We start from the raw sequence: 56,842 nt of genomic DNA, 5'->3' as shown, positions 1-56,842 counted from the left end.
GGTAGGCCCACTTGGCAAGTTTCTGCACTCCAAGCTCAACCTCACCACTGACCAACTAGTGCACGAGCTGTTCGGGCAGGAGAGTAAAATGCCAGAAAAGCTGAAGGACCAATACACTCACGCACTAGGCGATCCTGATGAAACTGTCAGTTCGCTGGCCTGCGCCCGGGAATTGGTAGGCGTTAGCAAATGGTATGATGAGCTTTGGAAGGAGCGCAAAAAAATACAGAATATCCCCACCCTCATACTTTGGGGAGAGCGCGACAAACTGGTCAAGATTGAGGCATTGCAGCGCTGGAAAAAGTTTTTCCATGAGTGCTACGTGCTGCACTTTGAGGACAGCGGGCATTTTCTGATGGAAGAGCACGCCGACGAAGTAGCCCAATACGTGAGCAACTTTATAAAAGAGGAAGACAAAAAGAAGGAGAAGACTTTACATAACACTTAAATTCAAAACTAGCGATTATGACGGAACCCGATAAAACCTTGAACGAAGCCTTGTTTCGCAGTCACCAAGCGACAGATAAGGATAACCAAGCCCAGAGCAAGCTATATAACATGAGCACAGGTCAGCAAAATGAAGAACAACACGACAATGCTAGACCTAAACTGCACGAAACACCGCGCAACCTGTTACAGTCCTGGGACACTTTGCGACAAATGGATATGGACCTAGCAGAGAAAAAGCCGGACCATGACCGTAAACCCTGATGAATACCGACATCCAGGTTATCCCCTGGTGCTATACCTATAAAAGCGGCAGCCATTGTATGACTGCCGCTTTCTTTTCTAGAATATCTTTCCGGGATTTAATATACCTTTCGGGTCGAAGAGTTGCTTTATACCTTGCATCAGTCTGAGTTGCACCTCGCTTAGCGCTATACCTATGTAAGGCCGCTGCACCAGACCTATGCCGTGCTCCCCGGAAATGGTACCTCCCAGCGAAACACACAACCGGAAGATTTCCTTTATACCTTCGGGCAGCTTGTTCTGCCAGTCATCGTCTGACATGTCGCCCTTTACGATGTTGATGTGCAGGTTCCCATCCCCGGCGTGCCCGTAGCAAACCGACTTGAACTTATACCTCTCCCCTATTTCCTTCACACCCCGAAGCAGTACCGGCAGCTCAGCGCGTGGCACTACTGTGTCTTCTTCTTTGTAAACAGAGTTGCTTTTTACGGCATGGCCCACGCTGCGGCGCAGGCGCCAGAGGTCTTCTTTCTGTTTTTCGGTATCGGCTACCAAGATGTCCCCTACATCAAATGTTTCCAGCACTTCGTATACCCGCTCCGCATCCTTGTACAGCAGGTCCATATCGTTGCCGTCGAGCTCTATGAGTAGGTGGGCGCGTTCATCAGCTGCCATGGGCACCTCTAAACTCAGGTAACGGCAGGCCCACTCAATGGCTTCCCGTTCCATAAACTCCAGCGCAGAAGGCACTATACCTGCGGTGAATATTTTGGACACGGCAGCGGCTGCCTCATCTTCTTTCCGGAAAGGCACCAGAAGTACCAGGTTCTGCGTCGGGTAAGGTATGAGGCGGAACACGATTTTGGTGATGATGCCCAAAGTGCCTTCACTCCCGACCATCAGCTGGGTCAGATTATACCCTGTGGCATTTTTGAGGACGTTGGCACCGGTCCAGGTAATTTCGCCTGTCGGCAACACGACTTCCAGGTTCAGGACATAGTCTTTGGTGACGCCATACTTCACCGCCCTTGGCCCTCCGGAAGATTCGCTCAGATTTCCACCCAACTGGCAGCTGCCACGGCTGGAGGGGTCGGGTGGGTAAAAGAGTCCGCGGGAAATCACGGCTTCCTGAAATACCTGCGTAATAACGCCCGGCTCCACAATCGCCTGCAAATTGCGTTCATCAATCGATATAATGGCATTGAGCCGCTCCATAGACAGCACCACACCTCCATGTACGGCCAGCGCTCCGCCACTCAGCCCTGTACCAGCACCACGAGGAGTTACAGGTATAGCATTTTCGTGGCACAGCTGCATAATACGGCTTATTTCTTCAGCGTTCTTAGGTTTGAGCACTACTTCAGGCAGGTAGCGCAGGTCCTCGGTTTCGTCGTGGGTATAGCGCACTATACCTTCCTGGTCGGCAGGCAGTACCAGGTGCTCCTGCCCAACGATGTTGGCGAAGGCTTCTACCAGATTCTGGGTTATCTTATTAAAATTCATTTTATATTAAATAGCTTATGCTTAATTTAGCAAGCCCGACAAAATTTTAGCCATCAATTACCAAGTTACGCTTTGAGAACATCATTTACCAGTTACCTCATATTTATCTTTTTCATCGGATTGATGGCGTCCTGCCAGTCAGCAAAGCCTACTTTCAGCAAGCGTGGCGAGACGTATAAGTCGGCCAGGGAGATAGCCGAGGAGAAGCGGCAGGCCCGCAAAAAAGCCCGGATAGCCGCCCGAAGCGGTGGAAAAGGCAGCGTTGCATCTAAAGACCGTACCAGCCGAACCAACGTACCCAACCCACGTCGCCTCGACGAGCATGTGGCTACTGTGATACAGACGGCCCGCTCCTATACCGGTACTCCTTACAAATGGGGCGGCACAACGCGTGTAGGTATGGACTGCTCCGGCCTGCTCTGCACTTCCTTCCAGAGCATAAATGTAGACCTGCCCCGCACATCGGAGGAGCAAAGCCGTTTTGGTAAAACCGTGAAGGTAAGAGAGCTCAAGGAAGGGGACCTCGTGTTTTTTGGGGCTAACAAGTATAGCCGGGAAATTACGCACGTAGGTATGGTTACGGAAGTGGTCAACGACGAGGAAGTCAGGTTTATACATGCCTCTACCAGCCTGGGCGTCATCGAGAACAACCTCAACTCGGACTACTGGCAAAAGATCTTTATCAAGGCGGTGCGGCCTTTCGATGAGTAAGCCTCTCCGGATACTCTTTAATTTTTCATGCAAATCTTGTTTGTGAACTGACCGGTTCTAGGTATAATTTTATGGCTTGCAGGTATGGGCTATACCTGAGCATAGGTATGTGGTTGCTATACCTATGCAAGTGCAGCTGAGGCTATACCTGCGCTATAGGTAGCCACGCACACTTTACGCTACTTATTCACTGACCGATTACCAGAGCAAAATTTCAACTTAAAAAAGAGATAAAATACTCATACATACGTACTTATAAGGAGTTATATTTTTTCAATTTAACTTATAAGTATTATGAGGACTATTTACACAAAGTTGTTTGTGACCTTACTGCTGCTTTTAAGTAGCCATTTGGTATGGGCACAGGGTACGACTACTGCCGCTATGAACGGTGTGGTGCAGGACCAGAGCGGTTCTCCCCTTCCAGGCGCAACAGTTATTGCGGTCCACACGCCTACCAACACGCAATATGTAGCCGCCACCAACGCAGAAGGTCGTTACAATATCCAGAACATGCGTGTAGGTGGCCCCTACACCGTCAGAACCTCGTATGTAGGTTACCAGGAGCAACGATTCGACAATATTAACCTGGCACTTGGCCAAAACTTCAGACTAGACCTCACCATTTCAGAAAGCACAACCACCCTCGGCGAAGTGCAGATCACCGCGACACAGGACAAAGTCATCAACTCCGACAGAACAGGCGCTGCTACCAACGTATCCACAGAGCAACTGGAATCGCTGCCCACCATCTCCCGAAGTCTGAATGACTTTACACGCATCACCCCACAGGCCACTACATCCGGATCAGGTATATCATTTGCCGGCCAGAACAACCGTTTCAACAACTTTTCGATAGACGGAACAGTGAACAACGACGTATTTGGTCTTTCGGCCAGCGGCACCAACGGCGGACAAACTGGTGTGCAGCCCATCTCACTGGATGCCATTGAGGCGATACAGGTGGTGATTGCTCCCTTCGACGTAAGGCAGAGCGGCTTTACAGGAGGCGGCATCAACGCCATCACACGAAGCGGATCGAACCGATTTACAGGGTCTGCCTACTATTTCGGTAACAATGAGGGCCTGGTAGGCAAAAGTCCGGATGATGCCCGCACCAGGCTGCCGGATTTCACAGATTATCAGATGGGCTTGCGCATTGGGGGCCCGATTATCCGGGACAAGCTATTTTTCTTTGTGAACGGAGAGAAAACCAAACGAGTAGCCCCGCTCCTATTCGAACCTGGTAGTTCGGGCTCCAACATTACAGTAGAAGAAGCCAATCGCGTGCTCAGCGTCGCGAATCGGCTGGGCTACGACCCGGGCAGCTTCACAGGTATAGACGATGAAACACTGAGCGACAAAATCTTTGCCCGACTCGACTGGAACATTACCGACAACCACCAATTAACGATCCGACACAGTTATGTATATGGTGAGAACATCGACAACTCCCGCACCCCAAATGCTCTCCGTTTTGCCAACAACGCCGAATATTTCCCGAGTACGACCAACTCCAGTGTGCTGCAGTTGCGCAGTCAGTTTGGAGGCCAGTACGCTAACGAAGCTTTGATCGGCTTTACAGCTGTGCGTGACGACCGCGACATTATCGGCGATCCGTTCCCGAACGTGCTGGTCCGTTTGTCAGGTGGCCGCACCATTTCCTTGGGAAGCGAACCCTTCTCTGCACAAAACCAACTCGACCAGGATGTGCTCACTATCACCAACAACTTTAATGCATTTTTGGGTAAGCATACGATCACGCTGGGCACGCACAACGAGTTTTACAAAACTTATAACCTGTTCATCAGGCAGGAGTTCGGGGCCTATGAATACAACTCACTGGAGGCCTTTGAAGCAATTGGTACTCCAGCTGAAGCAGCGCCCGGCGCATACTTCCGAAACTACTCCCGTACCGACAACCGCCAGCAGGGGGCCGAGTTCTCCGCTTTCCAGCTTGGTTTCTACGCGCAGGACGAGTACGCCATCCGCAACAATTTAAAAGTAACGGCAGGTATACGTCTCGACATTCCGACCTTTAACGATGAACCTGCTGTCAACACAGAGTTCAATGAAGCGTTTAGAGACAGAGGCCTGGCAACGGACAAAACACCAGGCGCTCAGTTCATGCTATCGCCTAGGGTGGGCGTAAACTGGGATGTAATGGATGATGGCAATACACAGGTGCGGGGTGGAGCCGGTATATTTACAGGCAGAGCGCCATTTGTGTGGATAGCCAACCAGTATACCAATACGGGCCAAATGCTCGGAAGCCTGTCGCTTACCTCAGGTCCGCTGCTGGAGCAGATCCGCTTCAACCCAGACCCCACCACCCAGCCGACGGCTACTTCAGTGGGTTTATCAGACAGAACGGCTGAGATCAACATCACAGATCCGGACTTTAAGTTTCCGCAGCTTTTCCGGGTAAATGCCGCCGTTGACCAACGCCTCCCTTTTGACATGGTGGCGACGCTTGAAGGTATATACTCCAAGAACCTGAACAACATCTACTACCAGAACCTGAACCTGGAGCAGACCGGCACTTTGGCAGGGGCAGATAACCGCCCTGTGTTTGGCCGCATACAGGGCAATAATTTTCAGGACATCATCTACCTAACGAACACCAGCCGCGGCTTCGGCTACAGCCTGACAGGTCAGTTACAAAAGACTTTTGTAGAGAATGGCATTTCGGGTTCGGTGGCCTATACCTATTCCAGAGCCAAGGATGTGAACCCCGGCAACTCCAGCCAGGCAAGATCAAACTGGATAAACGTAAACCAGGTCGAGGGCCTCAATAACGCAAAAGAAGCATTTGCCGATAATGATGTGCGCTCCAGAGTAGTTGCAGGCCTCACGTATAACTTAAATTACCTGGGCTTTGCCGGCACGACTATCTCCGCCTTTTATAACGGACAGTCAGGCGTGCCGCTTTCTTACATCTACAACGGTGACGTGAACAACGATGCAGGCAGAACCAATGACCTGATCTACATCCCGGCTAATGCGTCAGAGATAAACCTGGTACCTTTTACAGAGCGGGATGGCACCATTGTTTCAGCTGAGCAGCAATGGCAGGCGTTGGACGCCTTTATTAGCGGCAATGATTATTTGAGCGACAGACGGGGCCAGTATGCCGAGCGGAACGGAGACAGACTGCCCTGGACGAACCAGATTGACTTGCGTCTAATGCAGGATTTCAGGTTAGGACAGGATGACAACGCTCACAGACTGCAGCTCACATTCGACATTTTCAATTTCACAAATCTGATCAACAAGGACTGGGGCCGTCAGTACACGGCTACTTTCAACGCGTTTCAGGCCGTTGACTTTGTAGGTTACGAGCCCGGCACCACGACACCCCGTTTCAACTATACCGGCCGCGGCCTGACAGATGGTGATCCGTTTTTTGTGAACGATTTTTCGTCGCGCTGGAGAGCCCAGTTTGGTATTCGATATATTTTCAATTAAAAGTAACCGGCGTACCATTTTAACTGAGTGCCAAAAAGAAAGGCGGAACTGTACAGTTCCGCCTTTCTTTTTGGCACTCAGTATTTAAACTTACTGGTGGGTTCGCAATTTACAATAATTTTTTGATGCTAAAAAGCAAATAACAAGAGACAAATTATTAATAATAATTTAATCTCTAAGTAGTTGCATTTCGAATTATACCCTCTAATTTTGCGGGCAAAAATCAATCAATCTTTTATGAAAAAGTTATTACTATCAACACTGCTTATGTTGCTGTGCGTGGTTACTATGCACGCACAGGTGACAACAAGTAGCGTAAGTGGATCCGTAAAGGATTCGAAGGGTGAAGCTTTGATCGGGGCAACCGTAAGAGCAACACACCAGCCCTCGGGCACCACGTATGGCGCTGTGACCAATACAGATGGTCGCTTTAACATCGCCAACACCCGTATTGGTGGTCCTTACACCATCGAGGTAAGCTACATAGGATACCAGCCTATGTCTTTCACAAACATCACTTTGCAGCTTGGCCGCCCTTACGTGCTGGATGCTGTCCTGTCTGATGGTGGCACTCAGTTATCAGAAGTAATGGTAACAGCTGACCAGTCTTCCGTATTCAACGCCCAGAGAACTGGCGCTGCAACTAACGTGAGCACTGAGCAGATTGCTACATTGCCTACTGTAACACGAAGCCTTACGGACTTCACCCGTCTTACGCCACAGGCAAACGGTAATGGCTTTGCAGGCCGTGATGGTCGTTTTAACAACGTTCAGATTGACGGTGCAAACTTTAACAACGGCTTTGGCTTGAACTCCAACCCACTTCCTGGTGGCAGATCACAGCCTATCTCTATTGACGCGATCGAGCAGGTACAAGTAAACATCGCTCCTTTCGACGTTCGTCAGTCAGGTTTTACCGGTGCTGGCATCAACGCCGTTACCCGTAGCGGTAACAACGAATTCTCTGGTTCAGTATATGGTTTCTACCGTAACCAGGACATGAATGGCAGAAGAGTAAATGGCGAAAAACTTGATCAGGGCAATGAAACATCAAGCCGTACTTTAGGTTTCCGTTTAGGTGGTCCGATTATCAAGAATAAACTATTTTTCTTCGTAAATGCTGAGAACATCGATGAAAAAGGAACAAACCCATTTGCTGTAAACCTTTGGAAAGCTTCTGATGATGGTATAGCTAACCCTGACCAGAACATTGCCAGAACTAAAAGATCTGACCTTGAAGCTGTGCGTAACCACCTGATCAACACATGGGGTTATGACCCAGGCGCTTACGAAGGCTACGCTAACGATAACGGCACTAAGAGCACCAACTTACTGGCTCGTATTGACTGGAACATCAACGACAATCACAAACTGGCTGTTCGTTACAACCAGGTGAAAGGCGAGGCTGGTTCTTTAGTGAACGGCAGTTCAGGCCCAAGCCCACGTTCTACTGTAAACCGTGTGAGCGATCAGTCTATGGCTTTTGCTAAAACCATGTACGACACAGAGAACATCGTACGTTCGGCTTCTGCTGAACTGAACAGCACATTCTCTTCCCGTCTTTCTAACCAGTTACTGGCGACGTATAGCCGTATTCAGGATACGCGTACATCTCCTAGTGAGATCTTCCCAATGGTTGATATCTGGAATGGTGGTACCAACTATATGACATTTGGCTACGAGTTGTTTACGTTTGGAAACGACGTATTGAATAACAACTACAGCATCACAAACAACCTGACCTACCTAGCAGGTAAGCACACTATAACTGGTGGTGCTACATTTGAATCACAGAAGTTTGGTAACCAGTACATCCGTCTGGGTACTTCCTACTACCGCTACAACTCTGTTGAAGACTTCCTGACAACCGGTACTCCAAATGAAGTGGCACCAATTATGTTCGGTCTGACTTACCCTTACGAGGGCCAGGACCCATATGCTCCAATTGTACTGGGTACAGCAGGTGCTTACATCCAGGACAAGTTTGCTGCAACTGACAGACTGGACCTGACATTAGGTTTGCGTGCAGACATGCCTGTTTACATGAACGACCTGACTGCCAACCAATCCATTGATGAACTCACCCTGAGATCTCCGGAAGGCAACGACAAAAAGTACACGACCAGCGAATGGCCAAAATCCAGAATTATGCTGGCTCCACGTGTTGGCTTCAACTTTGACGCCTTCGGTGATGGTTCTTTACAGCTGCGTGGTGGTACTGGTCTGTTCAACGGCCGTGTTCCTTTCGTATGGTTGACAAATATGCCTTCGAACTCTGGTGTAATCCAGAACAACGTAGAGCCTAACAGCTATGCATCAGTTGCAGGTTGGATTGGTGATATCCGTTTCCAACCGGAACAATACTACTGGTTGAACAACACGCCGGCAAGCGCTCAGGACGTGTTCATCAAAAACCCAAGAGCTGGTGTCCCTACAAGCTTCGCCTTAGTTGACAACAAGTTCAGAATGCCTAAGGTATGGAGAACAAGCCTTGGTGCTGACTACACGATCCCTGGCACGCCGTTGGTAGCTACTGCTGACGTTATCTACACAAAAGACGTGAATGCAGCTTACCAGTTTGGTGCTAACAGAGCAGATGCTCCTATAACACTGAACTACGGTGGTGAAGGCGAAAACGACAACAGAGCATACTATCCAGAAGGTGCTAACAGCACGAAATACAATGCCGCTGTTAATGCTAACACTGCTGTAGTGCTGACTAATACTTCTGAGAAAGGTGAATCTTTCAGCAGCACGTTTGGTGTTTCTCTTCCGTCGCGTAATGGTTTGTTTGGTTCACTTTACTATACCTATACCTACGCTACTGAAGTATCTAGTAACCCAGGATCAAACGCCTCTTCTGCATGGTTAGGTAGCCCGTCAGTAAACGGTCCAAACGAGCAGATCCTTTACAACTCGCAGTATGCAGTGCCTCATAACGTGGTAGGAAGCTTATCTTATAAAGTAAACTACTTCAATAGCCTGGCTACTACTGTATCATTGTTCTACAACGGTTCACATCAGGGACGTTTCTCTTATACCTACAATGGTGACATCAACAAAGATGGTATCAACGCCGATCTGTTGTATGTACCAAATGACGTGAACAACCTGAACTTCGCTGACATTAAAGACGCTAGTGGTGCAGTTGTATTTACTGCAGATCAGCAACGTGCTGCCTTTGATAACTTCATCAGCAATGATGACTACCTGAGCAAAAGACGCGGCCAGTATGCTGAGCGTAATGGTGCCCTGATGCCTTGGTTGAACCGTTTCGACTTCAGATTGCTACAGGATATCTACACCAATATTGGTGGCAAGCGTAACACGCTTCAGATAAGCGCTGACGTGATGAACATAGGTAACCTGATCAACTCTAACTGGGGTATCAGCACAGCATTCAACAATGCGCAGAGCATCCTGACAACCAATACCAAAGACGCACCTATCAGTGCTGATGGTGTACCTACTTTCCAGATGAGAACTATTACAGAGAACGGAAAAACTGTACTTCCTACAGAACCTTTCAGAGACGTAACAACGCTTTCAACTACCTGGTACGCTCAGATCGGTCTGCGTTACATCTTCAACTAAGAAGTAATCAACCAATACAACAAAAAGGCGGGACAAATGTCCCGCCTTTTTTATTTTCAAAATCTAGCGATTCAGTTTTTGGATATTCGAAATTTGTTCTAATTTTGTGACACTCAAATGGGGGATTAGCTCAGCTGGCTAGAGCGCTTGCATGGCATGCAAGAGGTCATCGGTTCGACTCCGATATTCTCCACAAAGGCAACCCATTTGGGTTGCCTTTTCCTTTTATAGCCTGCTATACCTGCTATTATCCTCCTCTGCCAAGCTATACCTGGAAATCAGATACTGTAACAGAGTTATACAAAGGGATAGTATTCGCCCATAACTTTAGTGGTCTGGATTGTTAAAAATAGTATCCCGATAGCTTATCAAAATATTCTTTGAATTTCTTTTCGGTGTGTTTGAGGTCAGTTAGGTCGACAAACAAAGCGGGAGAAAACAAGCTACTGCCTTCTGTATGGTTTCCTAGTTCGGAAGCAATCTGTTCGAAGGGGTGCCTGATGCCATTCTGTTTTACTCTATACCCGAACCTGCCAACAGGCACCCTGCCTTTACCCAGGATCTTGGTGTGGGACAATGCTAACAGGTATTCAAACACATCGAACAGGTTTTCATAATCTTTGCTGTGCGGCAGAAAAGAACTAAAAAGCGGCTTCAACTCTGAGAACAGCAATTCAGACATAGGTACGAGTTGCCTGTTTCCCAATGCTTCCCGCAGCGTATCATAATCCAGTACTTTCGCAACATGGACATGATCCAGAATCGGTGCTTCTCCATACCTTACGTGGGATGTCATGGAAAACATTTTGGACAACAACCTGTAATCTTTCTTCAGGACACTGGCAAGCCCTATGCTGTAAAGGAAGATGAGCCCAGGCAGCGTTTCCAGATCATGCCATATGCCTCCCTCTCCTTCTCGCTCTTTTTCGGATGTGAAACAGGCCAGGCTGTTTAGCCAGATGGAATGGTGCTGCTCTTTACCCCAGTAAACGCCATTTACAAATAGTCCGCAAAGGGTGTTGCACTGCTGGAAGTAGTAATTTACCCGCTCCTTTATTTCTTCCTTGGCAGGTATACCGTTGACCGGCAGGGCATTGAAGTTCTTATTTACCTGATCAATCTCGCCTCTAACCAGATCGTGGAGCGAAATGATTTGATCTTCCTGTATAATATTCTTCTTCAGTTTGGCTACAGCGACCTGCGATGTGGAAAGATGTATAGGTTTTGCCTTTTCGAGCACCTCTATCTTTTCGTACAACTCTTTAAAGAACGAGTCTGTATCGGTAATGCTGATAGGTTTGCCTCTTCTAATGTAGGTCAGCTCCTCCAGTTCGATTCCGGGCTTGCCTGAATGGGTGAAGTAATTAGAAAACCTGAATTTGTTTGAGGTTTCCAGCGCCTCCTTTAGCACATTGTCGCGCTCCGCTGACCACCCGCAGCTGATCAACCCAAAATTATCAGATACATAGCGCAGCAGTTCCGATAGTCTCTCTTCATACTTCTCTGCTTCATTCTTTATATTCAGGAAGCTGGAGTCAATATAGTCCCCGTTGATTTTGATGACTGTAACCCTGGCATGAACAATTGGCAGCGAGTTTACTATATGATTGGGGCAACTGATCACGACAGGCTCTATGCCGATGCATCTTAGAGCATTTTCCATCAACCTGTCGAGGGTGGTTGTCAGGATGACCCGGATATAGCCTTTGCTCACCAGGCGGGCAATTATTTGATGGGCTAATGTGGGTTTTTTCAGTCCTTCCTCAAGTTCTGCTTCACCAGGCTCGAAATATCTCCGCAAGAGGTTGTGTCGCTCAGTCTCTGTGTTGGCGAGCGGCTCAAGCAGACTGGCGTAGCCCGGCTTTTCTCCAAACCGTTCAAAAAACCACTTCTCTGGGTTCGTCTCACACCTTGCATCTTCCAGAACAGCGATCTGCCTGATCAGGTCTGCGGCTATTTCTTTATCAGTAGGTATACCGGCGCTTTTGGCAACTCCGGAACCGAGCAATAACGCAAATGCGCTTTTGTTGTTAAAAATCGAATGTGCTACCGAGGAAACCTGCGTGTTCATACTTCATGATGCATCTATGCCGGTACAATATATAGATTATTTTATACTTAATCCACTGAAAATTTACTCATTTTAATTGTATCTTAGGGAAGTACAAATACCATATCCACTATCTGTAGCTGTATCGTTAGACAGTTGATCATAGCGCTGCAACGCCGCATTTTTTATACTAACTTATCGGTGTTCCTTATACCTGAGGGGCCAAGTGTAAGAGAACATGCCCCCCTCTTGCCCGTACCATATAGGACGTAACGCTTAAAGAAGGGAGGATCTATGCCATTTATTTTTGAAAACAGCACCAAGGACGCAGCATTGCTGCTGCAGGATGTAGCAACAGAGCTACAAACGAAGGATCTCAATAAAGCTGGTCGTATATTCAGGGCTGTGCTGCAATCCATACGGGATCGGTTGTCTGTACACGATGCTATTCAATTTGCTGCCCAACTTCCCGTTTTTTGGAAAGGTGTCTACATTGATCAGTACGACCTGGATAAGGTGCCTGTGAAAATTCAGGATGCCAACGACTGGATCAACTACATCCGCAACAAAAACGCATTTGCCGCTAACAACGATTTTCAGCAGGACGAGGAAATCACGGCAGCTTTCCGGGCTGTGTTTCAGGTCCTGCAACGCACCATGCCCGACGGCCATCTACAAAAAATAAAACAATCCCTTAACGAGGACATCCAGCAACTGCTGGCTGCCTGAAAAAAAATGCGCCGCCTGTTACAAGCAACAGGCGGCGCATTTTCAGAAACATCCTCTCCGTTCTACATAAATAAGCCCTCTACCGACAAATAACGTTCGCCTGTATCGTAGCAGAAAGTCAATACCCTGGCACCATCCGGAATCTCTTCATCCAGCTTTTGCTGTACAGCGGCCAGGGAGGCACCCGAGGACACCCCCACAAAAATCCCCTCTTCCATTGCGGCTCGTCTTGCAAAGTCGTAAGCATCGTCAGCTGCAACCGGTATGACACCATCCAGCAGACTGGTATCCATTATAACGGGCACAAAACCAGCGCCTATACCTTGTATCGGGTGCGGACCCGGCTGTCCGCCACTCAGTACCGCCGAAGCGGCAGGCTCAACAGCGTATACCTTCAAATTAGGAAAATGCCGCTTCAGCACCTTGGCCACACCGGTTATATGGCCACCGGTACCCACTCCTGTAATCAGGTAGTCAAGGCCTTCCGGGAAGTCAGCCAGAATCTCCTGTGCTGTGGTTTCGCCGTGGACCTGCGTGTTGGCCTCGTTGTCAAACTGCATGGGCATCCATGATGAGTCGTGTTCCTCAAGCATTTCGCGGGCACGCTCTATGGCTCCTTTCATACCTTTTTCACGTGGTGTCAACTCCAGTTTGGCCCCATAAGCTGTCATGAGCCTGCGCCGCTCTATGGACATGGATTCTGGCATCACCAGTATGAGATGGTAGCCTTTCACAGCAGCCACCATGGCCAATCCTACGCCTGTGTTACCAGAGGTTGGTTCAATGATCACACTACCCTTTTTAAGGATTCCCTTTGTTTCAGCGTCTTCGACCATTGCCAGGGCAATGCGGTCTTTGATGCTGCCGCCCGGGTTTGCGCGCTCCAGTTTCATCCACACTTCTGCTTTGCCTTTAAACATGCGGTTGATCTTTACATGGGGCGTTTTGCCAATGGTTTCCAGTATGCTATGCGCTTTCATATAGGTTTCTTTTTAAATTGAAAAATTCAGAACATTCGCTCTATCTTCATAATAACTCACTTTGATCTGCGGATGATGGTATACCCTGGCGAAAGGAGGTACGCTTTCGGTCAGCCACACATTCCCTCCGATGATACTGTCATGCCCCACCACCGTTTTGCCGCCCAGTATAGTAGCTCCGGCATAAATAATCACATTGTCCTCTATAGTTGGGTGGCGCTTCAGGTTTGCCATCGACTTCTCGACACTGAGCGCTCCCAGCGTTACGCCCTGGTATACCTTCACATTATCGCCGATATCAGCTGTCTCCCCTATCACGACGCCGGTGCCATGGTCAATGCAAAATCGAGCTCCAATATTGGCGCCTGGGTGGATGTCTATACCTGTTTTGGTATGGGCGTAGGTAGCGAGCACACGTGGCAGCAGGGGCACGTTCATGCGGCAAAACTTATGAGCCAGCCTGTATACCGCCACAGCAAAAAAACCGGGATAAGTCCGGATCACCTCGTCTATGTTTACAGCAGCCGGGTCGCCTTCCTCAATGGCAGCGGCATCGTCGGTGAGCTGTTGCTGCAAGTCGGGCAGGCTTTCAAAGTAGGCATCTGCTATTTCATAGGGTTTAGCGGGCAGGCGTTCTTCTATCCTGAACAGGATTTTCTCCAGATCAGAGCGCAGCAGCATCGCATAGGCCTCTACTTCGGTACGGGAACTGAAAGAGCGCTCGGAGAGGGACGGGAAAAGCAGTTGCAGCAAGCCATCCAGAAAAGCGCAGCTCATAGAGTGCGGCACTACATGGCGGGACTGCTGGTGTACAGTTGTGAGGTGATCAATAAAAGATTGGTTGATTGCTGTCATGATGATGGAGAAACAACTAGTCCTGTCGAAAGTTTTGCAGCAGTATCTACATTAGATTTCTATACGTCCAAGCAACGCCCTCTGTCTACTTCCGACAAGAAATATTGTCTGAATTGGCAACCCGGCGTTAAAACGGGCCGCCCTTTACAAGTTAATTAAGCTACCGTTTACGGTCTTTCACTACAAAATTCAGGTATAGGAATCCGAGTAAAGCAAAAGCCCCGCCTGTCCAGAATACCAGGCTGAACCGGGAAGGGTTGTTGGCATAAATCCAGCCGGAAGATAGGGCGCCAAAACCTATACCTGCCTCCAGGGCAATGTACATGGTTGCCATGGCCCGGCCCCGGTGCTCCGGGTGACTTAGGTCGATGGTCCAGGCGAATACTGTGGGAGAGTTCATGCCCACCGCCACGCCAAAAACTGCCGCTGCCAACAATAGTTCTGTCGCCGTATCAGCCAAGCCGATCAATCCCATCGCCACTACCAGCAGCCCCGAACTAATTTTTAGAATCCGGATGCGGCCATACTTATCGGATGCCCGGCCAGCCAGGAAACGGATGGCCAACGAGGAAAGTGTGAAACTGGTAAAGAAAAGGCCTTTGTTTTGGATACCCAGGTGTTCGCTGAAATCTGGCACGATCGTTAGAATGATTCCGAAGGAAACCACCGTGAGCATCATCACAATAGAAGGGTTGAGCACACGTGGTTCAAAAATCTCTTTGCGGGAAATTTTGAGCAGTCCCATCCGGAAGCGGTTTGGGTTATCTAAAGTTTCGTGCATGCGGGCCACCACGGCCACCGACAAAAAAGCAGCTGCAGAAGAAGAGTAGAACATGGTATCAAGCGAGAAGCTGTTGGCAATGGAGGCGCCCATGGCAGGACCAGCCGCCATTCCCAAACTGCCGGCTAAACCCAACAGGCCCGTTGCCTCTCCCCTGCGCTCCGTCGGGATAATATCGGCTACGTAAGCGGCCGTACCGGTAGGCGTAAATCCAGTCGAGAAGCCATGCACCAGGCGCAGCAGCAGAAATGCCGCCACAGTTCCGGTTATAGGGTATAGAAAGCCACACAAAATGCAGACTGTCCCTCCGATCAGCATGACAGGTATACGGCCCATCTTGTCGGCCAATTGTCCGCTAAAGGGGCGCGACAGGCCAGCCGTAAGTGTGAAGAGCGAAATGATCAGTCCTTTATACTCCGCACCGCCCAGTTGCGTGATGTAGTTAGGCAGCTCCGGAATGATCATGTTGAAGCTCGCAAAGAAAAGAAAAGAGCTCAGGCACAGCAATCCAAATTGAAGTCCATATACTCGTGTTTTCAGCTCGGCCATAGTCAGGTTAAAGCTGCAAGTTCCGAAAACAATCGCTCCAAAACTATAACCTCGGACCCAACGCGTCCCCTGATTTGCCTGCCGAAGTGCTTATACCTTGGATTTGAGACACGTGAAGATGTAAAAAAATAAGCAGCTCCGGGGCTGCTTAAGTAATACTATAAAATTGACTTAAAAATCAGTCAAAGCCAGGGCAGCTACCCTTTTTGAAGCGTTTCTTTTTCACCAGGCCATCCTTTTTGTACGCAGAAGACTTAAATGAAAAATACCCTGCTGTTTTATTACCGGATACGGCCTGCTTCTTGGTCTTAGTGGATTTATCAAAAGTAGCAGACTTTACATCAGCAGCGTTGCTCGCAAATGAAAAAAGCATCATAGCACTGATTAAAGCCGCATAAAATTTAAGTTTCATTAATAGTTTGTTTAGGGTGAGACGAAGTTACTTATTGCAATATTAAGACAATAATATATATTTAAAAACTATTTAACCACATTTTTTAAATATAAAGTAACATATTTTGAAAGGCCACAGCATTCATAACCAGATTAAAACTTTTAGGCAAAGGACAAATTAATGTCAGACCTATTGATGGCTAATAGAAGCAAGAAAGTTAACCCTGTTAGGTACAGTTGATTATGAGGAGGAAAGGAAACATGGGGTACTTACATACCAGGGAAGGAATTTGGCACATTAAACCGCACACCATTAACGGTAACATTGCGCTCAAGTGCGGCTAACTGTAAGCTAAGGGCCACCTGACTGGCTGTATTCTGACTCTCGATACGGGATAAAAGCAATACCTGTTGCTGCCCGCCATTCAAATCAAAAAGCACGCAGTGGTCACTGAGTTGCACAGCTGCAATGCCACTCCAGGCCAGGCTGTATTCTTTGCTGTAAAAATTGAGTCGGTAAGAGATTTTATCTGCTGATATGGCTACGAAGGCATTTTTGAGTAATATTTTGCCTGTTCCGAGTGCCAGCAGGTATAACCCTGCCAACATAATTATTGCGGCTGCCATCCCCCATACCCAGCGTACTTCCTCTCCTAGTATGAGATTGTAAAGCAGCGCCGACCCACCTCCACTTGCCATAAACAAGCCTAACCAAAGCAGCCGGTCCTTGATTCTACGCAGTTGTCGGGCTGTATAAAGGCTGATGTGCATGAAAATTTTATTGGAACGAGGACTTATAAAAAGACAGCCCCGGCTAGCAATAACCGACAGGACTGTAAAAGATGCGCACTAATGGATTTAGAATGAATTACGGCTGACTTAAAGATTAGTTTTATTTTATTACAAATAAAATAAATGCAATATATTAAACTGGTTTGATCGATTTTCTGAGGTGATTATTTTGGCTTGGAGACCTACAGGAGGTATAAGATAAGGAATTGGGTATAGCTAAGGTATACGCACGGCGTCTTTCAGGACGCTTTTAGCACGGAGGGATGCTCGCTTTGGTGTGCAGTCGGTTTAACTGAGGAAAATCAAAAGCTACAGACTGACCTGTTGTGCGCTTACCGGTACCTGGTTCACTTCAACGTGTTGCTGTATAGCAGCCAGTTGTATACTGACACTCACATGGTTTGCTATTTCGGGACTCTGAATGTGCCCTAGTCGCATGATCATTTGCCTACTATCTTTCAGTTCAAAAACCAGCGCATGCTCAGATGCGTGAATACTGTCAATGGTATCCCAGTAGATCGTTTGTTCAGTTCCGTACAAAGTGAGCCGGTACGAGATGCGCTCAGGCGTCATGGAGAAAAAAGCATCTTTCAATTGCAGATAGCCGGCCCCCACGGCAAAACCCAGCATACCAACCGCACTCACTATCAGCGCGCCTCCTGCCCAGCCCCACCGGATCTCATCACGGGCAACAAACTCACCGAACAGGGCAGACAGTCCGCCACATAGCAGCAGTATACCTGACCAGAGCAGGATTCTCCTTGTTCTTTTAAGCGCCTTGTTAGGGTAGAGGTTTACATACATAGGGTCAGTTTTGCGTCATTTCAATACCTATCCCCTTTGCCACTGCAATTTGCGCCAGTTCGTCACGTATGCGCTGCACCGTTTGGGCATGATTCAGTGTGTCCAGGGCAACTGCATGCTGTTCACCGTTCTTCAACTCAAACTCCAGAGCCTGGCTGTTGATGACCATGCGTTCTATTTCTTCCCATTCAAAGTCGTGCTCCCGCTGCATAAACCCGAGGCGATACCGCACACCCGAAGCCGATATGGTCAGGTGGCGCTGATAGCCCGGATTGTGGTCGAGCCACACCGAAACCATAATAAGTGAGAAGGGCAACAGGCTGAACAGGTATAGGAAGGTCATGGCGGAGTGAAAGTCCCGCACCGCGATGAGCTGGTACAAAAGCCAGCCGTGCAAAGCCACTGAGAGCAAAGCGAGCACAAACAGCACACGCTCCATTTGCGACCGTATGCCATAGGGTCTGGAAAACAAACGTATGCTAATGCCGGTGTGCTGCATCGTAAATTAGAAGTTCAAGATTTCAATATACTAATAATTACCCAACTGCCAAACAAATGAGCAGCAAAACATTTTAGCAGCACTATATTACAGGCATTTAGTATATTGATGCGCATAAGCCTAAACGATGAAAAAAAGCTATACCATCTTATTTGCCCTCGCCGCCTTTGCAGCCTGCCGCCAGCAACCGCAGCAAAGTATGGCTCCGGCTACTACTACTCCGTCACAGCAGATCAACAAGTTTTCGGACGCTACACTGCGGGAGCTCTATACCTTGCAGGACGAACGCAAAACTACTGAGTTACTCAACTTCCTGAATCACCCGACTGCACAGTACCGGCAGGAGGCAGCGCTTGCTTTTGCCTCGGTGCAGGACACGCTCGCCATACCCCAACTGCTCACATCACTTTCAGATACGAGCGCTGCAATCCGGACTGCCTCGGCCTATGCTTTAGGTCAGATCGGGCATAAGAAAGCCCAGCAAGCCATGATCCGGCATCTGCAACAGGAGCAGCGCCCCGCTGTGCAGGCAGAAGTATTGGAAGCACTCGGCAAACTGGCTGACAGCGGCGGGCTAAACTTTTTGGTGAACTATCAGGCAACAAACGAAACAGCGCAGGCAGGGCAGGCCTGGGGACTGTACAGAGCCGGTTTGCGCCAGATCAGCAGCACACAAGCTATAGAACAGGCAGTACAGTGGCTGACTGACAGCAAGTCGTATGAAGTGCGCCTGGCGGCCGCTCACCAGTTGGCCCGTACGCCCAAACTCGATCTGTCACCTTACCGCCAGCAACTGACCACGGTCGTAACTTCTGATGAATCGGCGGATGTGCGCATGGCAGTGGCGCAGGTTTTCTCCAAAGTGAATGCCCGCAACAAAGCATCGTTGCTATCCGGTATTGTGCTAAGCGATCCCGACTACCGCGTGCGCCTGAGTGCGATCCGCTCCATGGCAGGGCTCGAGTTTGAGGAAATAGACGAGGCGATTTTGGCTGGCCTGACTGATCAGAACATCAACACGGCAGTAGCCACAGCAGAATTTCTGCAGGCCAATCATGTCGACACGAACAGTAATACACTTCGTAAAGCGCTGGAACAGGTAACGGATGGCCGCGTGCGGGCCGGCCTGATCTGGGTTATTTTGCGCAATAGTCCTGACAAAGCCAAGCTGAGCCAGGAATACCAACAGCTATACCTGCGCACCGAAAATCCTTACGACAAAGCCCATCTGCTCAAGGCCCTTTCTGCCGACTACAGCAACTACCAGTTCATCGCTAAGGAAACTTTCGCTGCTTCTCAGCCTGTCATCGGCACGTATGGCATGGAGGCACTCACTGCCATGCGGCAACAGGGAGACTTCCCGAAAGCCATGGAGCAGAACTTTGCCGACATCTTCAAACAAGGTATAGCCTCCGGTGGTGTATCGCTGGCTGGTCTGGCAGCTGGTGTGATTCGTAATCCGAAACTCAACTTCCGGGAGGTATACCGCGACCATACCTTCCTGACCGAGGCGCAGCAGAAACTGGTGCTACCCCGCGACATGGAAACCAATATTGAACTGCAGAAAACAATCGATTACCTGAGCGGGAAAGAGCAATCCGAAACGCCGCAAAACCCTTTTACACACCCGATTGACTGGCAACTGGTACAGACTATACACCCAGACCAGCAGGTGGTAATCGAAACCGAGAAAGGCGTGATCACACTGGAGTTGTTTGTGGAGGATGCGCCGGGCTCAGTGGCTAATCTTGTGGAGCTGGTAAACAAGCAGTTTTTTGACGGACTCTACTTCCACCGTGTGGTGCCGAATTTTGTGGCGCAAGGCGGCGACAAGCGCGGCGATGGCTGGGGAAGTTCCGACTACTCTATCCGCTCTGAGTTTGCCCCGCTGCACTACCGCGAAGGCTACGTAGGTATGGCCTCAGCTGGGAAAGACACCGAAAGCAACCAGTGGTTCATCACCCACTCTCCCGCTCCGCACCTGGACGGTCGTTATACCATCTTCGCAAAAGTGGTAGAGGGGATGGATGTCGTGCACCAACTGGAGGTAGGCGATAAGATCAGGCAGGTTAATCTGATTCTGCGGGCTAAAACCAATTAAAACTATACCTGGCAGGTATAAAAAAAGCGGCGACCTTAAAAAAGGTCGCCGCTTTTAAATGGGACGGGCTATTAGAGCCGTTCCATTGGCTGCTCTTCAATTGGCTGCAGGCGGGCCCATTTCGGGATCAGCTCTTTAAACTCCTTTAGTAGCGTTTTGCTACGGTCTTTGCCATACCAGCCGTGCAGCTTCTCAACAAATTCAGTGTAGGGTACATCCTGTGCTTTCATATTCATAAAAAGCTCCTGTGCAGGTGCCGGTCTTGGTCCCCAGGTGCCGAGTTCTTCCATAGTTGCGGCATCCAGCACGATTAGCTTCGGTATAGAACGGCCTCCGTTGGTCAGGTAAGCGTCTATCACATCCGGGTGCTCATCGCGCAGCAACAGTTTCACGTCAATCAGTGGCGAGGCATCGGCTATCTTTACCAGGGCCGGCACTGTTTGAGCGGCATCGCCACACCAGGCTTCGGTCACAATGACCCATATCATTTTGTTCTGCACTCGAAGCATCAAGTCTACCAGTTCGTCGTCCAGCTCAGTTGTTTTCTCGACGCGGCGCATGCGCTGGGCGTTCACACGGGTATATTCTACCATGGCTTCCGAATGGTTGGTGCCGGAGGTTTTGTTCTCGGCCAGTAGTGTGTCAATTAATTCCCGGTATTGGGTATAGGTCATGGCTTTCGCCAAATGCTCACTCATGATTATTGTTTCTGACATAGTCGCTGTGGTCATAGATTTGTGTTTAAATTTTTGCGGAACTATATATTAACAGCTATATGTTACAATAAGTTCCTTCCATTTGATTGTCCTCAGGTACCTGTTTATTTTACCCGTATTGCACCAAATTGTTTGCTTTTGAAATCAGGCACTTAGCAAGAATAGAAAAGCAGCACAAAAAATCAGCAACTCAGACCTGTTATGCTATGAAACTGCTGACCGAGGTCGCTATACCAATTGGACAAAATGCATTATCCTTATCGTCAGGTATAGCAGCTACAGGTATAGCCGTGGTGGTGCTAGCACCAAAGCGTATAGGCATAACTGATCGCAGAGCTATACCTGTGATTTCAGGAAAGACGCCCAGTTAGCGTGCAGGGTATGGCTTAGTATTCTCCGTAGGATTTTTCGCCGGCCTCAATCATAATGGGCAGGAAGTTTTGGCGCGGAGGCAGCGGGCAGGTAGCATAAGACACAAAGTCGCAGGGCGGGTTGGAGGCCTTATTGAAGTCGAGCACGGTGGTGCCGTCCGGTCCCGGCTTATCGGCGTAGAGGTAGCGACCCGCACCGTAGGTTTCGATGCCATTGGTTTTATCAGCGAAGATGATGAAAAGCTCCTCCCCCTCTACCAGCGCGTCCAGCTGATACTGCTGCCCATTCAGGGTAAAGACCACCGTACCGGGCGAGTTCTGCATAGAAGTTTGCCCCACAATGTTGGTAATAGCGATTTGCTTCGGAGTGGGATGCGCTACAAAATTAGCCTCCAAGCGCCAGTCAGCTTTTACAGGAAAGCGCTTTATACCTTTGAAATGCACCAACGCATCGTTTTGCAGGTCGCGGAGCCGTATGCCATACCTGTCGCCGCGCTTGATCACGAACCAGGTTAGCGTACCGTGTGTAAGTCTTGGCACCGTGTCCATGCCGGGGGTATAGAGCAGGGCTTCACGCACGGGTTTCCCTTTCAGCAGCACCTCCACGCCCGGGTTGATGCGGGTAGTCACGGTATCGCCTTTCAGGTGAATCACACCCGCCCGACCCGGAATCTTTTCTTGTGGAAATGTCAGCCCGTTATCGGGGCCACTGCCAAAGCTGTTATCGCCTTCCTGCAGCCAGAACAGGCCCGCCAAAGTAAGCCATCCATCGGGTTCCTTCAGCTTTGCCTCCCGCTGCTGGTGCCATTGGTCTACACTTGCCACATATTCGGGGGTAGTTTCTGGCCTAGTCTCAGCAGATTGATTGTATTCCGTGCAGCCACTTGCCAGTATGAGAGTGACAAACAGAAAAAGGGAGCGAGCGAAATAATTTGATCTGAACACGGAGAATAAACAGTAAAATATGTAATTCTGCTAATGTAAGAAAAAAACCGGCCAAGCCCATATTTATCGAACCTAGCCCGCACAGGGCTACCACGGCACGTGTTGGCCAAAAGCCCCGGAAAGGCTGGTGCTCAAGGTATAGCTGCCTGGATTCCCTGTTTTCAACGCCGTAATAAAAAAACACTAAACAGAGTGCGTCTACCGGCTCACAAATAAACATAAATGTTTATGAAAAGTTTTGGATTATAGATTACTATTTAGATATTTGTCTAAATACCTAATAACGTGAATAAAGTATTTAAAGCGCTCAACGACCAGACCCGTAGAGAAATCCTCAACCTGCTCAAGGAGAAGGACCTGACTGCCGGTGATATTGCAGAGGCTTTCCAGATTACCAAACCCAGTATTTCGCATCACCTCGACATCCTGAGTCAGGCGGAACTGGTTACCTCCCAGAAACAAGGGCAGTTTGTGATTTACTCACTCAACACAACCGTGCTCGACGATTTAATGAAATGGATCATCACGCTTAAAGATTAGAAACATGAAAGCCAACAACCTGACTCGAGAAATTATATCATGGGTAATCGTTTTCGTTCCGCTGGTATACCTGGCAGTATCCTGGGAAAGCTTGCCAGCGCAGGTGCCGGTGCACTTCAACCTGAAAGGTGAGGCCGACGGCTGGGCCAGCAAAACTGAAATGCTCTTTATTGTGCTGGGAACAACCGCGTTACTCAATCTTATTCTGCTGGTGCTGCCACGCATCGACCCCAAAAGAAAGCTCGACTACATGGGGAGCAAGTACCACCAGTTGCGCTTTATTCTGATCTCATTTATGGCCGCGCTTTGCATGTTCAGTATCTACACGGCGCTACACCCTGAGGCCTTTATACCCAACGCGTTGTTTATCCTGATCGGGGGATTTTTGATAGCGCTTGGTAACTACTTCCAGGCAGTGAAACCCAATTATTTTATCGGAATCCGCACCCCGTGGACGCTGGAAAGCGAGCAGGTATGGCGCAAAACGCACCGCTTGGGCGGTATCTTATGGATCATTGGCGGCATTCTGCTGATAGCATTGGCACTTCTCCCCGAATTGGGACTTCAGCAAATGCTCTACATTGCCGTGATAGCCTTGACGGTACTCATACCTGTGGTTTATTCTTTTATAGCCTACCGGCAAGAGCGACGTGAGTTGGGGCAACATTCCTAAGAACACAGACAGGTATAATCTTTCGCAAAACCCATTGAGCTACTAATATGATACGCCTCTTTTTATCGCTTTGCCTAATCCTCTTCAGCACCGTAGCCGCCGTGGCGCAACAGATACAGATAGTACCAGCACAAGTGTATGGCCCGTGGCATGGCACGTTAGAAGCCCCCGGTACCAGAGTCACCCTTGTTTTCAGACTGAGCAGCAGCGAGAGCGGTGAACTGGCGGCTACCATGGACATCCCGGGGCAGTCCGTAAAAGGCATGGCTATACCTGAAGCCGGGCTCAAACAAGACAGCTTATACCTGCGCATACCGGCAGGCGGCATCGCATTCGCTGGCAAACTAACAGGCACCGGAACCATAAACGGCAGCTGGAAGCAGAGCGGCATGTCTTTCCCGCTTGCCCTCACCAAAGGTGAAGTGCCTGTTGTCCGTCGTCCGCAGATGCCCGTACCGCCATACCCCTACCAGGAGCAGGAAGTAACCGTGGAGAACAAGGCAGCAGGTATAACACTGGCAGGAACACTCTCTATACCTACTGGCAAGGGTAAACACCCGGCTGTTATTCTCTTTACCGGCTCCGGCAAACAAGACCGCGATATGACCCTGCTGGAACACAAGCCTTTTCTAGTGCTGGCTGACCACCTCACCCGCCAGGGCTTTGCCGTACTGCGCCTCGACGACCGCGGTGCCGGTAAGTCAGGTGGCAATGCTACCATGGCTACGACGCAGGATTTTGTGTCAGATGCGCAAGCAGCCTATACCTACCTGAAAACGCACCAGGCAGTGAACCTTGAAAAGATTGGCTTGCTGGGCATAAGTGAGGGCGCCCTGATAGCGAGCAGCGTGGCCGCCACGAACAAAGATGTAGCTTTTGTGGTGCTTATGGCGGGTAGTGCCGGACCAGGTGTTGATTTGCTGGTGTCGCAGAACGAAGCTATCCTAAAGTCACAGCTCCAGGCAGACGAACTGCAAAAGTACCTGAAACTGCGCCGCGCCCAGTTCGAAGTAGCTGCCTCAAATACCGAGATGTTTGAAGCCTCCCAAAAAATACGGGCATTGGAGCAAGAAGCCAGAGCTAGCCTGACCGATAAAGACAAGCAGCTAGCGATTATGTTATCACCCCAGGCTGAAAACGCCGTTGTCGCTCAGATCATGACACCCTGGATGCGCTATTTTCTGGCTTACGACCCTGCCCCTGCCCTGCAGCAGCTTAAAATGCCCGTGCTCGCCCTGAACGGCAGCAAAGACCTGCAGGTACCCGCCGCCGCCAACCTCGTTGCCACCGAAAAAGCCCTGAAAGCCGCCGGTAACAAGCGCTATACCATCAAAGAACTGCCCGGCCTCAACCACATTTTCCAGACCGCCGACACTGGCCAGGTGCACGAGTACGGGACTATAGAGGAAACCATGGCACCTGTAGCGTTGGAGACCATTAGCACATGGATGAAAGGGGTAATGAAGTAAAAAGAACGCTAGTTGATTTGTCCGATGCAACTGAAGTAGCGCTTCGTGGGTCAGCAAGGTATAGCATGCCCATTTAGTTGACCAACACCACAGCTTCTCAAACCCATCGCTATACCTATGCAACTCACATTCAGAAAAATCATTTTGGCGGATGCCGCAGCCTTGGCAGCGCTGTCACACCAGTTCGGCTACAGCGTGACCGTTGAGGAAATGCGGGATCGGACGGAACAGATGCTAGCCCGGGAAGATCATTGTGGCTTTGTAGCAATGGCAGAACAACAGATTATCGGCTGGATTCATGGTTTCTATACCTTCCGGCTGGAATCGGAGCCCTTTGTGGAGATTGGAGGACTGGTTATAGACGAAAGCTTTCGAAGGCAAGGTATAGGGCAACAGCTGATTGCCAGAGTAAAGGTATGGGCTAGCTGTTTTGCAGTTCAAAAAATCAGGGTACGCTGCAACACAACACGAACCAACGCCCACAAATTTTACCTGAAAGCAGGATTTACCAAAAGCAAAGAACAGAAAATATTCGACCTGATTTTCTAGTCTGATTGCTATACGCTGACACAACCCTTATACCTTAAAAATGAACTTAAAGCCCTTTGCTCTTTTAGCCCTCTCCCTGTTTTTTTGCGACTTCTGAGGCAGGGCAGTTGTAAGCTGTCTGGACAGGTATGAGAGTGCAGAATCGGGACGGCAGCCCCTACCATGGCGTAGGTATACAGCCTGATATTTCAGTTCAGCCTAATCTCAAAGACATTCAACTCGGGAAGGATACGAAGTTAGAGGCCGCAGTTAAGTTTCTACAGGAAAGCCGATGAATTTCTAATCTACTACCCCAACTCAAATAACCCCCTGCAACTGATTAGAGTAAGTAGAGTATGAAAGCGATCATTCTACTCGGCACACTCAAAAAAGAAGGGCTGTCTAATACAGAGGTTCTGTCTGAATTTCTGGCGGGCTATTTCAAAAAGCAGGACATCGACTGCAGCATCGTCAAACTGGTGGAGCACAATATTCTGGCAGGCACCTACAGCAGCATGGGCGAAGGCGACGAATGGCCCGCCATTTTAAAACAGGTGCTTGCAGCTGACATAGTGGTGTTCGCTACTCCGATTTGGTGGAACAATCAGTCGTCGGAAATACAGCGGGTAATTGAGCGGCTCGATGAAATCCATGACGAAATTCTGGCAGGTAAGAAATCGAAGCTTGAGGGCAAAGTGGGCGGCATTGTCATTACAGGCGACTCGGACGGAGCGCAGCATATTATTGCCAACCTCAGCAACTTTTATAATGCGGTGGGCATGGTGCTCCCCCCTTACGCTTCGCTTTCGGTACTGTGGGAGAAACAGGCCAAAGGAGAAAAGCCTGGTCGCGAGGAGCTCCTGAAAAAGTATGAGGAAGACTACGCCAGCACAGCCGAAACAATGGTAAAGCAGATGGTGAAATATCTGCAACTAAAATAAGGTATAGCCTGCCCTTTCTAGCTGCCGACACAAAGCAACATCCGGCTCTTTACTGACATTTGCCGGTTAAACTTGTGACTTAAATCATTTTCTGAGAATCAATCCTGTTATACCTTTGTATTTGAGATGAGAAGGTATATAGCAGCCATATTGTTAACCCTGATGACACTCCAGGTAATGTACCAGGGGATCGTCTTCTCGTCTTATTTTGCTAACAAAGCCTACATTGCGGCCGTGCTTTGCGAGAACAAAGACAAGCCCCAACTCGAGTGCGAAGGCAAATGTTACCTCAAAAAGCAACTTCAGAAAGCCGACACGCCGGAGAGCAACGCCACTGGCCTTACACTCAAACTGGAAATCAGTCCTTTCACGGCTTCTTTATTTAAGCTTGATAAAATGGTTGCTGTGTCTCCGGTCCAAACCGGGTACGGCACTTTTCAGGAAAGCTCCTACCGCAACTCCTACCGTCCCGCCTGTTTTCACCCACCGCAGGTATAAGTCCATCTTCTTAACCAGGTTCACTGTTTTGCGTCACCGCTAAGGAATGGTGCCGCTATACCCTGCGCCTTCAATTTTGAATTCGTTGCCGACAAAAGCACCTATACATGTGCCAACGGCTCCCTTGCGTGCATATCACATCGCACACCAAAAAAACTTATACTTGAATTTTAGCCTGACACAGGCATTTTAAGACCTATTACCATGAAAAAATATACCTGGCTCACACTATGGGTTCTTTCTCTTATCACTGTTTTTAGTACCGGCTGCGACAAAGATGACGACACGCCAACTCCGACTTTCGCTTATCAGAAAATAGCCGAAGGCGAGGCCGCCGGAACCGACATCAAAATAGAAATCTACAGTAACGAGGAGCTGACAACTGGCTACAACCCCATTTACATCGCCCTTTTCGACGCTTCCGGCAAGCGTATTGAGCAGGCAGCTATCAGCTTCCAGCCGATGATGGACATGGGTATGAAGCAGCACGCCTCACCTATCGAAAACCCAAGCTCCGGGCAGGCTGTGGATGGTTACTTTCCGGGAGCCGTGGTGTTCACGATGCCATCCGGTGAAATGGGCTCCTGGACGCTGGGTGTGCAGGTACAGGTCAACGGTGAGACCGGCACCTTTACGACTCCTGTTACCATCAAAGAGCCTACCACCAGCCGCCTCAAATCGTTCGTCTCCAAAACCGACGGAGCCAAATACTTTGTGGCTTATCTGCAGCCACAGCAGCCCAAAGTAGGTGTGAATGATCTGGAGGTTGCTGTTTATAAAGCAATCGGAATGATGGATTTCCCGGCCGTAACCAACCTTACTTTAGCGCTTGAGCCCGAAATGCCAACCATGGATCATGGTTCCCCCAATAACGTGAACCCGACCCACACAAGCAGCGGACACTACAAAGGCAAAGTCAACTTTACCATGACGGGCCTGTGGCACCTGCATCTGACACTCAGCGACGCCAGCGGAGAAGCCGGTGAGCTGCATTTCGAAGTCAACTTTTAGTTAAAGGGCGCTGGTGCTCAGGTATAGCACTTAAACACCAGCGCCCATCTTACAATTCTTAATGGTGAAGGAAATGAAAATGCCTCTCCTACTCGGTGCCCTTGCGCTGGTCGCATCGCCCGTACTTGCCCAACAAAAGCCTATACCTGCCGACTCGGTGCGCACCATCGTGCTGCAGGAAGTAGCTGTGGTCACCAAACGCCACGATCATCAGCAGCATTTGCAGAATTTCTATAACGCCAACCAGGCAGCCACTACCGAAGAACTGATGTCGCGCATGCCTGAGCTGTCTTTCATCCGCCGCGGCAGTTACGGCATGGAGCCTACTATACGGGCCTACAGCGGCGGACAGGTGAGCGTGACGCTGGATGGCATGCGCATTCAAGGTGCCTGCACCGACAAAATGGACCCGGCCACTATCTACATCGAGCCGCTCAATTTGCAGCGTATTGAAGTGCAGACAACAGGTGCCAGCTCTATGCAGGGCGCGGCCATCGGTGGTAGCCTCGATATGAAACTGGCCGAAGCAGACTTTGCCGACGAGCGTAAACTTTCCGGTTCGGTGAGTAGCGGCTACCAGTCGGCGGCCAATGCCATGATGGGCGGTCTGCGGCTGAGCTATGCCGCGCCAACTTGGGGACTGCGTGCATCAGGCACTTACCGCAAAAGCCAGAACTACCGCAACGGTCGTGGCGAAAAAGTGCTCTACTCGCAGTACGAAAAGGCCAACTACGCTCTCAGCGGTAAGTTTTTGCTACAGGATGATCTTGTGCTTAAAGCCGATTTCATAGCCGACGACGGCTGGAAAATCGGCTACCCTGCCTTACCGATGGACGTAGGACAGGCTAATGCCCGCATCGGCTCGGTGAGTCTGGTGCGCGATAACAGCGAACGCCGCTGGAGCCGTGTGGAAGCCCGTCTCTACGCCAACCGCATCGCCCACTACATGGATGACAGCGCCCGCCCCGACCTGCCCATCCGCATGGATATGCCTGGTCTAAGCCGTACTTCGGGTATGTATATTGAAGGTACCACTGCCCCCGGTCACCAACAGCAACTCACCGTCCGTGCCGATGCCTCTGCCTCTTATCTAACTGCCTCCATGACGATGTACCAGGAAGGACAGACGCCTATGTACATGCTCACATGGCCCGACAACCGCCAGTTGCAGTCAGGTATAGCAGCGCAATATAGTTTCCAGGTGAGCGATAAAACCCAGCTGCAGCTCAACAGCCGCGTAAATATGTCTGATTTTGCAGTGACTACCGGCGAAGGCCGAAACCAGCTGTCCGTGTTCGGTTATGAGAGCACGGCTCGCCAGTTCCTTATACCTTCAGTGTCGCTACAGGCCAGTCGTATGGTTTACAAAAAGCTGAAAGCTTCGCTGTCTGGTGGCTTCAACGGCCGTACCCCAACTGCCAGTGAGCTCTATGGTTTTTACCTGTTCAGCCAGTTCGACGGCTTTGATTATGTGGGCAACCCGAATTTGAAACCTGAAAAAAGCGTACAGGGCGAGTTCACCCTCTCGTGGCAGGAGCCGCGCCTGCGCCTGCAAACCACCGCCTATGCCTCCCGCGTGCAGGATTACATTGTAGGTGCCTACAACCCGGAACTCAGTGCCATGACCATCGGAGCCCGTGGTGTGAAGATCTACTACAACACTCCTTACGCCCTGTTAGCCGGCGCCGAAGCCAGTGCCGTGTACAACATCACCGGTTATACCCAGCTCGTGAGTACTCTAAGGTATAGCTACGGCAGCAACGCCGACGGCGAGCCACTCCCGATGATGCCGCCTTTGCGCAACATCACTTCACTTAGAAAATACTTTGGAGATTACCTTTGGGTACAGGGCGAAACCGAACTGGCCGCCGCCCAGAACCGCAACAGCGAAAGCTTCCGAGAGCAGCCAACTGAGGCCTTTATGCTCTGGCACTTGCGCGCCGGTTATCAGAAAGAAACAGAAAAGAAGGTATGGCAGCTGAATGCAGGTATAGAAAACATTTTTGATGTGCACTACCGCGAGCACCTTGACTGGGGCCGCATTGCCCGCCCTGGCAGAAATGTGTTTGTGCAGCTGAGCGTGGGGTTTTAGAAGCTACGGAACCGGGTCATAGCCGCTTCCGCCCCAGGGGTGGCAGCGGCCGATCCGTTTCAGCGCCATCCAGCCACCTTTAAAAGGGCCGTATTTGTTCACAGCTCCCACAGCGTAGGTCGAGCAGGAAGGGGTATAGCGGCAGGTGGCGGGCTTCAGGGGGGATATCATGTTGCGGTATACCCAGAGAAGTGCGAGCAGTAGTTTTTTGAAAAGCCAGGTCATGGTACGATTTAGCTGCGTTTTAATTTACCGAACAACTGTTAGGAAACGCAATTTTTAGGTAAATTTGTCACAGTTTAACTAATCTTAACAAAATTTCATGTTAAAAAGAATCCTTTCACTCCTTCTTTTAGTCTCGCTTTGCGTTCCCTTCGCAAAAGCCGACGAAGGTATGTGGCTGCCGATGCTGATCAAGCGCCTCAACCACGCTGATATGCAGAAAAAAGGCCTGCAGCTGACTGCCGAAGAAATCTACAACGTGAACAACTCCAGCCTGAAAGACGCCATCGTACAGTTTGGCGGCTTCTGCACGGGTGAGTTCATTTCTGCCGAAGGTCTCTTGCTGACAAACCACCACTGCGGTTACGGCCAGATTCAGTCGCACTCTACTCCTGAGAAAGATTACCTGACCAACGGCTTCTGGGCCATGGACCGCAAGCAGGAACTTCCAAACGAAGGTCTGTTCGTGGACATCCTGGTGCGTATGGACGATGTGACCGGCAAAGTGCTGGAAGGCATTGACAACAACATGCCAGAAAAAGAGCGTCTGCAACTTGCTTCGCAGCGTGCGCAGGCCATTGCCAAAGAAGCCAGCGACAACGGTCAGTATGTGACCTATGTACGCGACTTCTTCAACGGAAACGAGTACTACCTGTTTGTTTACGAGCGCTTTACAGATGTTCGCCTGGTAGGCACGCCTCCTTCTGCCGTAGGGAAATTTGGTGGCGACACCGACAACTGGATGTGGCCACGTCACACTGGCGACTTCTCGATGTTCCGCGTATACATGGCGCCGGACGGCAAACCAGCTGACTACGCTGCCAACAACGTTCCTTACAAGCCAAAGCACCACCTGCCTATCAACATTGGTGGTGTGGAGCAGGACGACTTCGCAATGGTATTCGGCTTCCCGGGTCGCACCAAGCGTTTCATGACTTCCGAAGGCCTGAAACTCGACGTGAATCAACTGAACGAATCCCGCATTAAGCTGCGCGAGAAAAAGCTTGGCATCTGGAAAGAAGAGATGGACAAGAGCGATGCCGTGCGCATTCAGTACGCCTCCAAACATGCCTCTACTGCTAACTATTACAAATACTCTATCGGCCAGAATGCTGGTATCAAGCGCATGAAAACGGTTGAAGGCAAGCAGGCAGACGAGAAGAAATTCCAGGCCTGGGCTGATGCCAACGCGGAGCGCAAAGCCCTTTATGGCTCGTCGCTTAACGACATGAACGAAGCCTATGCTGAGATTGAGAAGTATAACCTGGCTAACGTATACCTGAACGAAGCGGTACTGGGCACGGAAGCACTCCTTTTCGCTTATCGTATGTCAACTCTCAACAATACCCTGAAAGCTGGTAACGCCGAAGCTGCCAAGAAGGCCGCCGAAGCCCTGAAACCAGTGGCAGAGACTTTCTTCAAAGACTACCACATGCCGGCAGACAAGAAAGTGTTTGCTGCCCTGATGAAGTCTTACCACGAAGACATTGCCAAAGACCAGCAGCCGGAGGCTTTCAAGAAACTGGTAGCTAAATACAAAGGCGATTTCAACAAACTGGCTGACTATGTGTACGGCAACTCTTTTGTGGTAAACAAGCAGAAGACGGAGAAGTTCCTGAACAACCCGACGCAGAAGCAGCTGGCCAACGACCCTGCCTTTGCTTTAGTGAACTCTATCATCGAGCAATACCAGCAGAACATCTCTCCTAAACTGGCTGAGAGCAGCGCGAAACTGGCCCGTGCCAACCGCCTGTATACCGCCGGTCTGCGTGAGATGAATCCGGACAAGGTATACTACCCGGATGCGAACTCGACTATCCGCCTGAGCTACGGTTCTGTAACCAACTACAAACCATCTGACGGTGTGACCTATGATGTGATCACGACCTTGGAAGGTGTGATGCAGAAGGAAGACCCAAGCAACGAGGAATTTATCGTGCCGGCCAAACTGAAGCAACTGTACGAAGCGAAGGACTATGGTCGCTACGCCAACAAAGACGGCGAGCTGATCGTGAACTTCATCACTGACAACGACATCACGGGCGGTAACTCTGGTTCTCCGGTGATCAACGGTAACGGTGAGCTGATCGGTCTGGCATTCGACGGTAACTGGGAAGCCATGACAGGTGACCTGGTATACGACCCGGATTACAAGCGTTGCATCAACGTGAGCGCCAACTACGTGCTGTTTATGGTGGACAAGTACGCTGGTGCTTCCAACCTGATCAACGAGATGACGATCGTTAACACGAACAGCCCAGGCCCTGCCGAAACTAGTGCAACGCCTGCCGCCGCAACTGCAGACAACGCAACTGAACTGCTGAATGCTGCCGTTGAACAAGCAGAAGCTGAGCTGGCTGCTGGTAAGAAATCAGTGAAAGTCCAGAAGAAAGACGGTAAAAGAAGAGCGAAAGTTGAAGTAAAAAACTAAGCTGAGCCATTCTTAACCATGTCTCGTACTGAAATAAGTTGACGGTTTAGAGACGAAATTACTTTTTAAATTGAGACCTCCAATGCGTTTGTGTTGGAGGTTTTCTTTTTCCACTGTTTCACCTCTAGTTCCTGCTGGGCGTGCATCTGCTCAGGTGTCAGGAAATGACACGAGAGGTGGGAAATGGCACGAGAGGTGGGGCCTGCGGGTGTTGTAGATGCTCACTGCCTGAGCTATCACCTGCACTGCCTCCAGGTGGTGGGCAAAGCCCCGCTCGAGGGCAAACACATCCTTCAAGATGCCATTCACCCGCTCGGCCACCGCGTTCTGGTAGGGGACGTACTTTTGAGTCATGCTCGGCTTTATCCGGGCCTTTTTTCTCTGCTGCTTTTTCCATATAAGGTTGATTTTAGTGTCAACCTATTTCAGGACGGGGCAAATGCTTTAATCCTACGCTACGAGCGCACCCTGCAGGAACGCCGCTGCTATACCTCCATTGACACCACCAGCTCCACCACACACTACCTTAGCTCACCCGACAAAGTACTGATGCGCTACCGAGTAAGCCATACACGTGACTATAGCCTGGGCATTACCGCAGAGAAAGACGCCGGTGAGCAGTTCACCTGGGATCCTGACACCCGCCGCTATGGTTTCGATTTTTACTCGGCACATCTGCAGCTCTACAATAAAGGCATGTTCAAAGCTATTGCGTTAGGCGATTACCAACTGCAGTTTGGGCAGGGTCTGTTGCTTTCGTCGTGCTATACCGTAGGCAAGGGCAGCGAAACGATTACGACTGTGAGTCGGCCCAACGTAGGTATACGCCCCTACAGTTCAGTACTGGAGCATGCCTTTTACCGGGGAGTAGCGGCCACTTATACCTTCGGGCGTGTGGATGTGACGAGCTTTGTGTCGAGTAAACGGATAGATGCCAACCTGCAAACGCAACTCGACACGCTCGATAATTTCGATGATTTCTTTACAGGTATACAGACGACCGGATTCCATCGTACGCCTAGCAAACAAAAAGCAGGCCCGGGAACAGATTATAGGCGGCAATGCCACTTACCAGAGCCGAAACCGCACCTTGCTGGCAGGTATAACGGCCATGGCGACTCACTTCAGCTCACCAATTCAGAAGGCAGGACTGCCCTACCAGCGCTTCGAGTTTAGCGGCACGCGCAATTACAACATCGGTGCTAACTACGCTTATACCTGGCAAAACGTATACCTGTTCGGCGAAACGGCCATTTCCAGAAGCGGTGGCATGGGCACTGTGAATGGCATGACGGCCAACCTCTCTAATAAAGTGGAACTGGCGATGCTCTATCGCTACTACGCACGCGACTTCCATACCTTTTATGGCAATACTTTTGGCGAGGGAACACGCAACATTAACGAACAGGGATTTTATACCGGCATCAAGATCAAGCCTTTTCCGAAGTGGGATCTCACAGCTTACTACGATCGGTTCCGCTTTCCATGTCTCCGCCACCGTATGGACGGGCCTTCACAAGGCGACGAGTACAAGCTGCGTCTTCTCTTCCGACCTAACCGTCAAAGTTCACTATACGCCCAGTTTCGCGCAGAAAGCAAGGGTCGTAACGTAGCTGATAACATCACTAGCATAGATTATGTGGGACAAGCCAATCGCAAGAACTACCTCTTGTACTATGAATTCACGCCTACGCCTGTTGTTAATCTCCGGTCCCGGGTGCATTTTATCAGCTTTGAGTTAGAGTCGCTACAAGCTACGGGCTACTTCATTTCGCAGGATATCAACTTCAATTTCAACAAGATCCGCCTGAGTACCCGCTACGCCGTCTTCGACACCGACGATTACGAAACCCGCCGATATGCTTTTGAAAGGGATGTACTCTACGCATTCTCTATACCTGCCTTCAGCTGAAGAGGAACCCGACTTTATGGGCTGCTACAGTTCAGGCCAATGCGCCGCATGGACGTATGGGTAAAATATGCCCTGACACATTACCGCAACCAGCGCACCATCGGTTCAGGATTGGAAACGATTGAAGGACCAAGAAGGTCAGATATCCGGGTGCAGACAAGGTATAGGTTTTGAATTCACGTCCCTTTCAACTGCACTTGAAGCGGCCTGCAACTCTCTTTTGCAGTGGCACTTACCAAAGCTCCCTTCCGGTCTAGTTCTAAATGGCAACACTCCAGGAACAGTTCTTTTAATTTCTCCCGCCCACGCTGCACCCGCGACTTGGCTCCGGAATAGGACATACCTAAACGCTTCGCGATTTCCTTTTGGCTGATGCCTTCTATTTCGCTCAATCGCAGCGGTTCGGCGTACTCAGATGGCAGCATGTTGATAAGTGGCAGCACCAGGCTTTCCGAATCCTGCTGTTCGGGGTCCTGCTGTAGCTGCTCTTCAAGTTTGCTTTCATCTTTTACAGGTATACTTCGGTCCTGCTCACGGTAGTAGTCATACACCGCGTTTCGGGCGATCTGGTAGAGCCATGCGTTTATATTCCGGACCTCCTGCAGCTGCTCACAATGCTTGTAGAGCTTCACGTACAGCTGTTGTAAGATGTCGTTTGCCTCGTCTTTGTCCTTCACCCGCTTCATCACAAAGCTCCGCAGCCTGGCTTCATACTCCAGGTATACCGGCGCTACAGCAGCACAGGTGTCCACTGAGGTAATTACTTGTTCATCTGAACAGGTATGGCAGCTTCTGTTTTCCATGACGCAAAGATTCTAACTGTGATAGCAGGTGGAGATATACATCAATTTACGAAGAAAAATATGGAAAAGGCAAATTCTCAAATTCTTCTGAAGGTACATAAAAATTAACCAGACCACAGCAGGTATGTGCTATACCTGCTGTGGTCTAGATTCGTAGTTTTATCTTGTACTAAATGGCAGTTGTTTCTATGATTGAGGTGGTGCGGGCATTAGCTCCTTCGCCGTACATAGTAGCTTCGCCGAAGGTATAGAAGGCCTCCCAGTCCACACCCTGCGGGTCGGTTATCCACGATTTTTCGGACTTAGCGTAGCAGCAGGTACACTTTCCTTCTTCCCGAATAGCTCCTTTGGCGCGCTTCAAGCGGCCGTATACCTCAGCCAGTTCCTCTTCACTCTCGGCCTGTATACCTAAGTGTTCTATACCTGCATTCTCGGGGTGCAGCGATATGGCGAAGTTGATGTGCGGGTCTTCCAGCATCCACTTGGCATAGTCTTCTTTTATAACCGTTGGCTTTTCTCCAAATAAGGCTGTATAAAAGGCGAGAGATTCGTGGAGGCTTTTAACGCGAACATTTACGTGAAATCTTTTCATGGCTTTGTCTTCTTAAGGTGATGTTTTCGAATTACACCTTGATGACGGCAGAAGCCCTGAAAAGACGCAGCCCCACGAAAAAAATTTCCATGGGGCTGCTACCAGTTAGTGTGCAAGGGTGAAATCGGCAAAGTAACAGACCCAGGGAGTGAGGGCAGGCCTGCCTCTTTGCTTTGTACTATAGGTAGGATGAAAAATTATTGCTGTTTTGCCAGAACTCGCGGCAGGTTTCGCGCTGCTTCTCCAGAAACTCCTGGTCGCGCTTCAGACTTTTCCAGTCGCCATAGCCGAGGCGTTCACAAAGCTTAAAGAAACTATCGCCCTGGTTTTGGCGGCCTTTAATACGGACCAATGCGCTTAGCAATGGACGACCCGCTTCATGCTCTGCTTCTGAAATTTCGTCGATTACGTCGTTAAGTTGTGATTTCTCGTAAGTGTTTTCGAGGTTAAGGCCCAACTCGGCTTCTAATATCAGATTTTGGAATGACATCAGGTGAGCGCGACCGCGGGCTACTTGAATAAGTTTTTTTCGTACGCGTGTGTTCATCGTTCTTTTTTAGATAATGAAGGACAGCGGACAACACCCGCTACTTTGTGCAGTGGGCTCCAACTGAGCAGTTTTCATAAAATATCTATATACACGTATACTCCAAAACCGGCATTCGGGTTGTCCTGTGTTGCGAAAAAATCACTCAAAAGTCAGGATTGTGCAGCCTTTGTTATGAAATATTACTGAAAAACAGGCACTTACAAACTCATCTTTTTCACTGTAGTCGTGGTTGTTTTTCGGAGAGGTATTTCCAGTAGCGTTTGGGTATATGGCGCAGGTGCAATTTGGGATTTTTGCGCTCTGGTATATTCACGTGGTCGAAGTATACCTGCCACAGCATCTGGTAATGGGTCTCGTTTTCATCGTATTGGTCGGCGTTAAGCTTGCTCTGCTGCCTGGGCGTCACGCCCGGGTTTTCCAACTGCACAAAGCTTGTCGCTCTTAAATCATAATAGACTCCATACCGCCGCGAAGTATCGTAAATGGCCCATCGCTGGTCGGCATAGCGCTTCTCAAAGTGGCGCACGATCAGTGGCAGCACATTAAAGTCAGGTGAGATGCTGGCATAATACAGACCATCAGCGGTTTTCTGAAAACGCACAAAAGCTTCCATGCGGTGTTTTTCACGGTGCACTTGCTTCTGGATCTGCTGTACCTGCAATATAAAGGGAGCTGTATAATTTCCTTCCACACTTTCAGGCGAGTCGAACACCAGCCGGGTATAGTCAAAGATCAGCCGCTCGAAGCCACTCTGCTCCCACAGGTAGGTATAGTACAGCGACTCCAGCGCCGAAACCGACAGCCGCTTCTTCAAACCCAACCACACCCGATTGGCTTTGCCCTCGTCTGTTATCACCCGCACGGTTTCGCCGAACATAGAAGGCTGCGCCAACTGCTCGGGCTCAATAGCAGTGGGCCAGGCTTTGCGCTCATAGGCCTCAAACACCACGGTGAGCAGCCCCTCAAAGGAACCGTCGTAGGTATAGAAGTACATCGGCAGAGGTATAGCAGCTACTGCTTCGCGTTGCTGTTCAGACGGGCTTTGTCGCGCTTGCTGTCATTTTGCATTCTGGAAGAAAGGCTCTGCAGGTGCGGCACCAGCATGTTGAGTTTGCAGCAGCAGGAAACACGGGCAACTTTAGTAGAATTTCTCATTGTCTTATGAATGGTTTGAAATGTTGTCTGATCTTTTTGGTTACACAAATCTGTATGATGCACTTCTCTCCCCTCTTCCATTTCACTTTTAATTGATACTAGCCAGCCCTCTGAAACAAGTCCAGCTGCTGCGTAAGCAGTGCGCTTCGAACGGAGCCTTCGCCAAACAGAATGCGGCGGCGCAGCTGTTCCGAGTCAAAGTCCTGCCGCTGCAGGCTTTTGGTCTGGCAGGTGATAAAATACTTGGCCCGCTTCAGCACCACGCCCATCTGGCGGAGGTGGTCGAAGTGCAGTGGCGCAAATCGCCGGGCTGATATGATCTTCTTGGCCGATTTCACTCCGATGCCCGGCACGCGCAATATCATTTCGTAGTCGGCGGTATTGATCTCCACCGGGAAAAAATAGCGGTTGCGCAGCGCCCAGCCCAGTTTCGGGTCGATGTCCAGGTCCAGGTTCGGATTCGCATCGTCCAGTATCTCCTTCACATCGAAACCATAAAATCGCATCAGCCAATCGGCCTGGTAAATGCGGTTTTCCCGGATAATCGGCGGCTCCGTGATGATCGACAACCTGCTATCTGTGCTCACTGGCACGTAACCTGAGTAGTATACCCGCTTCAGGTTATACACTTTGTAGAGTTGGTCCGACAGCTGCAATATCTGGCGGTCGCTTTCGGCAGTAGCCCCCACGATCAGCTGCGTGCTCTGCCCGGCTGGCGCGAACTTTGGCGTTGCTTTAAACAGCCTACTTTCTTCTTTAGCCTGGACCAGCTGGTCTTTGATCGAACCCATCGGCAACAGGATCTCACTATAGTTTTTCTCCGGCGCCAGGCTTTGCAGACTCTTTTCCGAAGGCAGCTCAATGTTCACGCTCAGGCGGTCGGCATACAGACCAGCTTCTTTTATCAGCTCGTCGCTCGCACCCGGTATGGTTTTGAGGTGAATATACCCGTTGAACTTCTCTTCCTGACGCAGCTTTTTGGCTACCCGCACCAGTCGCTCCATGGTATAGTCGGCATCTTTAAAAATGCCTGAACTCAGGAACAGTCCCTCAATGTAATTACGACGGTAAAAGTTAATAGTCAGGTCCACCACTTCTTGCACTGTGAAGGCGGTACGCTGCACGTCGTTGCTTTTGCGTGTCACGCAGTAAGCGCAGTCGTAGATGCAGAAATTGGTCAGCAGGATTTTCAGCAATGAAACGCAACGGCCGTCTTCGGTATAGCTGTGGCAAATACCCATACCTTCTGCATTGCCCAGGCCCTTGTTCTCGTTCTTTCGCTTCCCTCCGCTCGACGAACAGGAAACATCGTATTTGGCAGCATCTGCTAATATTTTTAGTTTACCTATTACCTTATCGTTCATCTTCGCTTCTTCTATCTACTTGACGGTTATAAAATTACAAAACTCTTAGCACAAACCCCAAAATAATTAGCAATAATAGTTATCAACACACTATCCACATTCAAATATTGCTAACATGATTAGCACAGGCCGTTTTTAGAATTTCAAACTGAAATTTTCCACATAAAGTCGAAAAGAGTATATTAGGAGGTTGTACCGTACAAACACGTACAACAGATAGTAAGCGCCCCTATACTTCCATGGCATTCCCACGTTCGCCCATTTTATGCTGCATATTAGCTTGCCTGCTAGGGGCATGGCTAGTGGCTGGCAATGCGCAGGCGCAGGAAATACCTCCCCGAAGGGATAGCCTTGCAGCACCAACCGATACCATCAAGCAAAAGTTTGACGAGCGCGTGATGAACAACCTGCGGGAGATCTCGCAGCGCAAAACGATCATGGGCAAAATGCTTAAAGCGATTCTGGTGTTCGACCGGAAAGACGAAGAGGTACTGGGCCTGGATGCGGAGCTGATTCAGCGCGAGTACGAGCGGCATAATTACAAAGTGGTGCGCAAGATCAATATCATGACGCTGGATGCGCTGGGCTATTCTATACATGACACCACCCGCGTGCCGCGCAGCTTTCTCGAAAAGGCTGGCAATTCGCTTCACGTCAAAACACGACGGCACCTGGTGCGCAACAAACTGCTTTTCCGGAGCATGGAAACCTTAGAACCGCTGGCTTTAGTTGAGTCGGAGCGTTTGTTGCGCCAAACCGACTATTTACTCGACGCCCGCATTATTGTGGACGAGCGCACCACCACCGAAGATAGCGTGGACGTGCTGGTGATCACCAAAGACATCTTTAGTTTGGGTGGTTCCGGCTCTTATACCCCATCGTCGGGTGCGGGTAGGGTAGCCTTGCGGGAGCTCAACTTTCTGGGACTAGGTCACCAGATCCGGGGCTCTTACCGCTTTAACATGGATGCGCCAAGATCCTGGGAAACCACCGCCGGCTATACCGTGGAGAACATCGGCAGCACCTACATTACCGCCGACATCAATTACTTCGATCAGAATTACTACAAAGAGCGCAGTGCCTTCCTGCGGCGCGACTTCTTTGCTACCAACACGCGCTATGCCGGTGCTGTCGGGGCCAGTAAGATAGACGAGCGGCTCCTGCTGCCGCCCGTGCCGGAAGATACTATCCAGCGCTTTGCTGACCTTGGCTATCAGTTGCAGGATGTATGGCTGGGTCGTTCTTTTAAGTTCAAGAACTACAACCTGGGCTTCGAACCGCGGGGCCGCCTGATTACGGCATTGCGGTTGATCAACACGAACTTCTACACCAGGCCTACCGAAAACTTTCAGGACAATGTGCTGGGTATTGCCAGTCTGGGTTACAGTGTGCGCCGCTACTACAAAGACCGCTACCTGTATGGTTTCGGGCGAACGGAGGACGTACCCGCCGGGGTACTGGCTTCTGTGGCATACGGCTACGAGCGGGGCGACCTTTTCGACCGCCGCTACTTTGGGCTGGATCTTTCTTTTGCCCGCTACAACAAGGATTTTGGCTACCTCTACGGCCGCGCCGGGTATGGCTCCTTTATAAGAAATGGCACATGGGAACAGGGTATGCTGGAACTGGAGACGCTCTACTTTACGCGGCTGTACGAGAACGGCAACTGGAAACTGCGCCACTTTATTCTGGGTCGCAGCACCATCGGCGTTAACCGCAATCCGGAGGAATTACTTTCGATCAACAACGAGGAGGGCCTACGCGGTTTTCGTTCTGATCTGCTGCGGGGCAACCGCCGCGTGGTAATTAATTACGAAGCCAACCTTTATACCCCTTTCTCGCTCTTCGGCTTCCGACTGGCCACGATGGCTTTTGTGGATGTGGCCTGGCTCTCGTATGGCAACAAAAGCTCTCCCTTCAAGAGCAAGCCATTTCCAGGCTTTGGAGTAGGTATACGCTTCCGCAACGAGTACCTGTCTTTCAGCACGATCCAGATTATGGTGGGCTATTACCCGAAGATCCCTCAAAACGAGAACTTCAACAACCTACGCATTTATGAGTCGTCGCGCTCGTATTACGACTTCGAAGACTTCCGCTTCACGCAGCCGGGCATACCTGAGTTCAGGTAAAATTCCTGTATCCTTTTAAGCTGATCGGGGTACACTGTTAGAGTAATTCAACAAACCCTGAACATGGAAAAGCTAAGAGAAAAATCAGAATATGAAGGCAACCCGGTCGGGCTGTCAAAAACGACTGCAACGGCTATGGCCAACGAATTGGACCGTCACTTGTCGTCTTTCATCACCCTGTATAACCAATACCACAAGCACCACTGGATGGTAGAAGGTCCGCAGTTCCGTGACCTGCACCTGTTTTTTGAGGAGCACTATACTCAGATTCACGAGCAGTACGATGCCATTGCCGAGCGCCTCACCGTGATGGGCTACTGCCCTACCTGCCATCCGGCCAAACAGCTGGAGCTTTCTTATATCGAACACGAGGAAGAAGGCGTGTTCCGCATCCGCGAGATGCTCAAAAAAGACATGGAAGACGAAAAGACAATCGTGCTGGAACTGCGCAAATCCATCAAAAAAGCTTTTGAGCAGGAAGATTTCGCGACCAAGGCATTGCTGGAGGGCATCCTGCTCAAAACAGAGGATCGTTGCCACCACATCGAACACTTCCTGGGCGAAGACGGCCTGTCCATCGGACTGATCGCCAGACCTGATGACATCATGGAAGAAGATGATCAGCCAGCCAAAGGGCAAAACGGCAAAGCCACAAAAAAGGCCAAAGCAAAATCCTAAGGTATAAGCGGCCATCCGGACTAAAGAATTCTTTAACAAAAGACAAAGGACTTTCAGGTATAGCCTGCTCGCTAATTTACTTTGGTTGAGCGTGTTGCTATCCCTTCCGGTGAAGTTAAGTGCTATTTGACATGCAGTAACAGGCAGCCCATGGTGGCTGCCTGTTTTGTTTTAAGCTGCTATACCTGGCAACTGCCTCTTGCCAGTAAAGCCCCAGCCCGACAGGTATAGCCGCCGAAAAAGCTGGTGCTGTTTTGCATCTTTACAGGTATAATCAGGTATAAGAAAAGCGACTGAAACCTACAGGCTATACCTGAAATGGTTTCGCTATATTTGCAACATTCTATACCTAACGCAATACCTTATTATGGTAGACCTCGGCCATTACAACGAACTGGAAATAGCACGCGAAGTGGACTTCGGCATGTACCTGACCTCTGAAGACGGCGACATCCTGCTGCCACGCAAGTATATACCTGAAGGCGCCAAAGTAGGCGATAAGGTACGCGTATTCGTTTACCGCGACTCCGAAGACCGTGTGATTGCCACTAACCTGACGCCACATGCCACCGTGCGCGAGTTCGCCTGCCTGATGTGTAAAGACAGCACCGACTTCGGCGCCTTTCTGGATTGGGGCCTTGAGAAAGACCTGCTTGTGCCACTGCACAATCAGAAAGATAAAATGCGCCCCGGCCGTAAGTACTGCGTGTATGTATACCTCGACGAAACCTCTGACCGCATTGTAGGCACAACCAAACTGGGCAAATACCTGCATAATGATGAAGCGCCAAACGAACTGACCGAGCACGAAGAAGTGGATTTGCTGGTAGCCGGCTTTACGGAAATCGGTATTAAAGTGATTATCAACAATCGCTACATGGGCATGCTCTATAAAAATGAGGTATTCAAGGAGCTACACATGGGCGACAAGGTGCGCGGTTATATCAAGACCATCCGTCCGGACAATAAGATTGACGTGACACTGCGCAAGCCGGGCACAACTGGCATGAGCGAATCCAACGAGGCGGCGGACAAAGTAATGGAAGTACTGGAAGCGGCCAAAGGCTATTTGCCACTGTCTGACAAAAGCAGCCCGGAAGAGGTATACCGTATGCTGGGTATGAGCAAAAAGGTGTTCAAGAAAGCAATCGGAGGTTTGTACAAAGAAGGTAAAATTGAAATAGACACAGATCACATCCGGTTGAAAGGCGACGAATAAGCTGCAATAGATTGTACTGTAGCGCTGCAATGAAGGCTAATTTCAAAACGAAAACAGCCGCAACAGGATTATTTACAGGAAAGCTCCGCATTTATTAACCTATGTGGCGGAGATTCACGTAACTGAGCGAAACGCAAACCTCCATGCACCGAACCCGAACCGCACTGATTGCCGGCGCCAGCGGCTTGGTTGGCAGTCACCTGCTGCGTATGCTCCTGCAAAGCGACCGCTACAGCCAGGTGATCTCTGTTGGCCGCCGCGAACTCGCCATCATTCACCCCAAGCTCGACCAGCAAATCGTCGACTTCGACAACCTCAAGAAAAGTGCCTCCGAACTGGCCGCCGACGATGTGTTCTGCTGTTTGGGCACTACCATCAAAAAAGCGGGGAGCAAAGAAGCTTTCTACAAAGTAGACCATACCTATGTCACCCAGTTGGCTGAGATTACGCTGCGCCGCAATGCCAGTCAGTTTCTGGTGGTTTCGTCGATGGGCGCCGATGCCAGGTCCCGCATGTTCTACAACCGCGTGAAAGGTAAAATGGAGCGTGATGTTCGGGCGCTGGGTTTTCAGTCGCTGCAGATTTTCAGGCCTTCGCTTCTGTTAGGCGAGCGCGATGAGCATCGTACCGGCGAGGAGATTAGTGCCCGGATCATGAAGCCGCTTTCTAAAATCATGTTCGGCCCTTTGCGCAAATTCCGCCCCATTCAGGCAGAGACTGTGGCCAGCGCTATGCTGCGTGTCGCTGCGCAAGACCTGAAAACCGACAAGGTATACCTGTCCGATGAAATAGAACGGTTAGGCCGCTAACCCTCTCTATACCTGACGCGTAAGCTGCAAGGCATTCTATATCTATATTATACCTATGCCAAACAAAAGCCTGCGCCGTGCCTTTCCCAAAACTTCACAATATGACCCGGAGTGGGTGCGCAAGCATTCTATGGGCGAAAACGTACTCTTCAACCTCGAGAGCCTCACCAAGTCCCTCCACCTGAAACCCGGCATGCGCGTACTCGACCTCGGCTGCGGCAAAGCCATCAGCTCTATTTTTCTGGCCATGGAGTTCGGCGTAACGGTCTGGGCCGTCGACGAGGCTGTGTCCGCCAGCGACAATTATGAGCGTATTTGTAGTGAAGGCTGCGAAGACAAGGTTTTTCCGCTGGAGATGGAGGCCCGCTCGCTCCCCTTTCCTGAGGAGTACTTTGATGCCGTGATTGTCGTAGACTCCTATACCTATTTCGGCACCGACGAGAAGTACCTGCCTTACATTGCCCGCTTCATCAAACCCGAGGGGCAGATCGCCATCGTGGACGTATGCTTTTCAGAAGAGATCGAAAGCCGTAGCCAGGTACCCGAATTTCTACAAGAAGATTATCAGAACTATTGGTACTTTATTCACACCATCGATTGGTGGCGTAGGCTTTGGGAGAAAACCGGGCTGGTTGAGATTGAAGCTGCCGCCGAACTGAATGAAGCCGGGCTTGTGCGTGAACAATACATAAAGGACTACCGGAACTCAAATGAGGAAGATGCCTTTGCTAAAGCATTAGAACTTGATAAAGAGAAGTTTATCACGTTTTTCAAGCTAATCGGGCGGCGAACATCCAAGACAGCCTACCTGCAATCGTACAAGCAATCGGGTTAAAATTTGTGAAAAAAGTAAATATTAGTTTTTTCGAACAGAAGAAGTTCTATTTTTGCAGCCTGCCAGCTGGACGTACCTGTCTGGCAAGCTGGATATAACTTTTTTTATAGAACAATGAAAACATTTCTCCGCGTCGGTTTTACCTTAGCTTTGGTGATGACGCTTGCTTTTGGTGCCAATGCACAGGAGTACAAAACAGGTATAGGTTTCAGAGGCGGTGTAGCTTCAGGCCTTACTATCAAGCATTTCATTAAAAGTGACGCTGCCATCGAGGGCATCCTAAGCACCAACTTCCGCCACAGAGGCGCCGTGATCACGGTACTTTACGAAAAGCACGCTCCGGCTTTCAACGCCAGAGGATTGCAATGGTACTATGGTCTGGGTGGTCACGTAGGCTTCCACGAGGGTCGCCACTACTATGACCACGGCCACAAACATTACCACGATGACCATGTGGTTGGCCTAGGTATCGACGGCGTACTTGGTCTGGAGTATTACATCCGCGATATTCCGTTTACAATCGGTGCCGACATCAAGCCATACATCAACATACCGCGCGGCGGCGGTTTCTGGGATTCTGCCCTGCACGTGCGCTACGTATTTTAAGATATACCTACCTAAACAAAAACATGAATCATCCCGGAGTTTGAATCAGGGATAAGTAGAGCAGATTCCAGAGGTTGGCCAGGGCCAGGCGGATGCGGTAAAGCGGTGTGGGAGTTTTCCTGCACCGCTTTCCTGTTCTATGGCAGCCCTGCCGGAGCAGGTTGGAGACGGCCTGGCGCAGCTCCTTTTCCAGCAGCGAGAGCAGGAAGGCGTAGACGAGCGTGACGATCTGCAAGAGTTTCATTCTATTGTCCCAGCACCAGAGCCTGCAGCTCTCCATGCCCATCTCTGCCTTGTTGAAGCAGAAGGCCTGCTCGACCTGCCAGCGGCGGGCGTAGGCAAAGACCAACCGCCAGGCGTCCCGATCCGTGTGCACCTCCTCATTGGTGAGCAATAACCGGGCTTGATGCGCAGGGCTCGCTTGGCTTTGACACTTCGCACGGCGCACAGGCCCTGGCTTTTGAGACGCTCCGTCTTCTCCTGCACGCTCTCGTCCCAGAGCAAGAGGGGCAGCTCGCGCTCTGCGGCCAGCAGCCGCTCCACATACTGCCGGGCCTGATGGCCCAGGTAGTCGGCGATCACCTCCGAGGACCAGTTCTGGCTGCGCAGCAGGTTGGAGAGGCGCTTGGTGCCGGCCGGCGCCTTGTGGGGGGAGAGCAGCACCCCGCCCAGCTCGCTCAAAAGCAGGCCCGAGGAGCGGCTGCGGTGGCGCACCAGTGCCTGGCACAGGGCCTGGAAGGTCAAAACAAGGCGGTGGTCCAGCAGCCGGTCGAGCTGCACCAGGAAGGGAGCGAGGAAATCCTCCAGGCGGTGGGAGAAAAAACGGGCCTGGGAGAGAACCTCAGGCGCGGAAGATGCGTTTTTAGAAGTAGTAAACATAAAAACCTCCTGTTTTAATGGTCATACAACCACAAAACAGGAGGTTCTTATGTTTCATCCCATTCCTAAACTTCGGGATGAACTGTGTTTTTTTATCTACTTGCCCCGTCCTGAAATAGGTTGACACTAAAATCAACCTTATATGGAAAAAGCAGCAGAGAAAAAAGGCCCGGATAAAGCCGAGCATGACTCAAAAGTACGTCCCCTACCAGAACGCGGTGGCCGAGCGGGTGAACGGTATTCTGAAGGATGTGTTTGCCCTCGAGCGGGGCTTTGCCCACCACCTGGAGGCAGTGCAGGTGATAGCTCAGGCAGTGAGCATCTACAACACCCGCAGGCCCCACCTCTCGTGCCATTTCCCACCTTCCGTGTCATTTCCTGACACCTGAGCAGATGCACGCCCAGCAGAAACTAGAGGTAAAACAGTGGAAAAAGAAAACCTCCAACACAAACGCATTGGAGGTCTCAACTTAAAAAGTAACTTCGTCTCAAACCCGTCAACTTATATCAGGACGAGACAACTATACCTTAAAAAGCAATGTGCATTAAGGCATCTCCCTGGTTCACGACGGGCATGTTATTGAGGCCTACTATGTAACCGGCAGCCGGGGCGTTCAGGCGCACTTCCATTTCGCCGTACGGATCCGTGATCGTGCCTACTACCTGACCTTTTTTCACATAGCCCCCTTCCTGCACATGGCTTCGGAACAGGCCCGCATTTTTGGCGCGCACCCAAATATCCTTCATGCAAATGGTGGTCGGCTCTGTCGGAGCAGGCGCTGAAGTACCCATACCCAGGTGGTGCATCAAGCGCAAAGTGCCCTCTATACCTGTTGCTATACCTCGCTCATCGAAGCGAAGCGACTCACCGGTTTCATATACCAGAATATGTTTGCCTAGTTTAGCAGCTTCCTTTCGGAGCGAGCCCTGTCGATGGGATGCATTTAGTGTGAAAGGCGCAGCAAAGGCCTCGGCCAATTGTTGATTTTTAGGTTCGGCCAGCACACAGCGTATCTGCGGGTAGTTACCCCGACTGGAGCCACCTGTATGGAAATCCACGCCGTAGTCAATAAAAGGCATCACTTCTTTCATAAAACGGTGCGCCACACGGCTTGCCAGCGAACCTTCCCTGTTCCCGGGAAAGCTGCGGTTCACGTCTTTGCCATCGGGCACGTCGCGCGAAAAGTTCAGGAAGCCATAGATGTTCAAAATGGGCACCGCAATGATAGTACCTTTGAGCGGGTACAGCATTTTTTTTGTGATCATGCGGCGGATGATCTCTGTGCCGTTCACCTCGTCGCCGTGCATACCGGCCATCAGCAAAAGGACTGGTCCGTCATGCACCGAGCGAAACACATAAACCGGAATATCGATAACAGTACCGCTGGGGAGTTTCGAGATAACAAGCCGGGTAAGCACTTTCTCTCCACGGTCTATACTTACACCGTTGATCTTAATGGTTTCAGGCATGCTATTCGTTTACTCGTTTGGCCTTCTTCTTCTGCACCAGCCCTTCTACGTACTCAATTATTTTAGAAGCGATGTCTTTATTGGTTGCCTTCTCTATACCTTGCAGCCCCGGCGAGGAGTTCACTTCCAAAATGAGCGGTCCGCGTTTGGACTGCAGCATATCTACACCGGCCACGCCCAGCCCCAGCGATTTGGCGGCCAACAAAGCAGCGGCCTTCTCCTGACGGCTGAGCTTGATGAGGTTGGCATTGCCGCCACGGTGCAGGTTAGAGCGGAACTCGCCCTCCTTGCCCTGACGCTTCATGGCGCCAACCACTTCGCCGTTCACTACAAAAGCACGTATATCGGCGCCTGCTGCCTCAGCAATAAATTCCTGCACAATGATACGGGCCTTCAGGTTATGAAATGCCTCAATCACCGATTCAGCGGCTTTTTTGGTTTCGGCCAGCACCACACCCAGGCCCTGCGTTCCTTCAAGTAGTTTGATCACCAGCGGCGCTCCGCCCACTTCCTTCACCAGCATAGAAGTCTCCTTGGAATAATTGGTAAAGGCAGTCTTGGGCATACCCAATCCGGCACGTGACAGGATCTGGCTGCTACGTAGTTTGTCGCGGGAGCGCACGATGCTCTGCGAGTCCACGGCGCTTCTTACTTTCATCATCTCAAACTGACGCACCACGGCCGTACCGTAAAAGGTAACCGAAGCCCCGATGCGCGGGATGATGGCATCGATATCAGTCAAGCGTTCTCCCTTGTAGAGAATGTGCGGGTCGCCCTGCTCAATCACAAGGTCGCAGCGCAGATGGTCGAGCACCACGGCTTCGTGGCCGCGTTGCTGGGCAGCTTCCACCAGGCGGCGGGTAGAGTACAACTTAGCGTTGCGAGAGAGAATCGCTATTTTCATAAAAACTATTTGTTCTTCTTTTGTTTGTTGTTGAATTTGAGTGAGACGTTTTTACGGGAAACGTCTACCGTAAACCGACCCTTGAGCAATTTGCGACCAATGAGCACCGGGTACTTCATATCGCTGCGGTCCGATAGTGAGAACTCCGCCTCTATCAGCTCGTCGAAAAGCTTGATCATGGTCTTGATAACGTAGCGCTCCTGCACGTCCCCAAACGAGTTACGGATATCGCGTAGGCTATAGTCTGAAAAAGTTAGCTTTTTGTGATTGTACTGTGGGTGCGACGGGTCTAGTAAGTCCAGACAGATCACTTTTGTTCCGTCGGCGCGGGTTTCCTCATGAATATCCGAACAATGAATTGCCGAGGTATAAGCACCGGTGTCGATCTTGGCCTCTATCTCATCGATATCCAACTCCGGAAAGGCCACCATTTCGCGCCTGCCGATGATCTTTTTCTCTGGTTTGGGCTTTTTTAGGTTCTCCTCTTTCATCAGCGCCAATTTAAGCATAATGGTTTACGTACGACGCATCAGGGTCAGGATTTTCGGAATCAGAAAGGATTAATTTGTCTGGACCTTCATACAGGGGCCCCTACCCCAAGTGAGGTATTTTTCTGCTACTGCTTTCCTGTCTGTCATCCTGAAAGGACCTTGGTTAAAGGGAGGACAGGCAGTTGCTATAACCCACCCTTGCCCCTCCCAAGAAGGGAATCTCTGTAGCAGCTCAATTTCAGGTATAGGAGTTGAAGGTGCGGTTGCTTATACACGAATAACATCCCCCAAGAAGGGGAGTTTCTGCTACTGCTAGTTTGTAGGTATAAGCGTTGTAGCACATGACCACCGGCAGGTATAGCAAGACTAACTTGTACCTGAATCAACGGAGCAGACTATGGTGCTAGGTGCACCTTTTGACACTCCACTGTTGGGGGTGAAGGGGTCCCCCTGTCAAGAGCGGTCAGCGAGTGGGGTAGGGGCCCTCGATTTGGAGGGTCTTGTTTTTTTGCTTACTGGGGGTAGGGGCCACTACTGTTCGAAACCTTTTAAGGTACGTATTCTATGATAGGAATTTTATCGGGAAGGAGGTTGAGATGAAGGCAAAGGACTTATTGGCATTTATCCCTGAAGCGGATCTTTCGCAGCTGGCGGCCCGGACGCGGGTGGACCACCAGGTCAAGAAGCTCAGCGGGCGGGTGATGTTCCAACTGCTGCTGCTCTCGCTGTTGGAGGGGGGCAAAGCAAGCCTTCGGGTGATGGAGGAGCTGCTGGCCGTGGGGCAGCAGCCCGAGGGGACGACCCTCACCGTGCTGAGCGATGCCTGGGTGAGCTTCCGGGAAAAGCCCGGAAGCTACCTCGAAAAGCCCCTGCGCCTGGTCAAGGCCACCCTGGAATCGGGGGAGCAGATCTGCTTTGTCACCAACATCGCCTGGCTGGATGCCTACCAGGTAGCGGCTATCTACAGGGAGCGCTGGCAGATCGAGGTGCTCATCAAGTTCCTCAAGCAGCACCTGCAGCTCGAGCACCTGCTCACCCGGGACGTGAACGGCATCCAGGTCATGCGCTACATGACCCTGATCGTGGCCCTGCTGCTCATCGTCTACCGCAAGCTCAACAAGCTCGACAGCGACCGCCGCGCCAGGCTGCGCTTTGCCCAGGAATTGGACGTGGAAATAGTCAGACAGATCGTGCTGCTCTGCGGAGGGGACCCTGCCAAAATGGAAAAATTCGTCACTTGACAAGGTTTCGAACAGTAGTGCCCCCTACCCCCAGTAAGCAAAAAAGTAAGTGCCCGCCGCACAGGCGAAGCTATGAAATAATACATCTTGCTATACCTGCAAAAGGCAATAGCTAAAAAGCTATACCTAGGCCAGAGGCCCCACCATAGCAGAACGAACGTGGATACCCACGCCATGAAGCTATACCTACAACAGCCTTTACTACTTACCCAATCGGAGGTATAGATTGAGTTCGTTTCTTATGCAGCAACTCCGCAACCTCCTGCAGCAAATGCGAATGACCGGCTTTGAGCACCACCAGCTCCCCTTTGTGCAGGGCTTTTATAAACACACTTACCCGCTTGGGAGAGATGATTTGGTCAAACTCGCCGAGAAACATTGTAACCGGCACCTGGTTGTGGTTGAGGAGTCGCACAATCTCGCGGATGTCGAAGTTGAGTTCGCGGAAGCCGATCCAACTGCGGTATACCCGCAAGCGCTTCTCGGTGCTGTCCATTTGGAAGCGGGCGAAGCGGACCAGACTTTTGTGAATCATGTTATACCTGTTCAGCACATTCAAAAGTCGGAAGAAGGGCTCTGGCTTAAGCACGGTGCGCTTGAAGAGCTGCTGCAGCCAACCCGGGTAGGTGGCAATATTGTACCAGAAGCTAGTCTTGATGCCGTCCGGCGCGATCAGGAAAAGCTCGTCGATGCGCTCTGGGAAGCGTTCCACCAGTGTCAGTGCGAATTTTCCCCCCATGCTAAAGCCCATCAGCGAGAAGTGATCTATCTTTTCCTTCTTGAGAAACAAACTAACCAACTCCTGCAGAAAATCCTTGTCGAGCGGCATGTTCTCTTTGTGCAGACTGCTTTGACCATGGAAAAACAGGTCGAAGGCGTAGATGGTATAGTCACTGCCGAGCGCATGGCCCATCGGTTGGTAATAGCTGCAGCTCTGCCCATAGCCATGGAAAGCCAGTAAAGGCTGCGTGCCCTGCCCCAGCACCCTGTAATGCAGCTTCGTACCGTTATGAATAATATATGGCATCCTGGCGCAATGTGTTCTCTCCTTTACTTATTCGGCATGCATACAAATAAGATACATGTTCAGGCTTAAAATTTTAGTTAGTTCAGCTGAAGGGGCTTTTTACTGAGGTGAAAGGTATAGCCCCTGCTCATTTAAAGCTTTGACACACCTCCCGAAACAACAAATTTCATCACATCGCTGCTCGGCAGGTCCAGGTATACCACGTTGCGCTTGGGCACCACAAACAGCTCGCCCGAAAAGTTATAAGAGTGCGGGAAGTATACGGCTACGCGGTCTTCTACATTTACAGAGCTGAAAGCATCCTGCGTCACGAAACCGAACTTCAGGTTATCTGAGTCCTCTGACATCTTCACCATCACGGGCTTGTTAAACTTCTGATTGTCGCCCACAAAGGCATCGAACAGATCTTTGATACTGGAATAGACGATGCCCACCAGCGGCACTTTGTTAAACCAGCGCCCTGTGATGACGATAAAGGGTTTCACGAAGAAGGACGAGCTGATAAAACCAATCAGGGTAAGCAGGACAAACATGAGCATAATTCCCAGCCCAGGTATACCTAAGTCGAAAAGGCTATTCATCCAGTCGATGATGGCCACAATGATCCATACTGTAATGGTGAAGGGTGCTACAATAAGTAGTCCGTTCAGAAAATAGCGTAAAATGCGTCTCATGTGGATGGTGCGTTAAAAAAATAGGCTTTACCGAAGCAAAGCCTAAATGTAGCTAAAAAGCCACTATTTTGTAGTATAGGATTATCGCTATACTGTTTCGAGGTCAAATTTTTTGATACTGTCGGCTACCTGCTGCATCAGCCACATAGGCGTGGAAGTAGCGCCGCATATACCTACACTCGCAGCATTGGCAAACCACTCTCTTTCCAGCTCTTCTTCGTTCTCCACAAAGTAACTGTTGGGGTTATGCTGCTTGCACACGCTGTAGAGGGCTTTCCCGTTAGAACTTTTCTTGCCGCTCACAAAAATGATCACATCGTGTTCCACTGAGAACCTGGTTAGTTGCGGCTCGCGGTTAGACACCTGACGGCAGATGCTGTCGTTGGCGTTGAAAGCTGTGCTGTCCTGCTTTGCCTGCTGTATGCGTTCTTCGATGAGCGATTTGATGTGGTAAAAGCCTTTGGTGCTTTTGGTGGTCTGGCTGAAAAGAGTAACCGGACGCGAGAAATCGATCTTATCCAGATCCTCCTCCGTGGTCACGATAATGGCTTCGTCACCTGTCTGGCCTGCCAGTCCGATTACTTCGGCATGGCCCACCTGACCGTAAATCACGATCTGGCCGCCTTTGGTTTTGTCCGCATCGAAGGCGTGCTTTACGCGGTTCTGCAGTTTGAGCACCACCGGGCAGGAAGCGTCTATCAGTTCGATGTTGTTTTCTAAAGCTGTCTTATAGGTTTCCGGTGGCTCGCCGTGCGCCCGGATCAGCACTTTGGTATCGCGCAGTTCTTTAAGCTGTTCCCGGTCGATGATGCGAAGGCCCTTTTGGTACAGGCGCTTCACTTCCATGCTGTTGTGCACAATATCGCCCAGACAATAGAGTTCCTCGCAGTTCTCCATTTCATCCTCCGCCATCTGTATGGCAAATTCGACGCCGAAGCAGTAACCGGAATTTTTGTCTATCGTTACGTTCATCTCTTCTTTCCTCTATTCCTGTAAAGCAAAATCACCGTTGAAGATACGGGAAGTTACCTTATTAAGCACAAACTCCACCTGTTCGTCGATGGTCATGTGCGAAGTATCCAGCAAAAAAGCATCGTCGGCTCGACGCAGCGGACTCTCAGCCCTGGTCGAGTCGATCAGGTCACGCTTTTGCAGGTTCTGCTTTATTTCATCAAGATTGATAAGTTGCTTCTTCTCCAGCAACTCATCCTGACGTCGACGGGCACGGGTATCCACATCGGCGGTCATAAATATTTTTACCTCCGCATCCGGAAACACAGCTGTTCCAATGTCGCGTCCGTCCATCACTACACCACGTTTTCTGCCCATCTTCTGCTGCTGGGCTACCATGGCGCGGCGCACTTCCTTTACCACACTCACCTCACTCACCTGGTTGGAAATGTACATCTTGCGAATCTCATCCTCCACATTCAGCCCATTAAGGAATACTTCGTTTCTTTTGGCCTTTGGGTTGTAGTGAAACGTGATATCTATCTTATCGAGGGCATCGTTCACCTCTTTGGGGTTAGTGAGACTGACGTGATGCTCCAGAAAATAAAGCGTAACCGCCCGGTACATAGCACCGGTATCGATGTAAGCGTAGCCTAGTTCGGCAGCCACCAGCTTGGCCGTTGTACTTTTTCCGCACGAGGAGTAGCCATCTATGGCGATTACAATTTTTTTCATGGTAAGCTGTCAGGAGTTAGTTCGAATCGCAAGGGCAGGGCACGTTGCCTTTCTTGCTCTTTTTCAAGTAGGAGGCCGTCTTTTTCTGTTGCGGTGTTTTGGTCGTACAGCCAGCCAAAGGGCCGGTTGCCAAAAATCCCGCCAGTAGTATGTATGAAATTATCTTTCTCAAAACGACTTAATTTAACGCAAATATAAAGTAATTTACGGGTTCAATCCCCATCAGCGGGCATTTTATATCCACAAGACAGTCCTATCCATGCATACCTCCTATACCGTAAGCGGACGCATTATTGACCTGCACCAGCAAGAGATTTTTGAGGGAACGGTCCATGTGTCAAACGGCCGCATTTCTAAAATAGTTCGTGAGGCCACCTCCTCTTCCAGTTATATTTTGCCCGGCTTTGTAGATGCCCACGTACACGTGGAAAGCTCCATGCTTGTACCTTCCGAATTCGCCCGACTGGCCGTGCCGCACGGCACGGTGGCCACGGTGTCGGACCCGCACGAGATCGGCAATGTGCTGGGTATAGCTGGCGTAGAGTACATGGTGGAAAACGGAAAAAAGGTACCCTTTAAGTTTTATTTCGGGGCTCCCTCCTGCGTACCGGCCACTCCTTTTGAAACAGCCGGTGCTGAGATAACGGCTGCCGACATCGAAACCTTGTTCCAGCGCGACGAAATAAAGTACCTGGCCGAGATGATGAACTGGCCCGGCGTGCTGCACCGCGACCCTGTGGTGATGGAGAAAATCGAACTGGCCAAGAAATACGGCAAAGCAGTGGACGGTCATGCACCCGGATTGCGCGGCGAACAGGCTGCCCTTTACGCATCGGCCGGCATCACCACCGATCACGAGTGCTTTACAGCAGAAGAGGCGCTCGACAAACTAGCGGTAGGCATGAAGATCCTCATCCGGGAAGGAAGTGCCGCCAAGAACTTTGAAGCGCTTATACCTTTGCTCGCCAGCCATCCGGACAGCATCATGTTCTGCTCCGACGACAAACACCCTGACAACCTCGTGGAAGGCCACCTGAACCTGCTCGTGAAACGCGCCCTTGCCAAAAACCATGACCTGTTCCATGTGCTGCGTGCCGCCTGCCTCAACCCGGTCGAGCATTACAAGCTGGAAGTCGGCTTGCTGCGCGAAGGCGATCCTGCTGACTTTATCCTGGTCAATAACCTCGAGGATTTTGTGGTGGAAGCAACCTACATCAATGGGGAGTTGGTAGCAGAAAAGGGCAAGTCTAAAATCACCTTCACGCCAAGTGAGGAGATCAACAATTTCAATACCGAACCGAAAACGCCGGAGCAGTTCCGACTGCCAGCCGACAGCGCCAGTAAGATCCGGGTGATTGAGGCGTTTGACGGGCAACTGATCACGCACCAGATATGGGCGGAGCCGAAAATCGAAAATGGCTTTATCCAGTCAGATGTGCCGCAGGATGTGCTCAAGATAACCGTTGTGAACAGGTATGAGAATGCCGAGCCAGCAGTGGCCTTTATCAAGAATGTAGGTATACAGCGCGGTGCTATCGCCTCCTCCGTTGGCCACGACTCGCATAACATTATTGCCGTGGGTGTAGACGACGAAAGCATCGCTCGCACCGTGAACCTGATCATCAGTGCAAAAGGTGGCGTGGCTGCCGTGGATGGCGATAATGAGCAATTGTTACCACTGCCGGTCGCAGGTATTATGTCGGCGGCAGACGGCTATGAGGTGGCCCAGGCTTACTCGGCTATCGACCGCATGAGCAAGGAGATGGGCAGTAAACTGGCCTCCCCTTTCATGACGCTCTCGTTCATGGCACTGCTGGTTATACCTTCGCTCAAGCTCAGCGACAAAGGATTGTTTAACGGAGATGACTTTAAATTCGTACCTGTAGCTGAATAGTATACCTTGCATAAAAGGTATAATACCACGGCCCTGCGGGGCTTTGCAAATGGAGGAATTCATCATTTTTGTCGTGGGTGCGCTCGTGAGTGGGTTTGGCACCATCATCGGTTTCGGAGGAGGCGTGTTCATGGTGCCGATCCTGATCATCTTCTTCGGATACAACATCGAAATAGCCATCGGTGCGACCATGTCGGCGCTGGTGCCGGCTTCTATCATTGCCTCTGCCTTTAACCTACGCGACCGCAGCATCGACTACCTGGTGGGTTCGCTTATTCAGTTTCCGGCGGTGGCCGGCACGGTGCTGGGTGCTTTTATGGTAGCTTTTTTACCGGTCTCAGAGCTGCAGGTCATATTTGCGCTTTTCGTGCTGACAGTGGGCTTCTTTATGGTGAAGCCTCAGAAAAAAGAGCGGATGCAGCGCCATTCCGGCATGATGTACCGCATCCGTCGGGTGCCGACTTCCTTTATCCGGAAAAACAGGGCCAAGCACCTGGCTTACCGGCTCAACGGTGGTGTGGTTTCAGTGTTTGGGTTTGCCTCAGGTATAATAGCCGGTTTATTTGGCATTGGGGGCGGTTTCCTGCAAACGCCCATGATGATCAAGCTGTTCCGGATGCCTTCTCAGATCGCCACGTCTACTTCACTTTTCATTTTGGTTATTACCAGCTTTACGGGATTCATCAGCCACTACCTGCTCGGCAATGTGATCTGGAGCCGCAGCCTGCCGCTAATGGCAGCTTTTGCACTTGGGGCTATTGGAGGCAACCTGGTGAAAAAACGGCAGGGAAAGATGCAGGATATTGAAAAACTGATCGGGATTGGTTTGCTGCTGGCCGGCGGGGGCGTGATTCTGAACCTGCTGATCAAATCCAATTTTGGCTTCTCGTTCTAGGTATAGCGCAACCTCCCTTTGTAGTCGCCTATACCTACTATTCTTCAGGTATAACCTAAAATCGGTTAATATTCCTCACGCTCTTTCCGTATA

59 protein-coding genes and 1 tRNA gene (1 of these 60 running past the window's edge) are annotated in these 56,842 nt (G+C 50.4%); 32 read left to right on the top strand and 28 right to left on the bottom strand.

The features are described from left to right. Both K3G39_RS05880 and K3G39_RS05875 read left to right on the top strand, forming a co-directional pair. A protein-coding gene (locus tag K3G39_RS05880; RefSeq protein WP_220625245.1) for an alpha/beta fold hydrolase crosses the window boundary here: on the top strand, positions 1-448 show its 3' end. The gene continues 452 nt to the left of window position 1, outside the view; the window shows 448 of its 900 coding nt (coding positions 453-900); the start codon falls outside the window, past its left edge; the stop codon is at positions 446-448. 17 nt (positions 449-465) lie between these two features. After that, positions 466-711: a hypothetical protein gene (locus tag K3G39_RS05875; protein WP_220625244.1), complete on the top strand. Its 246-nt coding sequence runs from the start codon at positions 466-468 to the stop codon at positions 709-711. 78 nt (positions 712-789) lie between these two features. Here K3G39_RS05875 and K3G39_RS05870 read toward each other — a convergent pair whose 3' ends face one another. Beyond that, positions 790-2,193 (bottom strand): FAD-binding oxidoreductase, encoded by a 1,404-nt coding sequence (locus K3G39_RS05870; protein ID WP_220625243.1) that lies wholly within the window; start codon positions 2,191-2,193, stop codon positions 790-792. Positions 2,194-2,265: 72 nt separating this feature from the next. Between K3G39_RS05870 and K3G39_RS05865 the strand changes: the two genes are divergently transcribed. The 4 genes from K3G39_RS05865 to K3G39_RS05850 all read left to right on the top strand — a co-directional run bounded on the left by K3G39_RS05865 (position 2,266) and on the right by K3G39_RS05850 (position 10,159). Beyond that, the gene (locus K3G39_RS05865) at positions 2,266-2,904 is read left to right on the top strand and encodes a C40 family peptidase (protein WP_255594035.1); all 639 of its coding nucleotides are present in this window, start codon (positions 2,266-2,268) and stop codon (positions 2,902-2,904) included. A gap of 294 nt (positions 2,905-3,198) precedes the next feature. Beyond that, a complete protein-coding gene (locus tag K3G39_RS05860; RefSeq protein WP_220625242.1) occupies positions 3,199-6,372 on the top strand; it encodes a TonB-dependent receptor in 3,174 nt (1,057 codons plus the stop codon). A gap of 237 nt (positions 6,373-6,609) precedes the next feature. Beyond that, positions 6,610-9,966 carry a carboxypeptidase regulatory-like domain-containing protein gene (locus K3G39_RS05855; protein ID WP_255594034.1) on the top strand — a complete coding sequence of 1,119 codons (3,357 nt, stop codon included), beginning with the start codon at positions 6,610-6,612 and terminating at the stop codon, positions 9,964-9,966. Positions 9,967-10,085: 119 nt separating this feature from the next. Further along, positions 10,086-10,159: transfer RNA gene (locus K3G39_RS05850), tRNA-Ala, on the top strand. A gap of 150 nt (positions 10,160-10,309) precedes the next feature. On the opposite strand, the gene K3G39_RS05845 is transcribed toward K3G39_RS05850, so the two are convergent. Continuing rightward, positions 10,310-12,037, bottom strand: coding sequence for a hypothetical protein (locus K3G39_RS05845; protein ID WP_220625241.1), 1,728 nt, complete (start codon positions 12,035-12,037; stop codon positions 10,310-10,312). Positions 12,038-12,310: 273 nt separating this feature from the next. Between K3G39_RS05845 and K3G39_RS05840 the strand changes: the two genes are divergently transcribed. Beyond that, a complete protein-coding gene (locus K3G39_RS05840) occupies positions 12,311-12,745 on the top strand; it encodes a DUF2267 domain-containing protein (protein WP_220625240.1) in 435 nt (144 codons plus the stop codon). A 62-nt stretch (positions 12,746-12,807) separates the two neighbouring features. Here K3G39_RS05840 and cysK read toward each other — a convergent pair whose 3' ends face one another. The 7 genes from cysK to K3G39_RS05805 form a co-directional block, all read right to left on the bottom strand. Further along, positions 12,808-13,725: a cysteine synthase A gene (gene cysK, locus K3G39_RS05835; RefSeq protein ID WP_220625239.1), complete on the bottom strand. Its 918-nt coding sequence runs from the start codon at positions 13,723-13,725 to the stop codon at positions 12,808-12,810. 12 nt (positions 13,726-13,737) lie between these two features. Then, complete coding sequence (gene epsC, locus K3G39_RS05830; RefSeq protein ID WP_220625238.1) at positions 13,738-14,580, bottom strand: serine O-acetyltransferase EpsC; 843 nt, start codon at positions 14,578-14,580, stop codon at positions 13,738-13,740. Positions 14,581-14,740: 160 nt separating this feature from the next. Beyond that, complete coding sequence (locus tag K3G39_RS05825) at positions 14,741-15,910, bottom strand: MFS transporter (protein ID WP_220625237.1); 1,170 nt, start codon at positions 15,908-15,910, stop codon at positions 14,741-14,743. 178 nt (positions 15,911-16,088) lie between these two features. Then, on the bottom strand, positions 16,089-16,322 hold the full coding sequence (locus tag K3G39_RS05820; protein WP_220625236.1) for a hypothetical protein: 234 nt from the start codon (positions 16,320-16,322) through the stop codon (positions 16,089-16,091). A 251-nt stretch (positions 16,323-16,573) separates the two neighbouring features. After that, the gene (locus K3G39_RS05815; RefSeq protein ID WP_220625235.1) at positions 16,574-17,074 is read right to left on the bottom strand and encodes a hypothetical protein; all 501 of its coding nucleotides are present in this window, start codon (positions 17,072-17,074) and stop codon (positions 16,574-16,576) included. A 330-nt stretch (positions 17,075-17,404) separates the two neighbouring features. Beyond that, complete coding sequence (locus K3G39_RS05810; protein ID WP_220625234.1) at positions 17,405-17,899, bottom strand: hypothetical protein; 495 nt, start codon at positions 17,897-17,899, stop codon at positions 17,405-17,407. A 4-nt stretch (positions 17,900-17,903) separates the two neighbouring features. Further along, complete coding sequence (locus K3G39_RS05805; RefSeq protein WP_220625233.1) at positions 17,904-18,398, bottom strand: hypothetical protein; 495 nt, start codon at positions 18,396-18,398, stop codon at positions 17,904-17,906. Between the two features lie 127 nt (positions 18,399-18,525). Here K3G39_RS05805 and K3G39_RS05800 point away from each other — a divergent pair, with 127 nt between their 5' ends. After that, complete coding sequence (locus K3G39_RS05800; protein ID WP_220625232.1) at positions 18,526-20,499, top strand: peptidylprolyl isomerase; 1,974 nt, start codon at positions 18,526-18,528, stop codon at positions 20,497-20,499. A gap of 71 nt (positions 20,500-20,570) precedes the next feature. Here K3G39_RS05800 and K3G39_RS05795 read toward each other — a convergent pair whose 3' ends face one another. Next, positions 20,571-21,215 carry a thioredoxin family protein gene (locus K3G39_RS05795; protein WP_220625231.1) on the bottom strand — a complete coding sequence of 215 codons (645 nt, stop codon included), beginning with the start codon at positions 21,213-21,215 and terminating at the stop codon, positions 20,571-20,573. Positions 21,216-21,421: 206 nt separating this feature from the next. On the opposite strand from K3G39_RS05795, the gene K3G39_RS05790 reads away from it, so the two are divergent. Continuing rightward, complete coding sequence (locus tag K3G39_RS05790; protein WP_220625230.1) at positions 21,422-21,586, top strand: hypothetical protein; 165 nt, start codon at positions 21,422-21,424, stop codon at positions 21,584-21,586. Positions 21,587-21,601: 15 nt separating this feature from the next. Here the strand turns inward: K3G39_RS05790 and K3G39_RS05785 are convergent, their stop codons facing one another. Beyond that, positions 21,602-22,411 (bottom strand): DUF1684 domain-containing protein, encoded by an 810-nt coding sequence (locus tag K3G39_RS05785; protein WP_370627198.1) that lies wholly within the window; start codon positions 22,409-22,411, stop codon positions 21,602-21,604. A 405-nt stretch (positions 22,412-22,816) separates the two neighbouring features. Between K3G39_RS05785 and K3G39_RS05780 the strand changes: the two genes are divergently transcribed. The 9 genes from K3G39_RS05780 to K3G39_RS05740 all read left to right on the top strand — a co-directional run bounded on the left by K3G39_RS05780 (position 22,817) and on the right by K3G39_RS05740 (position 30,283). Beyond that, positions 22,817-23,071: an autorepressor SdpR family transcription factor gene (locus K3G39_RS05780; protein WP_220625228.1), complete on the top strand. Its 255-nt coding sequence runs from the start codon at positions 22,817-22,819 to the stop codon at positions 23,069-23,071. A 4-nt stretch (positions 23,072-23,075) separates the two neighbouring features. Then, positions 23,076-23,744, top strand: a complete 669-nt coding sequence (locus K3G39_RS05775) for an SdpI family protein (RefSeq protein WP_220625227.1) — start codon at positions 23,076-23,078, stop codon at positions 23,742-23,744. A gap of 47 nt (positions 23,745-23,791) precedes the next feature. Beyond that, complete coding sequence (locus K3G39_RS05770) at positions 23,792-25,213, top strand: alpha/beta hydrolase (protein WP_220625226.1); 1,422 nt, start codon at positions 23,792-23,794, stop codon at positions 25,211-25,213. A gap of 117 nt (positions 25,214-25,330) precedes the next feature. After that, the gene (locus K3G39_RS05765) at positions 25,331-25,762 is read left to right on the top strand and encodes a GNAT family N-acetyltransferase (RefSeq protein WP_220625225.1); all 432 of its coding nucleotides are present in this window, start codon (positions 25,331-25,333) and stop codon (positions 25,760-25,762) included. A 128-nt stretch (positions 25,763-25,890) separates the two neighbouring features. Further along, positions 25,891-26,037 (top strand): hypothetical protein, encoded by a 147-nt coding sequence (locus K3G39_RS05760; RefSeq protein WP_220625224.1) that lies wholly within the window; start codon positions 25,891-25,893, stop codon positions 26,035-26,037. A 60-nt stretch (positions 26,038-26,097) separates the two neighbouring features. Further along, complete coding sequence (locus K3G39_RS05755) at positions 26,098-26,682, top strand: flavodoxin family protein (protein WP_220625223.1); 585 nt, start codon at positions 26,098-26,100, stop codon at positions 26,680-26,682. A 162-nt stretch (positions 26,683-26,844) separates the two neighbouring features. Continuing rightward, entirely contained in the window at positions 26,845-27,180 is a 336-nt protein-coding gene (locus K3G39_RS05750; RefSeq protein WP_220625222.1) for a hypothetical protein, read from the top strand. 204 nt (positions 27,181-27,384) lie between these two features. Next, complete coding sequence (locus tag K3G39_RS05745) at positions 27,385-28,191, top strand: FixH family protein (protein ID WP_220625221.1); 807 nt, start codon at positions 27,385-27,387, stop codon at positions 28,189-28,191. Between the two features lie 73 nt (positions 28,192-28,264). After that, complete coding sequence (locus K3G39_RS05740; RefSeq protein ID WP_220625220.1) at positions 28,265-30,283, top strand: TonB-dependent receptor domain-containing protein; 2,019 nt, start codon at positions 28,265-28,267, stop codon at positions 30,281-30,283. A 3-nt stretch (positions 30,284-30,286) separates the two neighbouring features. On the opposite strand, the gene yidD is transcribed toward K3G39_RS05740, so the two are convergent. After that, positions 30,287-30,508, bottom strand: a complete 222-nt coding sequence (gene yidD, locus K3G39_RS05735) for a membrane protein insertion efficiency factor YidD (protein WP_188502115.1) — start codon at positions 30,506-30,508, stop codon at positions 30,287-30,289. A gap of 97 nt (positions 30,509-30,605) precedes the next feature. Here yidD and K3G39_RS05730 point away from each other — a divergent pair, with 97 nt between their 5' ends. Further along, positions 30,606-32,936 carry a S46 family peptidase gene (locus K3G39_RS05730; RefSeq protein ID WP_220625219.1) on the top strand — a complete coding sequence of 777 codons (2,331 nt, stop codon included), beginning with the start codon at positions 30,606-30,608 and terminating at the stop codon, positions 32,934-32,936. 150 nt (positions 32,937-33,086) lie between these two features. Here K3G39_RS05730 and K3G39_RS05725 read toward each other — a convergent pair whose 3' ends face one another. Beyond that, positions 33,087-33,290 carry an integrase core domain-containing protein gene (locus K3G39_RS05725; RefSeq protein ID WP_220625218.1) on the bottom strand — a complete coding sequence of 68 codons (204 nt, stop codon included), beginning with the start codon at positions 33,288-33,290 and terminating at the stop codon, positions 33,087-33,089. Between K3G39_RS05725 and K3G39_RS05720 the strand changes: the two genes are divergently transcribed. From K3G39_RS05720 to K3G39_RS20760, 3 genes are read left to right on the top strand one after another with little or no spacing between them, the layout of a single operon-like run. Next, positions 33,282-34,112: a hypothetical protein gene (locus tag K3G39_RS05720; protein ID WP_220625217.1), complete on the top strand. Its 831-nt coding sequence runs from the start codon at positions 33,282-33,284 to the stop codon at positions 34,110-34,112. The two genes, K3G39_RS05725 and K3G39_RS05720, sit on opposite strands and share 9 nt — an antisense overlap. Then, positions 34,048-34,848: a hypothetical protein gene (locus tag K3G39_RS05715; protein ID WP_220625216.1), complete on the top strand. Its 801-nt coding sequence runs from the start codon at positions 34,048-34,050 to the stop codon at positions 34,846-34,848. The genes K3G39_RS05720 and K3G39_RS05715 overlap by 65 nt, the downstream gene beginning before the upstream one ends. 39 nt (positions 34,849-34,887) lie before the next feature. After that, the gene (locus tag K3G39_RS20760; protein WP_255594032.1) at positions 34,888-35,022 is read left to right on the top strand and encodes a hypothetical protein; all 135 of its coding nucleotides are present in this window, start codon (positions 34,888-34,890) and stop codon (positions 35,020-35,022) included. Between the two features lie 2 nt (positions 35,023-35,024). Here the strand turns inward: K3G39_RS20760 and sigZ are convergent, their stop codons facing one another. The 6 genes from sigZ to K3G39_RS05685 form a co-directional block, all read right to left on the bottom strand. Continuing rightward, positions 35,025-35,651 carry an RNA polymerase sigma factor SigZ gene (gene sigZ, locus K3G39_RS05710; protein ID WP_220625215.1) on the bottom strand — a complete coding sequence of 209 codons (627 nt, stop codon included), beginning with the start codon at positions 35,649-35,651 and terminating at the stop codon, positions 35,025-35,027. A 169-nt stretch (positions 35,652-35,820) separates the two neighbouring features. Continuing rightward, positions 35,821-36,243: an ArsI/CadI family heavy metal resistance metalloenzyme gene (locus K3G39_RS05705; RefSeq protein ID WP_220625214.1), complete on the bottom strand. Its 423-nt coding sequence runs from the start codon at positions 36,241-36,243 to the stop codon at positions 35,821-35,823. A 178-nt stretch (positions 36,244-36,421) separates the two neighbouring features. Beyond that, a complete protein-coding gene (locus K3G39_RS05700; protein ID WP_253402402.1) occupies positions 36,422-36,790 on the bottom strand; it encodes a hypothetical protein in 369 nt (122 codons plus the stop codon). 217 nt (positions 36,791-37,007) lie between these two features. Continuing rightward, a complete protein-coding gene (locus K3G39_RS05695; RefSeq protein ID WP_220625213.1) occupies positions 37,008-37,787 on the bottom strand; it encodes a TIGR03915 family putative DNA repair protein in 780 nt (259 codons plus the stop codon). Between the two features lie 17 nt (positions 37,788-37,804). Beyond that, a complete protein-coding gene (locus K3G39_RS05690; protein ID WP_220625212.1) occupies positions 37,805-37,948 on the bottom strand; it encodes a hypothetical protein in 144 nt (47 codons plus the stop codon). Positions 37,949-38,046: 98 nt separating this feature from the next. Continuing rightward, positions 38,047-39,312: a putative DNA modification/repair radical SAM protein gene (locus tag K3G39_RS05685; protein WP_220625211.1), complete on the bottom strand. Its 1,266-nt coding sequence runs from the start codon at positions 39,310-39,312 to the stop codon at positions 38,047-38,049. 239 nt (positions 39,313-39,551) lie between these two features. Between K3G39_RS05685 and K3G39_RS05680 the strand changes: the two genes are divergently transcribed. The 6 genes from K3G39_RS05680 to K3G39_RS05655 all read left to right on the top strand — a co-directional run bounded on the left by K3G39_RS05680 (position 39,552) and on the right by K3G39_RS05655 (position 45,588). After that, positions 39,552-41,441 (top strand): hypothetical protein, encoded by a 1,890-nt coding sequence (locus K3G39_RS05680; RefSeq protein WP_255594031.1) that lies wholly within the window; start codon positions 39,552-39,554, stop codon positions 41,439-41,441. A 63-nt stretch (positions 41,442-41,504) separates the two neighbouring features. Continuing rightward, positions 41,505-42,119 carry a Dps family protein gene (locus tag K3G39_RS05675; protein WP_220625210.1) on the top strand — a complete coding sequence of 205 codons (615 nt, stop codon included), beginning with the start codon at positions 41,505-41,507 and terminating at the stop codon, positions 42,117-42,119. A gap of 367 nt (positions 42,120-42,486) precedes the next feature. Continuing rightward, positions 42,487-43,338 carry a S1 RNA-binding domain-containing protein gene (locus K3G39_RS05670; protein ID WP_220625209.1) on the top strand — a complete coding sequence of 284 codons (852 nt, stop codon included), beginning with the start codon at positions 42,487-42,489 and terminating at the stop codon, positions 43,336-43,338. A 143-nt stretch (positions 43,339-43,481) separates the two neighbouring features. Beyond that, on the top strand, positions 43,482-44,147 hold the full coding sequence (locus K3G39_RS05665) for an oxidoreductase (protein WP_220625208.1): 666 nt from the start codon (positions 43,482-43,484) through the stop codon (positions 44,145-44,147). Positions 44,148-44,202: 55 nt separating this feature from the next. Continuing rightward, the gene (locus K3G39_RS05660) at positions 44,203-44,982 is read left to right on the top strand and encodes a cyclopropane-fatty-acyl-phospholipid synthase family protein (protein WP_220625207.1); all 780 of its coding nucleotides are present in this window, start codon (positions 44,203-44,205) and stop codon (positions 44,980-44,982) included. A gap of 114 nt (positions 44,983-45,096) precedes the next feature. Then, on the top strand, positions 45,097-45,588 hold the full coding sequence (locus K3G39_RS05655; RefSeq protein ID WP_220625206.1) for a hypothetical protein: 492 nt from the start codon (positions 45,097-45,099) through the stop codon (positions 45,586-45,588). 28 nt (positions 45,589-45,616) lie between these two features. On the opposite strand, the gene K3G39_RS20755 is transcribed toward K3G39_RS05655, so the two are convergent. Together K3G39_RS20755 and K3G39_RS05650 are read right to left on the bottom strand one after the other, a co-directional pair. Further along, positions 45,617-45,832: a hypothetical protein gene (locus tag K3G39_RS20755; protein ID WP_255594030.1), complete on the bottom strand. Its 216-nt coding sequence runs from the start codon at positions 45,830-45,832 to the stop codon at positions 45,617-45,619. Continuing rightward, the gene (locus K3G39_RS05650; protein WP_255594029.1) at positions 45,829-46,467 is read right to left on the bottom strand and encodes a hypothetical protein; all 639 of its coding nucleotides are present in this window, start codon (positions 46,465-46,467) and stop codon (positions 45,829-45,831) included. Before K3G39_RS05650 ends, K3G39_RS20755 begins: the two co-directional genes overlap by 4 nt. A 131-nt stretch (positions 46,468-46,598) precedes the next feature. On the opposite strand from K3G39_RS05650, the gene K3G39_RS05645 reads away from it, so the two are divergent. Continuing rightward, positions 46,599-46,856, top strand: coding sequence for an integrase core domain-containing protein (locus K3G39_RS05645; RefSeq protein ID WP_370627203.1), 258 nt, complete (start codon positions 46,599-46,601; stop codon positions 46,854-46,856). Between the two features lie 139 nt (positions 46,857-46,995). Here K3G39_RS05645 and K3G39_RS05640 read toward each other — a convergent pair whose 3' ends face one another. Genes K3G39_RS05640 through K3G39_RS05630 form a run of 3 tightly spaced genes read right to left on the bottom strand, consistent with a single transcriptional unit; the run spans position 46,996 to position 49,350 of the window. Next, on the bottom strand, positions 46,996-47,937 hold the full coding sequence (locus K3G39_RS05640) for a succinylglutamate desuccinylase/aspartoacylase family protein (protein ID WP_220625204.1): 942 nt from the start codon (positions 47,935-47,937) through the stop codon (positions 46,996-46,998). A 1-nt stretch (position 47,938) separates the two neighbouring features. Beyond that, positions 47,939-48,841 carry a 30S ribosomal protein S6--L-glutamate ligase gene (gene rimK / locus K3G39_RS05635; protein WP_220625203.1) on the bottom strand — a complete coding sequence of 301 codons (903 nt, stop codon included), beginning with the start codon at positions 48,839-48,841 and terminating at the stop codon, positions 47,939-47,941. A gap of 5 nt (positions 48,842-48,846) precedes the next feature. Beyond that, on the bottom strand, positions 48,847-49,350 hold the full coding sequence (locus K3G39_RS05630; RefSeq protein ID WP_255594028.1) for a RimK/LysX family protein: 504 nt from the start codon (positions 49,348-49,350) through the stop codon (positions 48,847-48,849). Between the two features lie 596 nt (positions 49,351-49,946). On the opposite strand from K3G39_RS05630, the gene K3G39_RS05625 reads away from it, so the two are divergent. Then, complete coding sequence (locus K3G39_RS05625; protein WP_220624268.1) at positions 49,947-50,573, top strand: transposase; 627 nt, start codon at positions 49,947-49,949, stop codon at positions 50,571-50,573. A gap of 205 nt (positions 50,574-50,778) precedes the next feature. Here the strand turns inward: K3G39_RS05625 and K3G39_RS05620 are convergent, their stop codons facing one another. From K3G39_RS05620 to cmk, 4 genes are all read right to left on the bottom strand, one after another. Next, positions 50,779-51,600, bottom strand: a complete 822-nt coding sequence (locus tag K3G39_RS05620; protein ID WP_220625202.1) for an alpha/beta fold hydrolase — start codon at positions 51,598-51,600, stop codon at positions 50,779-50,781. A 131-nt stretch (positions 51,601-51,731) separates the two neighbouring features. Next, a complete protein-coding gene (locus K3G39_RS05615; protein ID WP_220625201.1) occupies positions 51,732-52,274 on the bottom strand; it encodes a DUF502 domain-containing protein in 543 nt (180 codons plus the stop codon). Between the two features lie 87 nt (positions 52,275-52,361). Next, positions 52,362-53,246 (bottom strand): 4-hydroxy-3-methylbut-2-enyl diphosphate reductase, encoded by an 885-nt coding sequence (locus tag K3G39_RS05610; protein WP_220625200.1) that lies wholly within the window; start codon positions 53,244-53,246, stop codon positions 52,362-52,364. Positions 53,247-53,258: 12 nt separating this feature from the next. Next, a complete protein-coding gene (gene cmk, locus K3G39_RS05605; RefSeq protein ID WP_220625199.1) occupies positions 53,259-53,960 on the bottom strand; it encodes a (d)CMP kinase in 702 nt (233 codons plus the stop codon). Positions 53,961-54,219: 259 nt separating this feature from the next. Here cmk and ade point away from each other — a divergent pair, with 259 nt between their 5' ends. Then, positions 54,220-55,854: an adenine deaminase gene (gene ade, locus K3G39_RS05600; protein WP_220625198.1), complete on the top strand. Its 1,635-nt coding sequence runs from the start codon at positions 54,220-54,222 to the stop codon at positions 55,852-55,854. A 49-nt stretch (positions 55,855-55,903) separates the two neighbouring features. Next, positions 55,904-56,749, top strand: coding sequence for a sulfite exporter TauE/SafE family protein (locus tag K3G39_RS05595; protein WP_220625197.1), 846 nt, complete (start codon positions 55,904-55,906; stop codon positions 56,747-56,749). The last annotated feature ends 93 nt before the right edge of the window (positions 56,750-56,842 follow it).

The organism is Pontibacter sp. HSC-14F20, from assembly GCF_019599265.1.
Classification (GTDB): domain Bacteria; phylum Bacteroidota; class Bacteroidia; order Cytophagales; family Hymenobacteraceae; genus Pontibacter.
This window is presented reverse-complemented; position numbering and strand designations above follow the sequence as displayed.

Bases quoted from the DNA above. Each gene is read 5' to 3' on its own strand.
- K3G39_RS05655 (WP_220625206.1), top strand. From the start codon at position 45,097: ATGAAAACATTTCTCCGCGTCGGTTTTACCTTAGCTTTGGTGATGACG.
- K3G39_RS20755 (WP_255594030.1), bottom strand. From the start codon at position 45,832: ATGAAACTCTTGCAGATCGTCACGCTCGTCTACGCCTTCCTGCTCTCG.
- K3G39_RS05870 (WP_220625243.1), bottom strand. From the start codon at position 2,193: ATGAATTTTAATAAGATAACCCAGAATCTGGTAGAAGCCTTCGCCAAC.
- K3G39_RS05750 (WP_220625222.1), top strand. From the start codon at position 26,845: ATGACACTCCAGGTAATGTACCAGGGGATCGTCTTCTCGTCTTATTTT.
- K3G39_RS20760 (WP_255594032.1), top strand. From the start codon at position 34,888: ATGCGCCGCATGGACGTATGGGTAAAATATGCCCTGACACATTACCGC.
- K3G39_RS05680 (WP_255594031.1), top strand. From the start codon at position 39,552: ATGGCATTCCCACGTTCGCCCATTTTATGCTGCATATTAGCTTGCCTG.
- K3G39_RS05820 (WP_220625236.1), bottom strand. From the start codon at position 16,322: ATGAAACTTAAATTTTATGCGGCTTTAATCAGTGCTATGATGCTTTTT.
- K3G39_RS05685 (WP_220625211.1), bottom strand. From the start codon at position 39,312: ATGAACGATAAGGTAATAGGTAAACTAAAAATATTAGCAGATGCTGCC.
- K3G39_RS05760 (WP_220625224.1), top strand. From the start codon at position 25,891: ATGAGAGTGCAGAATCGGGACGGCAGCCCCTACCATGGCGTAGGTATA.
- yidD (WP_188502115.1), bottom strand. From the start codon at position 30,508: ATGACCTGGCTTTTCAAAAAACTACTGCTCGCACTTCTCTGGGTATAC.
- cysK (WP_220625239.1), bottom strand. From the start codon at position 13,725: ATGAAAGCGCATAGCATACTGGAAACCATTGGCAAAACGCCCCATGTA.
- K3G39_RS05815 (WP_220625235.1), bottom strand. From the start codon at position 17,074: ATGCACATCAGCCTTTATACAGCCCGACAACTGCGTAGAATCAAGGAC.
- K3G39_RS05730 (WP_220625219.1), top strand. From the start codon at position 30,606: ATGTTAAAAAGAATCCTTTCACTCCTTCTTTTAGTCTCGCTTTGCGTT.
- K3G39_RS05610 (WP_220625200.1), bottom strand. From the start codon at position 53,246: ATGAACGTAACGATAGACAAAAATTCCGGTTACTGCTTCGGCGTCGAA.
- cmk (WP_220625199.1), bottom strand. From the start codon at position 53,960: ATGAAAAAAATTGTAATCGCCATAGATGGCTACTCCTCGTGCGGAAAA.
- K3G39_RS05860 (WP_220625242.1), top strand. From the start codon at position 3,199: ATGAGGACTATTTACACAAAGTTGTTTGTGACCTTACTGCTGCTTTTA.
- epsC (WP_220625238.1), bottom strand. From the start codon at position 14,580: ATGACAGCAATCAACCAATCTTTTATTGATCACCTCACAACTGTACAC.
- K3G39_RS05715 (WP_220625216.1), top strand. From the start codon at position 34,048: ATGGCGACTCACTTCAGCTCACCAATTCAGAAGGCAGGACTGCCCTAC.
- K3G39_RS05805 (WP_220625233.1), bottom strand. From the start codon at position 18,398: ATGCAGCACACCGGCATTAGCATACGTTTGTTTTCCAGACCCTATGGC.
- K3G39_RS05705 (WP_220625214.1), bottom strand. From the start codon at position 36,243: ATGAAAAGATTTCACGTAAATGTTCGCGTTAAAAGCCTCCACGAATCT.
- K3G39_RS05695 (WP_220625213.1), bottom strand. From the start codon at position 37,787: ATGTACTTCTATACCTACGACGGTTCCTTTGAGGGGCTGCTCACCGTG.
- K3G39_RS05765 (WP_220625225.1), top strand. From the start codon at position 25,331: ATGCAACTCACATTCAGAAAAATCATTTTGGCGGATGCCGCAGCCTTG.
- K3G39_RS05690 (WP_220625212.1), bottom strand. From the start codon at position 37,948: ATGAGAAATTCTACTAAAGTTGCCCGTGTTTCCTGCTGCTGCAAACTC.
- K3G39_RS05595 (WP_220625197.1), top strand. From the start codon at position 55,904: ATGGAGGAATTCATCATTTTTGTCGTGGGTGCGCTCGTGAGTGGGTTT.
- K3G39_RS05675 (WP_220625210.1), top strand. From the start codon at position 41,505: ATGGAAAAGCTAAGAGAAAAATCAGAATATGAAGGCAACCCGGTCGGG.
- K3G39_RS05660 (WP_220625207.1), top strand. From the start codon at position 44,203: ATGCCAAACAAAAGCCTGCGCCGTGCCTTTCCCAAAACTTCACAATAT.
- K3G39_RS05745 (WP_220625221.1), top strand. From the start codon at position 27,385: ATGAAAAAATATACCTGGCTCACACTATGGGTTCTTTCTCTTATCACT.
- K3G39_RS05620 (WP_220625202.1), bottom strand. From the start codon at position 51,600: ATGCCATATATTATTCATAACGGTACGAAGCTGCATTACAGGGTGCTG.
- K3G39_RS05845 (WP_220625241.1), bottom strand. From the start codon at position 12,037: ATGAACACGCAGGTTTCCTCGGTAGCACATTCGATTTTTAACAACAAA.
- K3G39_RS05755 (WP_220625223.1), top strand. From the start codon at position 26,098: ATGAAAGCGATCATTCTACTCGGCACACTCAAAAAAGAAGGGCTGTCT.
- K3G39_RS05665 (WP_220625208.1), top strand. From the start codon at position 43,482: ATGCACCGAACCCGAACCGCACTGATTGCCGGCGCCAGCGGCTTGGTT.
- K3G39_RS05790 (WP_220625230.1), top strand. From the start codon at position 21,422: ATGAAACTGCTGACCGAGGTCGCTATACCAATTGGACAAAATGCATTA.
- K3G39_RS05670 (WP_220625209.1), top strand. From the start codon at position 42,487: ATGGTAGACCTCGGCCATTACAACGAACTGGAAATAGCACGCGAAGTG.
- K3G39_RS05855 (WP_255594034.1), top strand. From the start codon at position 6,610: ATGAAAAAGTTATTACTATCAACACTGCTTATGTTGCTGTGCGTGGTT.
- K3G39_RS05630 (WP_255594028.1), bottom strand. From the start codon at position 49,350: ATGCTTAAATTGGCGCTGATGAAAGAGGAGAACCTAAAAAAGCCCAAA.
- K3G39_RS05615 (WP_220625201.1), bottom strand. From the start codon at position 52,274: ATGAGACGCATTTTACGCTATTTTCTGAACGGACTACTTATTGTAGCA.
- ade (WP_220625198.1), top strand. From the start codon at position 54,220: ATGCATACCTCCTATACCGTAAGCGGACGCATTATTGACCTGCACCAG.
- K3G39_RS05700 (WP_253402402.1), bottom strand. From the start codon at position 36,790: ATGAACACACGCGTACGAAAAAAACTTATTCAAGTAGCCCGCGGTCGC.
- K3G39_RS05770 (WP_220625226.1), top strand. From the start codon at position 23,792: ATGATACGCCTCTTTTTATCGCTTTGCCTAATCCTCTTCAGCACCGTA.
- K3G39_RS05825 (WP_220625237.1), bottom strand. From the start codon at position 15,910: ATGGCCGAGCTGAAAACACGAGTATATGGACTTCAATTTGGATTGCTG.
- K3G39_RS05775 (WP_220625227.1), top strand. From the start codon at position 23,076: ATGAAAGCCAACAACCTGACTCGAGAAATTATATCATGGGTAATCGTT.
- rimK (WP_220625203.1), bottom strand. From the start codon at position 48,841: ATGAAAATAGCGATTCTCTCTCGCAACGCTAAGTTGTACTCTACCCGC.
- K3G39_RS05840 (WP_220625240.1), top strand. From the start codon at position 12,311: ATGCCATTTATTTTTGAAAACAGCACCAAGGACGCAGCATTGCTGCTG.
- K3G39_RS05640 (WP_220625204.1), bottom strand. From the start codon at position 47,937: ATGCCTGAAACCATTAAGATCAACGGTGTAAGTATAGACCGTGGAGAG.
- K3G39_RS05800 (WP_220625232.1), top strand. From the start codon at position 18,526: ATGAAAAAAAGCTATACCATCTTATTTGCCCTCGCCGCCTTTGCAGCC.
- sigZ (WP_220625215.1), bottom strand. From the start codon at position 35,651: ATGGAAAACAGAAGCTGCCATACCTGTTCAGATGAACAAGTAATTACC.
- K3G39_RS05795 (WP_220625231.1), bottom strand. From the start codon at position 21,215: ATGTCAGAAACAATAATCATGAGTGAGCATTTGGCGAAAGCCATGACC.
- K3G39_RS05810 (WP_220625234.1), bottom strand. From the start codon at position 17,899: ATGTATGTAAACCTCTACCCTAACAAGGCGCTTAAAAGAACAAGGAGA.
- K3G39_RS05725 (WP_220625218.1), bottom strand. From the start codon at position 33,290: ATGACTCAAAAGTACGTCCCCTACCAGAACGCGGTGGCCGAGCGGGTG.
- K3G39_RS05740 (WP_220625220.1), top strand. From the start codon at position 28,265: ATGAAAATGCCTCTCCTACTCGGTGCCCTTGCGCTGGTCGCATCGCCC.
- K3G39_RS05875 (WP_220625244.1), top strand. From the start codon at position 466: ATGACGGAACCCGATAAAACCTTGAACGAAGCCTTGTTTCGCAGTCAC.
- K3G39_RS05650 (WP_255594029.1), bottom strand. From the start codon at position 46,467: ATGTTTACTACTTCTAAAAACGCATCTTCCGCGCCTGAGGTTCTCTCC.